Here is a 57,671-nt window from a genome sequence, read left to right on the forward strand (position 1 = left end):
GCTCGTCAGTGACAAACCATAAGGTATCACCGGCAGCAATGCGTGCCTGCAAGGCATAGCTGTGCTGTGGTTCGAGTTGGTCTGTATCGAAGCTGATCGCAAAGGGGATCGGTGAGCCTTGTGGTGCTTCTATCCGTGTCTCCCCAATTGTCTTGGAAGGAGCGTCCGCGCGAGAAACATCAATGAGCTGCACGATAAGGTGCGCTTCGGGGGGAAGCGCAATGCGCTCACGATAGGAGGCCTTGCCGCTGATTGTCTTTTCGGCAGCAATACTCGCGGTTGGCATTGATGTTGTGACAAACATTGCGGCACCACCAAGCATGCCAATGCCGGCAGTGAGCGCTGCCACGATAGAAAGGGTTTTTGTCAGACCTTTTGCCATTGCCAAATTTAAAACTTTCGTTCCCCCAATTTTTAGTCATGCGGCTGCAGACATGTTACCGGATGTTCAAGGCAACCGAATTCGCGCGACACCATGACGAATGAGGCAAACATTAACCGTTGCTTCATGTGAAAATTGTGGCGGTGTGATTTTATGCCGTCAATAGTTCCCATATTTTAGGGGGTTAAATAGTTAATTCGCCATTAAATGCGTCTTACGATATCTGATAAATTGGAAAAAGAATGTTGCGGGCGACTTCTTGGGTTCGCTTTTCAGTCTTTCTGCCAGCGCTGGCGGCTTTGCTCGTCTTTGGCTTTTGATTCGACCCAGCCGCCGATTTTTCCATCCATCAGATGCTCGCGCTTCCAGAAGGGGGCTCCGGTTTTCATGAAATCCATGAGATAGGATGCGGCCTCAAAGGCCACCTGACGATGCAACGATGCTGTGACAACGAGAACGATGTTTTCGCCGGGCTTGATAAGGCCGTAGCGATGAATGATCGAAACGCCACAGAGCGGCCAACGCGCTATCGCTTGCTCCGCGATGCGGCGAATCTCCGCCTGTGCCATGCCGGGATAATGTTCAAGTTCAAGCGCGGCAAGCGTACCGCCTTCATCGCGACAAAGGCCCGTGAAGCTGACAATCGCACCTATATCCGTCCGACCATCGCTAAGCTTTCGGACTTCCACGGCCATGTCGAAGTCGGCATCACGGATATCAATGAAGAGAGGGCAGATGTCAGGCTGCACCATTTCAACCACCGGTCATAGGTGGAAAAAGCGCCACTTCATTGCCGTCTCTGACCAGTTCATCATGGTCAGCGTGCTCCTGATTAATCGCGGCGCGAATAACCATTTCATGCTCAAGCGCAGCGTCATATTCTTCGCCAAGGCTTTTGAGGTGTGCGATCAGATCTCCGACGGTGATTGTCTCGCAGGCAAGTTCGATGGCTTCCTCTCCCTTGCCGATCTTTTCACGCACCCAGGCGAAATAGACGAGCTTAATGCGCATAATTATCAATCCATGACGTGCTTAAGGCCTGCGCGGAAATAATCCCAGCCCGTGTAGAGTGTCAGGATTGCAGAAATCCAAAGCAGAACAATGCCGATCTCAGTCGTATAGGGCAGGATTTTTTCGCCAGCGGGCCCCGCCAGCAGAAAGGCCAGAGCAACCATCTGTGCGGTTGTCTTCCATTTTGCTAGTTTCGAAACCGGTACGCTGACTTTCAGCTCGGCAAGATATTCACGCAGTCCCGAAACAAGAATTTCACGGCAGAGAATGATGATGGCTGCCCACAGCGTCCATCCGGCGATGGTGCCATCGGCTGCCAGCAGCAAAAGACATGCCGAAACCAGAAGCTTGTCAGCGATTGGGTCAAGCATACGGCCGATGGTCGATGTTTGCTGCCAGATGCGGGCAAGATAACCATCAAAGAAATCAGTGATGCTGGCGATGGCAAAAATTGCCAGTGCGGTCCAGCGCGACGTGTCACTTGATTGAAGACTGCCCTCCACAAAAAAGCACAAAACGACAAGTGGCACGGCGATAATCCGTGCGTAAGTCAGTATGTTTGGCAAGGAGAGAGTGTGATTTTTCCGCATAGCACCGTCGCATTCGTTATTCGTGCACAACAACAGGGATGACCGAGAAAATCAACACCTGCTCATGTGTTCTTCCGGGACGTAATGACGCCCTTGGAGGAATAGTTGCCGAAACCCGGACAAAATTACGTCATCGGTCGTGAAAATGATCGTGAATCGTGCGCGCCATGGCTTCCGATATGCCATCAATCTGCATCAGGTCTTCAATCGCCGCTCTGGAAACGGCTTTGGCCGTGCCGAAATGGTGGAGAAGGGCACGCTTGCGCGTTGGACCGATTCCCGAAATTTCATCAAGCGGATTGGCGACCATTTCTTTTTTGCGGCGCGCGCGATGCGTGCCGATGGCAAAGCGATGGGCTTCATCGCGCATACGCTGAATGAAATAGAGCACAGGATCGCGCGGTGGCAGCGTAAAGGCCGGCTTGCCTTCCACGAAAAAGCGTTCCCGTCCCGCTTCGCGATCAACGCCCTTGGCAATGCCGATGGCCGTCACAAGATGGCTGATACCCAGTTCACCAAGAATCTGGCGCACCGCGCCCACTTGCCCCTGACCACCATCGATAAGCACGACATCCGGCCATGAAGGGAAGGCGTCGTTGGTTTCCGCATCGCTTACAGGCTCAGGCTCGCCATGTTCCTTGACCAGCCGTGAAAACCGCCGTTCGATCACTTCGCGCATCATGCCAAAATCATCGCCCGGCGTGATGTCCGTCGATTTAATATTGAACTTGCGATACTGATTCTTCACGAAGCCTTCCGGTCCGGCAACGATCATACCGCCGACAGCATTCGTTCCCATGATATGCGAGTTATCATAGACCTCGATGCGGCGTGGTACATGCGGCAGGCCAAAGGTTTCGGCCAGCCCTTTGAGCAACCGTGTTTGCGAAGACGTCTCGGCCAATCGACGTCCCAGTGCTTCGCGGGCATTGGTCAAAGCGTGATCAGTTAGCTCTTTCTTTTCGCCACGTTGCGGCACAGTGACGTGAACGCGATGATTGGCTCGGGTGGATAAGGCTTCTGCGAGAAGCGTCTGATCCTCAATGCTTTGCGAAAGCAGAACCAGCTTCGGGCAGGGCTTGTCATCATAAAATTGCGAAAGGAAGGCACCGAGAACCTCCGCAGGTCCGAGCGAGCTGTCGGCTTTCGGGAAATAGGCGCGGTTGCCCCAGTTTTGGCCGGTGCGGAAGAAGAAGACCTGAATACAGGTCATGCCGCCTTCCTGATGGATGGCAAACACATCGGCTTCTTCGACAGTCTGCGGATTGATGCCCTGATGCGATTGCACATGTGAAAGCGCTGAAAGGCGATCACGATAAACGGCTGCATGTTCGAAATCGAGATCAGCAGATGCCGCCTGCATGGCTTTTGCAAGATGGTCTTTGACGTTCTGGCTTTTACCCGACAGGAAGGCTTTGGCTTCGCTCACAAGCTCTGCATAACCCTCGTCGCTGATCTCATGCGTGCATGGGCCCGAACAACGCTTGATCTGGTAAAGCAGGCAGGGGCGGGTGCGTGTTTCGAATACTGAATCTGTGCAGGTGCGCAGCAAAAAGGCGCGCTGCAATGCATTGATTGTGCGGGTAACAGCACCGCCGGACGCAAATGGTCCGAAATATTCTCCCTTGCGCGTGCGGGCGCCGCGGTGCTTGAAAATGCCGGGTGCGCGGTGGTTTCCGCTCAACAGAATATAGGGAAATGACTTATCGTCACGCAGCAGCACATTAAATCGTGGCCGCAAACGCTTGATAAGATTCGCTTCAAGCAGCAGCGCTTCCGTCTCCGTGCGGGTGACAACAAATTCCATTGTTGTCGTTTCGCTGATCATGCGTGTGATGCGGTTGGAATGTCCAATGCCGCGCGCATAATTGGAAACGCGTTTTTTCAGACTGCGCGCCTTGCCAACATAGAGGACATCGCCGGCGCTGTTAAACATCCGATAAACGCCAGGATTGTTTGGCAGATGCCTCACGAATGCATTGATGATGTCGGCGCCGCTCAGGCCTTTTGTATCCGGCAGCCCTTCCGATGAATCCCACTCAATAGAATCGGCAATCGGTGCGACAGGCACGATCCCTTCCAGATCGCCGTCATCGTCTTCATCCATGTCTGCATCATCGATGACAATGCCAGCCGCATCCTCTTCATCATTCGATGGCAGGTTTGGAGCATCGTCATGGGGCTTGCGCGGGTCATTCATTCCGTAATTCCTGCTATATCCGGCGTTTCCCACGCCAGATGCTGCCCACTATCAAGCGCGATCATCTGTCCTGTCACCGATCGGCTTTCCCAGAAGTAGCGAATAGTACGTCCAAATTCTGACAAATCGGGCGCGCGTGCCAACGGCAGACGGCTGACCTGCAACTCAAAATCATCCACGCTCTGCCTCTCGCTGGGAAGTGTGGGGCCAGGAGCTATGGCATTGACCCGAATGCGCGGGGCCAGCGCCTGCGCCAGCGTTTTTGTGGCGTTCCACAACGCAGTTTTAGAAAGCGTATAGGAAAAGAATTGTGGATTGAGCTTCCAGACGCGCTGGTCAATCACATTGATAATAAGGCCATCGCTGCCATCGGGGAGGGCTTTTGCCATTTCTTCAGCGAGAATCACCGGGGTTTTCAGATGAATTGCAAAGTGGCGATCCCAAAGCTGCATATCGAGACTGCCAACCCGATCATCTTCAAACAATGAGGCATTGTTAACGAGCAGACGAATCGGCCCAATCTTGTTGGAAGCCCGTGCGATTAAACCTCTAACATCATTCTCATCGGCAAGATCAGCTTTGACAATGCAGGCCTTTCCGCCTTTTGCCATGATCTGATCCGCAAGAACACGAGCTTCTTCGGCGGAACGATTATAGTGAATCGCGACAGGAAAACCCAGAGCAGCCAGGTCTTCCACCATGGCTTTGCCTATGCGCCGTGCCCCGCCGGTCACCAGAACTGGGCAAGTTGCAAGCGGATTGGTTTGCGGATTTTCCAACAGGGTAAACACTTTCTTATCGTGATTCATCGCTTCGATTCTTGCCATCTTACCGGGAAAAATACAGCGTAAAACTGAAACTCTGATGACCTCCACTGACAAAAAACTAACAAATTCAGTGGTTTCAGTTTCATCACCTTGTCTTCAAGCAACGCTTTCGGTGTTGCAAGCCGTAATATAGGGGCAATATCGAGGCGTTGCCAGAATGCAACATCACAGTTTTGCCATGTTCTCGACAGGTTCTTTCCACAGAAGCGGAAAGATCATGCCGCAATTACCAACGATATGTCTGTCCTGTCAGCGCGGCATGGATGGATCACTCCCAATTGCTGTCCGCCCGATAAGGGACCGCGCTAAAGGTAATTTATTGAAGGAGAATGCAATGCGCACTCTTAAGTCTCTCGTAATCGCCTCGGCTGCGCTGCTGCCGTTCTCTGCAACTGCTTTCGCAGCAGACGCGATCATGGAACAGCCTCCTGTTCCTGCTCCAGTTGAAATGGCTCCTCAGTACACCTGGGCCGGCGGTTACACTGGTTTGTACCTCGGCTACGGCTGGAACAAGGCGAAGAACGAATCGTCCGTTTTCAGCGATCCTACAATTAAGCCTAATGACTGGAAAACCGGTGCTTATGCTGGCTGGAACTTCCAGCAGGATCAGTTCGTATACGGTGTTGAAGGTGACGCAGGTTACTCTTGGGCTAAGAAGTCCCGCGATGGTCTGGAAGTTAAGCAGGGCTTTGAAGGCTCGCTCCGTGGCCGTCTCGGTTACGACCTGAACCCAGTTATGCCTTACGTAACTGCTGGTGTTGCTGGTTCGCAGATCAAGCTCAGCAATGCTGTTGACGACGAAAGCAAGTTCCGCGTTGGTTGGACAGCAGGCGTTGGTATGGAAGCTAAGCTTACCGACAACATTCTGGGCCGCGTTGAATACCGCTACACCCAGTTCGGTAACAAGACCTACGACCTCGGCAACGAATCGGTTCGTAACAAGCTCGACACACAGGACGTTCGCGTCGGTATCGGCTACAAGTTCTAATGACTTCGTAATTGAACGAAAAAACCGGGCAGGAAACTGCCCGGTTTTTTTATTTTATTTTTTAAGCGTGAGGCAGCAGCTTTGAGAGTTCGGGGTGCAGCTCTTCGAACCGCTTCATCCAGCGCTTGAGCTTTGGCCGTCCACGCTCCCATTTGCCTTCAAAGCGCAGCGCCAGATAACCGAGCGTGGCCGCCAGGGCCAGATGGCCACCATGCAACTTAGCCGCAAGACGCGGCGGGGCTTCGTTTAAAAGATCAAGCGCACGTTCAGCCTTGCGCCATTGCAGGTCGAGCCAGGGCTGATGAATTTTGTCTTCAGGACGTGAGCGGCGCTCATAGACATGGGCGAGAAGGACGTCAGACAGGCCATCCGCGATGGCTTCAAAGCGTTCGGCATCGGTACGCTTTTCTGCATTGCGCGGGAAAATTTTGTTGCCTGATACGCGATTAAGGTACTGCATAATCGCACGGCTATCGAAAACACTCTTTCCGTCATCGGTGATGAGTGTTGGAATTTTCCCAAGTGGATTGGCGTTGATAAGATTTTCTGGCTCAGCAGAGGTTGTCACAACCACGCTTTCAAATGGAACTTGTGCATAAGCGGCGGCCATTCTTACCTTCGCGCTATAGGGCGAGGCGGGAGAATAAAGGATCTGAGTCATTATTATTCCTGAGGTTAAGATTATCGCGTCGCTGGCATCAGAACGGAACGGCTGCGACATGCATTATTGTTAATTTGTTCGCAGGGCCGAAATTTAAGGTCTTTCGTCATGCAGATTCGGACTTCCTGCAAATAATTTCGATTGCAGGAAATGGATATACCATCCTGCTTCATGCCCGGATTAGCCGCAATGAAGGCCTTTTCCACCAGCATAGGATCAACGCGGCGCGAGATCGCAAGATTGCGGAGGCTGGGCGGAATGTTCACTTGCTCATAAGCCTGACGGATTGTCGAAAAATATTCGTCCTGCGCAAGACCTGAACAGCTTCCATGCTTGCGCCACTGATGCGCAATCAGACCTGTCGATGGCATAATGTCGGATACGCTGGAAACAATTTGCCGGGGAACGAAACTGCCGCGACTGCGGCTATTGTCCAACTGGCAATTGGCCGGATAGCCCCATTCGTTCTGCGGCCAAAGACCATGCACGACGAAGCCGAAGGGGCGCGACGTCCCGCATTGCTGTTTGTTGGCTCTTGGCCCTTCAAGAGTGCAATAGCTTGGCGACCATGAAAGGGAGAGAACATAGAAATCGAAATCACCGGGGCGGCTATTGCCCCGGTCCTGCGCCATTGCTGATAGCGCTGAAAGGGAAGTGGCAAGAAGGGCGGCGGTTATCGCCGCCAGTTTGCGCAGCATCGCTGACACGATCAGCGCAGGACGCGGCAGCTGGCGTCGAAGACATACCAGCGGTCAAAGCCGTCGACGCAGAATTCAACATTGCTGCCCACGCCTGCAAAGCCCTGGCCTTCTTCAACCAGGTACCAGACCGGGCGATACTGGCCATCGCTCAAAACGGCTGTTGCCTTACAATAGGTGCGCTCAATCTGGGCCGGATTGTTTTTTGGCTCATAGCGTGTGAGACGAACATCGCTCATCGCGGTTATGCCAACCTGCGGCAGATGTGGCACATGGCGAACCTGATAGCCGAAATCAGAAACCACGCGGCGCAGTACGCTTTGCTGATTGCACAAACCTGCATCGCCAACAACGGCTGGTGCCGGCGCCAAATAGTCGGCAGCACTTGCGGGCAGGGAGGCAAACGTCAGCGGAATGGCCGAAGCAGAGAGAAATGCTGCCCTAGAAAACTGTCCGATGCGATCCAACTTGCGTTGCATATCTCTATCCTGTCTTACAATTCGAGCATGACGCTCGCTTTTCAAACTCAGGTGCAGTTTCTTTCAGCAATGGCCAGCGGTCAAGTGCGATCCGTCTCGCTGCGTATCCATTGAATGCTGAAATTGCTCCCCTTTTCTTCCGCAAGTAATTTGGTAAGGCAGGGAAGCAGGATTTGCATCTCACTTTCGAGTGTGTAAGGCGGATTGACGACAATCATCCCGGTCCCATCAAGGCGCGGTTCGGAAGATGGTGCGCGAATCGCAAGCTCGATCTTCATGATTTTCGGGATCTCGGTTTCCCGCAGGCGCTTTGTGAATCGGTCAGTCTCTTTCCGGTCTTTGACCGGATACCACAGCGCATAAGTCCCGCCGGGAAAGCGTTTGTAAGCCTTCACAAGCCCATCGACGAGACGATCAAACTCGCCTTCTATCTCGAATGGCGGATCGACCAGAACAAGCCCACGCTTTTCTTTGGGCGGCATATGCGCTCCAAGCGACAGCCAGCCATCAAGCGCAATGACCCGCGCCTGATAATCACCATCAAACAGTTTCGCCAGTTTCTTGGCATCCTGCGGATGCAGCTCCAGCGCCGACAGACGATCCTGTTTGCGCAGAAGATGGCGCGTAAGAAGCGGCGAGCCGGGATAGTGTTTCAGCTCATTGCCCTTATTGACCGACCGAACGGCATCGAGATAAGGCTCAAGCAGTTCGATTGCTTGTGGCGGGATTTCAGCCTTTTCAACGGCATCCATGATGCGGCGAATACCGCCGATCCATTCGCCAGTCTTGCCGGCCTCCGTGCCACGCAGATCATAGAGGCCTATGCCTGCATGGGTATCGACCACGCGGAAGGCTTGTTCCTTGCGCTTGAGATATTCGATGATGCGGGAAAGGATGACGTGTTTGACGACATCGGCAAAGTTCCCGGCGTGATAGGCGTGACGGTAATTCATATTCGCGCTTGTTTCATGCCTCGTCGCTTTCGGCAATATCCCAGTGCTGCGAAATGTGAGATACAACGCTCATCATCTGCTCTTATTCGAGTCGTGTCTTTCATGTCCGGTACTGTTCTGCTGATTGTCCTTTGCGGCGCGTTTTTCCACGCAAGTTGGAACGCTATTGTTAAAGGAGGGGGCGACAAGTTTTTTGCCGCTGCCTGTGTGGTCGGCGCAGCCGGACTGATTGCAGTTTTCTTTCTGCCATTTCTGCCTTTACCGCATCCCTCAAGCTGGATCTATATTGCGCTTTCGACCATCACGCAGATATTCTACATGTCGCTGGTCGCCGCCGCCTATAAATCAGGCGATATGAGCGAAGCCTATCCGATCATGCGCGGAACGCCGCCTTTGCTGGTGGCGCTGGTCAGTGCACCGTTGATTGGCGAAACTATCGGTTTGGGTGGCTGGATTGGCGTTATGCTGATTTGCGCTGGCGTTCTGGCCATGGCGCTGGACGCGCGAAGGCGCAATGGTGGCACATCAAGCATGACGGCTTTGCTTGCGCTTACAAATGCGGGGTTTATCGCAGCTTACACCATCATTGATGGTGTGGGCGTGCGGGCATCGGGGCATACTTTGTCCTATACGCTCTGGCTGTTTCTGGTGAACGCATTTCCACTGGCGGGCTGGGCTCTGTATCGTGAGCCGGATCGCTTCTTGCATTATATTCGAAACCACTGGCGGCCATCGCTGATCGGCGGTTTAGGCACTTTGTTATCGTATGGTCTTGCGCTATGGGCCATGACGATGGCCCCAATCGCTGTTGTTGCTGCTCTGAGAGAAACAGCTATCTTGTTTGGTATTCTTATTTCTGCATCCATTCTCAAAGAGAAAATTGGCTTGCCGCGTTTTCTGGCCGCAGGGCTGATCGTATTGGGTGCAATTACGCTGCGATTGGCTTAAAAAGCATTATGAGCCAGACGTCCCCCAAAACGAATATCAAAATCGGACATTCCGCTTGTCCGCATGATTGTCCCTCCACATGCGCACTCGATATTGAGTTGCTGGATGAGCGAACGATTGGCCGCGTGCGCGGCGCAAAAGACAATAGCTATACCGCAGGCGTGATCTGCGCCAAGGTCGCGCGCTATGCTGAACGTGTGCATCACCCGGATCGCTTGAAACATCCGCTTATTCGTGCAGGCCGCAAGGGGGATGGCGAATGGAAACAGACATCTTGGGAAGCAGCCCTTGATCTGATCGCCGAGCGCTTTCTCAAAGCCGAAGAGACATATGGCAGTGAAAGCGTCTGGCCTTATTATTACGCGGGTACGATGGGGCTTGTGCAGCGCGATTCCATCAATCGTCTGCGTTATGCCAAGCGCTATTCAAACCAGTTTGACAGTTTCTGCACCAATATGGCTTGGACCGGCTACTTTGCTGGCACCGGCAGCCTGACGGGGCCAGACCCGCGCGAGATGGCAAAGGCGGATGTGGTTGTCATCTGGGGCACCAATGCCGCCGCCACACAGGTTAATGTGATGACCCATGCGGTGCGGGCACGCAAGGATCGCGGTGCCAAGATCGTGGTCATCGACATCTACGCCAATGCGACTGTGCGTCAGGCCGATATGGGCATCGTGCTGAAACCCGGCACCGATGGCGCTTTTGCCTGTGCGGTTATGCATGTGCTGTTTCGTGATGGTCTTGCCGACTGGGATTATCTCAACCGCTACACCGACGATCCAAAAGGGCTGGAGGCCCATCTTTCAACCCGCACACCGGAATGGGCCGCTGAAATCACCGGCTTAAGCGTGGAGGAAATCGAGGCTTTCGCGCATCTGGTGGGCAAGACCAGACGGACCTATTTCCGTCTTGGCTACGGCTTTACGCGTCAGCGCAATGGTGCGGTTAACATGCATGCGGCGGCATCGATTGCCTGTGTCACTGGTGCTTTCCAATATGAAGGCGGCGGCGCATTTCATTCCAATGCGGGCATCTTCAAGATGGACAAGCGTGAGATCGAAGGCAGCACTATGCAGGATAAAAGCCTGCGTTTCCTTGATCAGTCGAAGATCGGGCGCATTCTCACAAGTGACAGCGAAGCGCTCTACGGCGGTCCGCCTGTGATGGCAATGCTGATCCAGAACACCAATCCGATGAATGTGACGCCTGAACAGCGCCTGGTGCGTCAGGGCTTTGCGCGTGAAGACCTGTTTGTTGCAGTGCACGAGCAGTTCATGACGGATACGGCCAAAATGGCCGATGTTGTTCTGCCTGCCACGACCTTTCTCGAACACGACGATATTTACCGTGGCGGCGGTCAGCAGCACGTGGTCTTAGGGCCGAAACTGATCGAACCTCTTGCAGAGGCTCGCCCCAATGTCTTTGTTATCAATGGGTTGGCGGAGCGACTTGGCGTTGCGCATCTGCCGGGCTTTAACGTCGACGAACGCACATTAATCGACAATATGAACACCAACAGCGATCTTCCGCATTTCGATGAATTGAAGGAAAAGCGCTTTGTCGATATGCAACCACCCTTTGAGGAAGCGCATTATATCAAAGGCTTCAAATGGCCGGATGGCAAGTTCCGCTTCCGCCCGGACTGGACCGGTAGCCCAGCACCCAATAAGCCGCCTGAAGTCATGGGGCTGCAAGGGCCGCATCATTCAATTCCAGAGTTTCCGGACTATTGGAATGTGATTGAGGCAGTCGATGATGAACATCCGTTCCGACTGGCCACATCGCCGGCTCATAATTTTCTCAATTCAACGTTTGCCGAAACACCCACCTCTCTTGCCAAAGAAATCCGGCCGGAACTTCTCATCCACCCGGATGATGCGGCTCAACTGGATATTGCGGATGGTGAGCGGATTGAAATTGGCAATCATCGCGGCGAGGTCGTGCTTCATGCCGTGCTGCGTGCCGGTCAAAAGCGCGGCGTTGTGGTGTCGGAGGGCATTTTCCCGAATTCGACCTTCGAGCGCGGTGAGGGGATCAATACGCTGATCGGTGCTGAGCCTGCTGCGCCATATGGCGGGCTTGCGGTTCATGACACCAAAATCTGGATCAGAAAGCTTTCATAAAATAAAAAAACCGCGCTTAATTTAAGTTAAGCGCGGTTTTTGCTTGTATCAGACCGGATTAGCCTGCGTAGTTCAGCTTAAGCTTCGAGAGGCCAACAGCTGCATTGAGACCCTTCTGCCCTTGAAGCGAGATAGGCTGCAACGAGATGGTTTTCCATGAGCCGCCGGTCAGGATATTGGTGCCTGCGCCGATGCCAATTGCGGCATTTGCCGATGCGCCAACATAACGGCCCTTGAGCGCGCCCTCTGGGCGAACAGTTGGAGCCCACACCGCCCAAGCCATCGTGCCGCCATTGATAAAGCCAATATCAACGCCAATTTTGGTGATATTGCCTGTGTAATGCTCAATGGGACCACGGCCGCGAACGGGCTTGAATACGCAATTTACGTCCTGCTGGCTTCCAATGATCACACCAATTGCCGGGGAAATATCGCAAGTCAAAGTGCCAACTTCCGAACGCGGCTGTGTACGGCCTGAGCCGGGAGCGGCCACGAAGTCAGCGGCAAGTGCCGGGGCCGTCATTGCGATGCCTGAAGCAACGGCCATAGCTGACAGGAATGAAGTCGAAAAACGGAGAGACATGATTTTGTCCTCTAATAAACACATACTGAAAGAGACGCTTATGCGACTCTCATAGGGTTGCCGAAGCAGCTTCCCTTACGCACCCGAATTAGGGCATTTTCGCGAGAATTAAAGTTTTGTTAACGAAAAAATTGGGGTGTGATTAATTTGTCGCGCTTCATTGTGCATTGCCGGTCAGGCGCTGATTACCATTGCATCTTGTGACAGGCTCGTTTCCACGTCACCACTGGCAAACTTTTTGAGCGCCAAAGCGTAGACCTTGTGCTCTGCCTTCAGCACACGGGCAGCAAGCGTGCTTTCCGTGTCTCCATCAATAATCGGCACTGCGGCCTGCGCCAGAATCGGACCTTCATCCATGCCTTCCGTCACCAGATGCACGGTACAGCCAGCAAGCTTCATCCCTGCGTCAAGGGCACGCTGATGCGTGTGCAGGCCCGCAAAAAGCGGCAGCAGTGAAGGATGGATGTTGAGGATACGGCCCTCATAAGGCGCAATAAATTTTGCAGAGAGAAGCCGCATATAACCTGCAAGGCAGAGAATGTCCGGGTTTAATGCTGCAAGCGCTTCAAGGATAGCGCCTTCATGCGCTTCCTTGGAAGCATAATCCTTGCGATAGAACACCTGCGTCGCGATGCCTGCGGCTTGCGCTTTTGCAAGGCCGCCGGCATTAGGCTTGTCGGAAAAGACCGAGATAATTTCAGCCGGAAAATCGGGTGCCTGAGCAGCGCGGATCAGCGCCTCCATATTGGAGCCGCCACCCGAGATGAAAATGACGACCCGCTTGCGGGTCATAGCGCCAAAGTGCCCTGATAAACAACGCCTTCGCCTTCGCGCTTGACCATGCGGCCGAGCGTAACAACGTTTTCGCCTTCCTTGGCGAGCGCGGCAACCACGTCTTCCACCTTGTCGGGCGAGACCACAGCAATCATGCCGATGCCGCAGTTAAACGTGCGCAGCATTTCGAGCGGTTCGACGCCGCCGGTCTTGGCAAGCCAGGAGAAAACGGCCGGAACATCGATTGCATCAAGATTGATTTCGGCTGCAAGACCATCTGGCAGAACGCGCGGAATATTGTCCGGAAAACCACCGCCTGTGATATGCGCCAATGCCTTGATGCCATCCGACGCTTTGATTGCTGCAAGCAGAGGCTTTACATAAATGCGGGTTGGCTCCAGCAGGGCTTCACCAAGCGTTGCGCCTTCCTTGAACGGCGCATCCGATTTCCAGCCAAGACCGGATATTTCAACGATGCGGCGCACCAGCGAGAAACCGTTGGAGTGAACGCCTGATGACGAAAGGCCGAGAATAATATCGCCTTCGGAGACATCGCCGCGCGGCAGCAGGCGATTGCGTTCTGCGGCACCAACCGCAAAGCCAGCAAGATCATAATCGCCATCGCGATACATTCCCGGCATTTCAGCGGTCTCGCCACCGATCAGCGCACAGCCAGCCTGAAGGCAGCCTTCTGCAATGCCGGAGACAATGGCGACACCCTGATCAGGCGACAGCTTGCCGGTCGCGAAATAATCGAGAAAGAACAGCGGCTCTGCGCCCTGTACGACAAGATCGTTCACGCACATGGCAACAAGGTCAATGCCAACGGTGTCATGCTTGTCTGCATCGATTGCAATTTTCAGCTTGGTGCCAACACCGTCATTGGCTGCGACCAGCACTGGATCGGTAAAGCCTGCGGCCTTGAGATCGAACAGGCCGCCGAAGCCGCCAATTTCCCCATCAGCGCCGGGACGGCGTGTCGAGCGCACAAGTGGCTTGATCTTGTCGACCATCAGATTGCCCGCATCAATATCGACGCCAGCCTCCGCATAGGTCAGTCCATTTTTTTGGGCGGGGTTATTTTCAACGGTCATGACCTGCTCCTGGAGATTGGGCGGGAATAATTAAGCGCGCAATGACATGAGATTGCCTGTCCTGCAAGGCCGCAGAGCCGGAAAAGCACAAAACAACGCAGGAATCTGCGGAAAATCACGACCTTGTGGGTTGCCAGCCACGTTCAAACTTGCACCGCGCACATCCATTGCAATCTTTCTGCGTTGGACTAACTATCATCCTCGCCCAGTGCTTATAACAATAGTAATATGACTATTTATCGGACAAGCTCACAACCTGCCTTTTCAGAGAATGGATGAATATGGCCAAGAAACCAGCGCCCGTGACCGATGCCACGAGCAAAACCATACAGCAATCGGATGCTGTGGCGCGTGATGGCGACATTCACGTCAATGTCGAAGTCGGTGGCTTCACCGGTTCGGTCGTGCGTCGTCAGGCCATGTTCTGGACATGTGCCATATTGGTGTTCATCCTGTTTTTGGTCGTGTTCAGCCCGGTTCTGCTGCCATTTGTGGCCGGTATGGCTTTGGCTTACTTCCTTGATCCGGTTGCGGACCGGCTGGAGAAGTTGGGATTGTCGCGGCTGGCCGCAACCATTTTCATCCTGCTCGTTTTTCTGATCATACTTGTGGTCGGGCTGATGATCATCATTCCGATTTTGGCTACGCAGCTCGTGGATTTGATCGGCAAACTACCCGATTACATTTCGCAGCTTCAGGCATTGATGGCGAATGAAAATTCCCAGTGGCTCAAGCGTTATATTGGCATCGACAGCTCAGTCATTCAGGAGAATCTCAGCTCGCTGCTCCAGCAAGGGGCTGGTTTTCTTTCCACTTTGCTGCAATCCCTGTGGAATTCGGGGAAATCTCTGATCGATATTGCAGGCCTTTTCATCGTCACGCCCGTGGTTGCGTTCTACATGCTGCTCGACTGGGATCGCATGGTTGATCGTATCGATTCATGGGTGCCGCGCAGACAGCTTTATACGGTTCGCAGTATCGCGCGTGACATGGATAAGGCGGTTGCAGGCTTTGTGCGTGGGCAGGGTACTTTGTGCCTCATCCTCGGCACTTATTATGCCATCGGCCTGACACTCGCAGGTCTTAATTTTGGCCTGCTGATCGGCTTTTTCGCCGGCGTTATAAGCTTTATCCCCTATATCGGATCCTTTATCGGACTGGCGCTCGCCATCGGTGTTGCGCTGGTGCAGTTCTGGCCGGACTGGATTGCGATTGTGGTTGTTGCAGGGGTGTTTTTCCTGGGCCAGTTCGTGGAAGGAAATATCCTCCAGCCCAAGCTTGTTGGCTCATCGGTCGGGCTTCATCCGGTCTGGCTGATGTTTGCTCTGTTCGCCTTCGGTTCCCTGTTTGGCTTCACCGGAATGCTGGTTGCCGTGCCTGCTGCGGCGGCAGTCGGGGTGCTTGTGCGATTTGCGCTGAATCGCTATCTCCATTCTCCGATGTACGACCCGGCGTTTAAGCGTTCGCATTCCGATAAAGGGTTGTTGATCGAAGCTGGCGAGAATGCAGGCAAGGAAAAATGAAATCGAACTGTAACCCGGTTGAAAGCACAGGAGAAAGCGATGAGTGACGCCCCGCGTCAAATTCCGCTCGATCTCGTGCATCAACCCGGCTATCACCGCGAAGATATTATCGTCACGGGGTCGAACCGTGCTGCGGTGGATCTGATTGATCGCTGGCCGAACTGGGTTGCGCCGGTGGTGATCCTTGCAGGGCCGACAGGTGCGGGCAAAACGCATCTGGCAGAAGTCTGGCGTGCGGCAACAGATGCATTATTGGCCGATCCGAAAGCCATCAGCGATGATGTGGTGACGGGGGCGGCAGAATATCCGGTTTTGATCGACAATATCGGTGGAGCGGCTTTTGACGAAACAGGTCTGTTTCATCTCATAAACAGCGTCCGGCAGAACGCCGCCCTCGGACCGGGGCCGTCGCTTTTGATGACGTCGCGTCTTCTACCTGCCAACTGGAACGTCAAGCTCCCCGATCTTGCATCGCGTCTGAAGGCTGCAACAGTCGTGGAGATTTCAGAGCCGGACGATATGCTGCTTGGCGGCGTCATCCATAAACTGTTCGCCGACCGCCAAATCAGCGTCGAGCCGCATGTGGTGAGCTATCTGGTCAGCCGGATCGAGCGCTCACTTTTGTCGGCAATCCAGATTGTTGATCGCCTTGATCGCGTGGCACTTGAACAAAAAACCCGCATAACCCGCACGTTGGCCGCACAGGTTTTGTCGGATAGCGGTCACGGTGATGAATGAAGATCGCCGTCACCGGAGCCAATGGATTTATCGGAAGCGCTGTTCTTGGACATTTGGCGCAAGAAGGCCATGCAAGCCTTGCTCTGTCTCGCAATGACCTTTCAAACCCCGACTTCTATGGCGTGGATACGGTTATTCATTGTGCTGCCCTTGCGCATCGCACAGGGGCGGGCAGGCCACAGGCAGAGGCCTTTGATGCCGTTAATCATCGCCTGGCAGTTGAACTTGCCGAAAAAGCCCGACAGGCCGGTGTGCGTCGCTTCATTTTTGTCTCGACGATCTACACGATTGCACAAAACCCATCGCCGCTTACGCCGGATATGCCGCTTGCCCCGCGTGACGATTATGGACGTGCCAAAGCCAAGGCCGAAATTGCTCTGCTTGCCATGCGTGGTATCGAAGTGGTGATTGCGCGTCCTGTGCTTGTCTATGGACCGGATGCGAAGGCCAATCTGCGCGCTTTGATGCGGCTTTGCGACAGCGGCCTGCCTTTGCCATTGGGCGCTGCCAACAATCGCAGAAGTTTTGTCTCACTGGAAAATGTGGCGCGCGCCTTGGTGTTTTTGGCCAGCGCACCCTCAAATGCAGTTTCGGGCCAGATATTCCATCTTGCCGAGCCGGAACCACGTTCAACACGCGCGCTTGTATCAAAAGCACGTGCCGCGATGGGGCGTCCGTCGCGATTGCTGCCGGTGCCAGCCATTTTTATGAATATTTTGCTGACGTTGGTCGGCAGGAAGACGCTTTATGAACAGCTGTTCGGCGATATGGTCGCCGATACCGCATCATTGCTTGCAATTGGTTTTAACTATCTGCCGGGTGATCCCCAAATCGCAGCCATGGCGAAAGCTGCGCAGAAAGTTTAGTTCTTCTGTCCAACGGCCATCGGCGGCTGAATGCGTGTCTTCTGCACCACGGGCACCGCTGGGGCGGGCGCTTGTGGTTTTTTGGCAACCGATCCCGTGATCATCCCTGCGCTGTCAGGTTTGCTACGGCCACCGAGCAGCTGCTCTTCATGCACCCAGCCAATCATATTGGTCGAGGGCACAACAACACGGTGCCATCTACCTGTTTTGCCATAGGAGCGCATTTCGCGCCCTTTATCCACAGTGCCGATTGAAGGCGACTTATCCCAGGCATTTTTGTGAATGATAAGCTTCGTCTTTGCATAGACCACGGATGGCGAGTGTGCGGCTGCATTTGTACCGCGCGGCGGCATTGGCAAAGCACGTGCAGAGGCCGGGGGCGGTGGGACGAGCTTCTGCGTTGGCATCGGCGGCTTAGGCGCTTGAATGGCGGCTTGCTGCACAGGTTTGGGCTGTGCAGGCGCAACGGGTGCCGCAGGGCGAGGGACAGGACCAGCCGCGCCCGCATAATCTCTGGATTGCGTTTTCTTCTCGATCACTGCCCTTTCGGTAGGCTGTCGGGTCTCTGTCTTTGCAGGGGCAGAAGAGACGGTCTTTGGCGCACTCTGTTTGAAAAGCGCAGAAATGGCGGCTTGTGGGCTTTTATGTTGTGCCGTTGCCCACAGACTAAAAGCACCCAGACCCAATATTGCGCCGAGCGCCAATATTGGTGCGGATGAGCCTGAACTGGTTTTGCGCCCGCCTGAACGCCCACTTGAGCGTTTTGTCGGGCGGGAACTCCGTTTGCGTGGTGCCATTTCTATGTCCCCTGTCCTGCTCGTAACGGTGTCCGAATCGCGACAGGAAGACACTAGCTCGTCTTCCTTCGCATTTGGTTACTGCGGACAAGCCGAACCTAAACGGAGCGGGTGAGGCCACCATCAACGCGCAGATTTTGTCCCGTGATATAAGCGGCACCTTCAGAGGCAAGAAATGCAACGGTTGCAGCAATTTCTTCGCTGGTTCCGTAGCGCTGCAATGGCACGCTGTCGCGGCGTTCTTCGGTGGCAGGCAGGCTGTCGATCCAGCCCGGCAGAACATTGTTCATGCGGATATTGTCTGCTGCATAGGTGTCTGCAAAAACCTTCGTAAAAGAAGCAAGGCCTGCCCGAAAAACCGCCGAAGTCGGGAACATCGAGCTTGGCTCGAAAGCCCATGCAGAGGATATATTGATGATCGTGCCGGATTTCTGCTTTTGCATGTAAGGCACCACAAGGCGGCTTGGGCGCACGACGTTGAGGAAATAAGTATCAAGACCCTTGTGCCAGTCTTCATCGGTAATATCGAGAATAGGCGCACGTGGGCCATGACCGGCACTGTTGACCAATGTATCGATACGGCCCCATTTTTCGACTGCGAGATCGACGAGTTTCTTTAGATCATCCACCGACTGGTTGGAGCCGGTCACGCCAATGCCGCCCAGTTCTTTGGCAAGTGCTTCGCCTTTGCCTGAAGATGATAAAATCGCGACCGCAAAGCCATCCTGCGAAAGACGCTTTGCAGATGCAGCACCCATGCCGCTGCCGGCTGCGGTGACGATTGCTACTTTTTGTACCGACATTTCGCTATCCTTATGGGGTGAAGATGAAAGGAACGTAGCGCAGCAGCTTGAAATCCCAAGTCAATTTTCTTGAATTTAAGGTTTCATGATGCTGGTGGACAATAAAAAACGCCGCTTGCGCGGCGTTTGTTAAAAGACAGTCTGATCAACTATTCCGGTTGAGACGACGTGCTTCCCGAAAAAGAGTCAGCAGATGCGGGCTCGTCGCGTTTCTGGCGCAATTCTTTTTGCTGAACGGCATCCCGAAATGCTGCCCATTCATTTTCGTGACGACGGTAAAGCGCATCTGAATTCTGCATATCCATTTCGATACTCCCGATTTTCGAGCCTCTGTTGACTTGACAAGCCAATTAACACGGACCGCGAAAAATAGTTGCATCACAAACGGTAAGCGATTGAAATCTTAATCGATTTATATGTTTTTAACTCGATTAAGTATCCGACAAATGTGGATATTAGACGCGCATTTCAGACTAAGGGATTAGTTCTCCTGAATGGAGACACCATTTTCTCCGATTTTCATCTCTATACCGGAAGGCTTCGTTTCTTCCTGATAGGTATAGACCGCGAATCCGGCCACGATGACGATAAGAGCACCTATAACCAGATAAAGACCGTTGCGATTCACTCTGAAACTCCTGAAAATGTGAAGATGCAACTGAAACGCCCCAGCCTGGTGATTTGTTCCGACTTTTTGTTTAAACCAAAAACGCCAATAAGCGTATGAATGTGAATAAAATTCGCAAAGGCACTTTTTATCGCTTGCTTTATTTCTGTCGATTAACTAGGGAAGGGCCGCTTACAAAGCACGGAGCGTAGCGCAGCCTGGTAGCGCACCTGATTTGGGATCAGGGGGTCGGAGGTTCGAATCCTCTCGCTCCGACCATTTTCTTCAAGACAGTTTGCAAAGATGAAGTATGTCGCAGGCAGATGCTGTGGCGTGCGCCTTTATCGCGTTGACATGATGTGATGTGTAAACTATTGCCTTGATGAAATTGTCGCCATTGATATGCGCGTCAGCAAAAGATTTGGATCAAGGTTCTTCAAATGGTTGCACGTATTTACCGTCCAGCTAAGACCGCAATGCAGTCTGGTAAAGCCAAAACAGAAAACTGGCTTCTGGAATATGAGCCGGAGAGCGCCCGCAAGGTTGAGCCTCTGATGGGCTATACATCATCCGGCGATATGAAGAGCCAGATTCGCCTGTCATTTGACAGCCGTGAAGACGCAATCGAATACGCGACCCGTAACGGCATTGCTTATCGCGTGATCGAGCCGCACGAAGTGAAGCGCCGCAAGGTTTCCTATTCGGATAACTTCAGCTTCTATCGCGCCCAGCCTTGGACGCATTAACAGCTTTTCCCGGCCTCATGCTTCATGCTATGGCCGGGTTCTGATGGTGAGGTCCCGTAGCTCAGCTGGATAGAGCACCGGCCTTCTAAGCCGTAGGTCACTGGTTCGAATCCAGTCGGGATCGCCATTACTTTTCAATCGTTTATTCGATGTTCGTGCGGGAGCAGTTTACCGTTTTTTGGGGCGGTTTACAGAATAGTTGCTTTTCATCCTGCTGTTGCGTGCCTATTGGAGCGAAGCATGGATCGATAAAATGATGCTTCAACAAGATTGAAATGCATTCGAAGTCAGCGATTTCATCGTCATTTCGTTTTGGTATCAACATCAACTGCTTGTCTGGAATCTAACGGGAGCCGCACAGTGGATGGGTGGCGCATGAGAATTCCGCCTGCACCGGTATCTCCATGCAGGTGCTGGAGTTTTCCAAACAGGTGTTGCGGTATCAAGGCCGGCGGCAGCGACGACTTTCCGTTATGAGACATGAGTGGATGAGGTCCAGCCTTCGCCATCATTGTTCTCAGGTGTTGTCTGGGGACATATGGCATGTCGCCAAGCAACAGAAGCGCATGGCTCGCTCCGCGTCTTTTTACGTATTGTAACCCGGCCCTCAGGCTCTGGCTTTGCGTTGATGAGTTCTTGGGAAATAAAGGGCGTAAACCTGTGTGCCTGAATAGGCCTGCAACCGAAGGATCGCTTGCAACAATGACACCAAAACTAAATGGCAGCCCCTGGAGGGACGCTGCCACATGGGCTGCTAAGGGTTTTCCGTTATAGCGCGAAAGAAGTTTATTTCCGGCGCCAAACCGCCGGGATTTGCCAGCAGCCAAAACAAGTATTGCAATTTTTGCAGCCCCTCTCATTGCGCGTCTTCTGCATGCATGCCTGAAAACGTACCATCCGTCGCATTTTGCAATATATGCGCAAGCACCGATACGCCTAGCGTATGGGGATCACGAGTCGATGGAATAAGCCCGAGGGGAAAACGCAGCTTTTCGATATGCTCTGGCAAACAATTATGAGCGCCGAGCGTTTCGCATCGTTTCACATGGGCGCGTCTGCTGCCCTGCGAACCGACAAAAAATGCGAGGCTGCTGAGTGCCTTAGATAAAATTATCGGCTCGCGATCATGATCGTGAAAGAACGTTACAACGGCAGTTCTGTTGTCTATTTCGACATTCTCGGGCCAATTGTTTGTAACAAGAGGCGAGGCCCAGGAAAAACGCGTCAGCACGTTCGGGTCTGGCGAGAACAATTCTACCCGACAACCGGCAGCAAGCGCGAGTTCGGCAAAACAAACTGTTTCCATGCCTGTCCCAAAAATCAAAACCCTGATCTGCGGCAGGATTGTTAATTGCAGGCCCACGCCGGCCGGATTAAGTGACAAAGTTCCTTCTTCCCCCAAGCTCAGCATGGCTGGCGTTCGTGCCTTGAGTTGCGCTGCAACGACACTCAAAAGCTGTTTGTCAGGAAACGGAAAAATCTGAATATCGAGCGCTCCACCACATGGGAGAGGAACATCCCAATAAGGCGAACCGCTGCCGTAACGCACGCGCATGGCTTTGCCGGTTTCCATGGCCTTTTTCGCATTGAGCGCGACACTTTTGTCGATGCAGCCGGAGGAAAGATTTCCCCAGCTGCGACCAGAGGCATCGATCACCATTGCAGCACCGCAACGGCGATAGGATGGGCCTTCAACACCCACGATCACGGCAAGAGCGCAACATTCAGCGGATAGGGCTGGCATCAAAGGAAAGTCATTTTCGTTGATCGAAACGGCGCGCACAGCCTCTTTCGTATCCGCGAACTCAGTTTGTCCCGTTGGCTTCATGCGCGTTCCCCGCTCTTTGCCGAAGTTCCCGAAAAACTCACTCACCCAACGCTTTTTTGATCTTTTCCGGTGTGACCGGCAAATGATAAAAGCGCTTGCCTGTCGCATCGGTGATGGCGTTTCCAATGGCAGAGACAATTGGGATCATGACCACTTCTGCCAAGCCTTTTGGCGGTGAGCTGTCAGAGAGTGGGTCGAGATATTCCGCTGTCTGGGTCCAAACCGCGACATCCTTACTGCGTGGGAGCGTATAGCGATTAAAATTCCACGTCCCGTCACCCGGACCATCATCATAAAGCGGCAGTTCCTCCATCAAAGCATGGCCAATACCCATCGCGACACCGCCTTGCTGCTGGCCTGAAACCAGTTGTGGAACGATAATGCTTCCGGGATCAAGCAGGCTGTGATGCCGCATAATCTCCACTTCACCGGTAAAGCTATTGACGTTCAATTCCACAAGACAGGCCGCAGGCGTATAGGTTGTGACACCGGCATTGTTGCGCTGAACAGGCGGATAGTTGACGCTGCGGCGTTTGAGGAAATCATAGCCTCCGGTCGTCATGCGGCTTTTGAGATCGTCGGAAGCGCCATCGCCATAACGCAAGGCGAGAAGGTCGACAGGCAATTCCCGAATTCCTGTGCCGGGTATATCAAATGCGGCAGTGGCCCATTCCCATCGGCTGAAACAATGAAGCGCCACACCGGTAATCAGCCCCATTTCATGCGCCTTTTTGGCAAGGCGTTCAAACGACAGTGTTTCCATGCCGCTGCCGCCAATGCCGCCCTCCACAACACGAAGATCGCCGAGTGTCATCACACCGCTCGCTATCTGCCCACCTGAAACGCCTTCGCTCCAGATCGCGCGGGCAGCAGGCCAGAGCGTATTTTCAAACAGGAATCGTGCAGCTTGCTGTGTGCCAAAACCAAGGAAATAAGCGCTGTTGGAGGCACTCATCGCCGGAAGTGTGAACGGCACCCAAAATGGGTCCTTCTCAAGCTCATCCTGTTGGGGCTGGGTGGTTGTGTAGGGCGAGAAATTGCTGACCATGGGCAGCTCAGCGAATTCAGTCACGCCAAATTCGACGACATCAGGCACCTTGCCCAACATTTTTCTGACCATAACCTGCTGTGCAGTCGTGGCACCAGTGCCGATTTCCTGCACACAATGGCGCATTGTCAATTGACCATTTGCGTCAAATTCGAGGGCTAAGGCACTTGTGTCTGCACCGGAGCCATAATCTTTTTGCACCTGCGCAAACCCAACCCCGTAAAGTCGGCCGGGATGGGCTGAATTATACTCGGCTCTGGCTTTTTCCCGGTTAAGCCACAGAGGGTGGTTTGCAGCACGATCAAGCATTTCCACATTGCGCAAATCGCCGAGCGGTTGTGCGCCCTGGGTGTTTTCATCACCGGCATGCATGGCATTGCGGCGGCGCAATTCCACGGGATCGATACCCAATTCATCCGCAATTTCATCCACCATCAATTCGGTGATGCTCATGACCTGAATGGTGCCATAGCCGCGCATGGAACCGGCTTCGACGGCTGGTGTCGCCAGCGCTATGGCTGTGAGGTCCGATTGCGGGAAATAATAGATAGATTGTGCGGCGGTGGCAGCAACCTGTGCGACTGAGAATGAGAAATTGGCCCGCCCGCCACCGTTGCAATTGTAAAATCCTTTCAGGATTTCAAACTTTCCGCTTTTGCGATCAGCAACGATTGTTACATCCATTTCGATCGAATGGCGTTTCATCCCCAGCTGAAACTGTTCGTAACGATCATTGGCCAACCGCACGGGCAAACCACCGCCATATAAACACGCGACGAGAGAATAGAAGGGGAAGATCGAATGATCTTTTGAGCCATACCCGACTGTTGTTCCCGTCAAAAGCTTAATCGTTTCCACGGGAAACTGCTTGTTGTCCTTGACGATCAATGCCGCTACCCGTGCCACTTCAAAAGGTGACTGTGCGGCGACAATCAAATGAAGCGACCGGGTGCTGGCGTCATACCAGGCGTTGCCGTTATCAGGCTCCATGGCACTCGGATCAATGGACTGCGAAAAGCCGTGCCGCTCCAACACAAATTTGCTGTCGTCCTTGCGTGCAGCATCAATGGCTTTTTCGATGTCGGCAGCCGCATTCATGCCGCGCTGCATTGGTTCATAGTTTTCACGCGCGACAGCAAGCGGGTCACGCACGCCACCACCGCCGCGATGTTTGGTGGTCACCGAAGTGGGGACGAAAACGCCCGTTGCGCTTTCTGATGGCCATGTTGGCGTGTTGCCGTCAAAGCCGCCCCAGATCACCGAATCCTGAATCGGCGAAAAAACAGATGAGGCTGACGGCGTATCCCCGCCGATGCGCACATAACGGGCCGCGCCGTAATTGGCTGGTGGCTTTGGTCCTGTTTCAGCACCATATTTCACCACGCTCGTTTCAAAGCGCAAACGGCGTTTGGCAGCATCAAAGCGATCAAAATCGCGGTAAATGAGCAGGGCAACCGGCTGTCCGAGTAAGGGCGCGGTCTCGCCCTTGGGCAAAAGAAAATACTTTCCATAAAAGCCTTCATCCAGCCCTTCGGGTTGCGGGGCCAGAATGCCGTCGCGTTCAAGGTCTTCATGCAGGATCAGGCGATCAGGTTGTAAATCGGGACCCAGAACCGAGAGATCCACCGTCTCAAATGCGCGATCGGCTTTAGTCGCCTTGATAAAAAAGGCATGCGCCTGATTTTTTGGCCAGCCTTCGAGATCGCGGGCGCGATAATCGCGTGAGAAGGTCTTGTCACCCGTTACCTTACGAATGGCATCCCAGCGGTAGCGTGCCTTTCCATCCTGGCCCAGCCAGTCAGACGCGCTTGGGCCGGATTGTACCTCTTCTGCATGTGCTGCGGGCAGGCGTCCAATCATCACAGCAATGCCGGCAATTGTTCCCAGCTTGATAAAATTACGACGTGAAATATGTGAATCCATTATGCCCTCCGGCGTGATCCGATAGCATTACAAAACAGCTTACAGTCTTTGGGTTTGGCCATGTATTTTTGTAGAAATTTCTTATAGCGGCGGATCTGTTTTTCCAGACCCGCCTCTTCTTAATCGACTGCGCTTTCCTGCGCCATCACCGCTTGCGTAGTAACGGGTGTGCTTTGCCCACCCCATTCAGCTCTGATCCAGCTTATGAGTGCCGCAATCTCTGGGTCATCCATACGATGTGCAAAAGGCGGCATGGCATACATGCGCTGACCATTGGTGAAAGTCTGCGTTGGAATGCCGTTGACCACAACATTGATCAGGGTCTGTGGATTATCCATCGCAAGCGTTGCATTGCCCTTCATAGAGGGCGCCACATTCGGGATGCCTTCGCCGTTTACACCATGGCAGCCGGAGCAGGCCGATATGTAGGCAAGTCTGCCTGTATCCATAACACTTCCGGGGGCAGGGGCCGCGGCTTCCGGTAAGGGCGCAGGCGGTGCAGAGGCTTTGGCGATCTTGCCCTGTTCATCGGTCAACAGATAGGTTGCAATCGCCCTGACGTCGTCGGCTTCCATAACGCTTGTAGAAAAATGCGTCACGGTGTTCATGCCGGCAAACGAAGTGCCCTGAGGGGCGATGCCGGTTTGCAGATACTGGCTCAGTGTCTCGACATCAAAGCCATGTTTGGCCAGAGCAGCAGTGGTTATATCAGGGACAGCCATACCATCAACTTCCCCACCTTGCAGAGCGCGGGAAAAGTCGCTGCCCATCATGATATTGCGTGGCGTATGGCAGGCACCGCAATGGGCAAGACCCTCGACAAGATAAGCGCCACGGGTCCATTCTGCCGAACGCTGTTCATTATGCGGTGCTTTGCGATCCGGGAAGTTCAGCAACGTCCAGAAGTTCATAAACGGGCGCACTGGCAGCACGAATACGCCGGTGTTTTCCTTGTTGGCCACCGGCATGGCAGGGATGCTCATCATATAAGCATAGAGCGCATCCAGATCGTCAGGCGTGGTGATATGTGTATCGACAAAGGGCATTGCCGGATACAGATTGCCCTTACCCACCGCTATTCCATCGCGCAGCGCGCGATGAAAGTCCGCACGTGTGTAATTGCCGATACCATACTGCTTATCCGGGGTGATATTCGTGGAATAAACAGTGCCAAATGGTGTGCCGATTGCCACACCACCTGCCGCCATTGGCCCTTCGGGCAAAGAGTGGCAGCCAAAGCAATCGCCAGCCAGTGCAAGTTCGCGTCCCCGCGGGATCAGATCTTTCATCTGCTCCGGTGACATCGCTTGCTCTGCCTGTGGAGCAACGCTCGACATGCGGAAAAGGCCAAACAGAATGGCAAGCGCAACCACTGCGCCCAACACGATGATGGCTAAGATCGAATTACGCAATCTATGGCTTTTCATCGTTGGAACTCCTATCCGATCACGCAACCGGGTGTGGCAAGCGCCACATCGCGGATGGCTTCATAATAACGCACATAGCCTGTGCAGCGGCAGATATGGACGTCCAGCGCTTCTTCTATGGCGCCTTCAAGATCTTCGCGCCGGACAGGCTGGCGCTTGAGTTGATCAATGAAAACAGTCGCTCCCGCCACAAAGCCCGGCGTGCAATATCCGCACTGGAAAGAGAAGTGGTCAATGAAAGCCTGCTGAATGGGTGTCAGCTTCAAAACCTTGCCATCGGCATCCGTTTCGGCCTGACCTTCGATTGTGATGATCGATTTCTCGTTGAAGAAATGAGCATCGTAAATGCAGGTACGGCTTTCTGTTTTGCTACCGTCAGGCTGCAATTCCATGACAGTGCAAGCATGGCAAATACCTTGACCGCAACCAAAATGCGTTCCGGTCAAATCCAGATATTCATGCAGAAAATCAATCATTGGCATGCCAACCGGAACCTCAACCGGGCCGATTGGCTTGCCATTGATAGTCAGCGACAACGGACGTTTTTCGATGCTCATGACAAGGCCCTCTTTATCTTTTCCGGTGTGATCGGGAATTCATAGAACCGCTTTCCGGTGGCATGGGTAATCGCATTGCTGGTTGCCGGCAAAATCGGGATCATGCCCAGTTCAGCCATGCCCTTGGGGGGCGATGTCTCTGACAGTGGTGGAAGATAATCCGTGGTCTGGTTCCAGACTGCCACATCTTTGGCGCGGGGGAGCGTGTAGCGATTGAAGTTCCATGTGCCATTGCCGGGACCATCATCATAGAGCGGCATTTCTTCCATCAATGCATGCCCCAGCCCCATCGCGGTGCCGCCTTGTATCTGGCCCGATACCAGTTCCGGCACAATCATCGTGCCTGGTGCCATCATCATATGATGGCGCATGACCTGCACCTGGCCGGTAAAGGCATTGACATTGAGTTCAACAAGGCAGGCTGCTGGGGTCACAGTTGTGGGATCCGCACCCGCACGTTTTGTGGGCGGGTAATAGGCGATCTTTCGTTTGATAAACTCATAACCTGCTGTGGTCATTCGGCTTTTGAGTTCCTCAGACGCACCATCGCCATAGCGCACGGCAATAGCATCAAGCGGCAGCGTTCTGTTGCCAACCGTTGGAATGTCGAATTCAGCCCTCGACCATTGCCAGCTACTATAGGCATGAACAGCCACACCGGTGATCAGCCCCATTTCGTGGGCTTTTTTTGCCAGTCGCTCAAACGGGATCGGCTTCATACCGCCGCCACCGATACCATCGGGCCCGACACGAATATCCGACAGCTCCACATTGAGGCTTTGAAGCGGACCACCGCCAACCCCTTCGCTCCAGAGCGCCTTTGCGGCAGGCCACAGGCTGTTTTCGAGCAGGAAACGTCCAGCCTGGCGCGTTCCAAAACCAATATAATAAACCCCGCTGGAAGAGCTCATGTCGGGGATCAGCGCAGGCGTCCAGTACGGATCACTCTTGGCGAGCTCGTCCTGTTTTTTCTGATCGGCATAACTGGTGTATAGGGGCAGTTGCTCAAACTCGGTCACGCCGAAATCGACAATATCAGGCGCCTTGCCCAATGCCTGCCAGATCATCACCTGCTGCGCTGTGGTGCCGCCGGTTCCGATTTCCTGCACGCAATGACGCATGGTCAATTGACCATCCGCATCAAATTCAAGCACCAAAGCGGTTGGAACGCCACTGGAACCATAAACCTGCTGTACCTGCGAAAAGCCCACGCCATAAAGTTTGCCGGGGTTTGCTGTTTCAAATTCCGCCTTGGCTTTCTCGCGGTTTTGCCAGAGCGGGTGTTTTGCTGCCAGATCAAGCATTTCAACATTGCGCGGGTCGCCGGCGATAATGCCACCCTGCGTATTGGGATAGCCTTCCAGAATTGCATTGCGACGGCGCAGCTCAATCGGATCGATTTTGAGCTCATTTGCAATTTCATCGACCATCAGTTCCGTCACGGCCATGGATTGCAGCGAACCAAATCCGCGCATGGAACCGGCCTCAACGGCGGGTGTCGCCATGGCCAGCGCCGTCAAATCGGATTTAGGAAAATAGTAGATCGATTGTGCGCCACGCGCTGCCACATGTGAAACCGCAACAGACAGATTTTCACGACCACCGCCGTTGCAGCTATAAAAGCCTTTGAGCACCTCAAACTTGCCCGTCTTGCGGTCTGCAAGGATGGAGACATCCATCTCGACGGCATGGCGCTTCATGCCCATCTGGAACTGTTCATAACGATCATTGGCCATGCGGACGGCACGGCCATCACCATAAAAACACGCTGCCATCGCATAGAACGGAAATACGGAATAATCTTTCGATCCGTAGCCGACGGTTGATCCGGTCAGAAGAACGATGTTTTCGACCGGAAAAAGCTTGTTGTTTTTGGCAAGCATCGCAACGGCATTCACAATGCCGGTCGGCGATTGCGTTGCGGTCATCACATGCATGGTTTTGGTGGATGCATCATACCACGCATTGCAATTGTCCGGTTCCATCGCGCATGGATCGATGGATTGCGAAAAACCATGCCGCTCCAGCACAAACTTGTCGGGATTGTTGCGCGCGGCATCAATTTCATCGGAAATTGCGCGGGCATAGTCCATGGCAATACCCTGTGTATCCGGCTTTTCATCTGCGCGTTGCAGCGCTTCAATGAAACCGCCGCCTCTGTCTTTGCGAATGACAGGCGGAACGGCGACCGCTTTTTCGGGCGCATAAGGCGGCCAGACAGGCGTATTTCCGTCAAATCCACCCTTGATTCCAGCATCCTGAAATGGCGAAAACTTTGACGCGTTATAAGGTGTGTCGCCGCCAATACGCACATAGCGACCGGCACCGTAATTGGCTGGTGGTCTGGGGCCGGTTTCTTCGCCGTAAACAACTGCACGGTCTTCAAAGCGCAAAAGCCGCTTTGCAGCATCGAAGCGATCAAAATCCTTATAAATCAGGATAGCAACGGGATGCCCCAGAATGGGTGGTGTCTCACCTTTGGGCACCAGAATATTGTAGCCGTAAAAGCCTTTGCCCATATTGGTATCCTGCGGGATATTCAGCCCGTCGCGGGCCAGATCTTCCTGCAGGAGAAGCTTGTCTGGTTGCAGATTAGCACCAAGGACGGAAAGGTCAACGCCTTCAAAACTACGATCTGCTTTGGTCGCCTTGAGCATGAAAGCATGGCTTTGCTGTTTCGGCCATCCGGGAATGTTGCGTGCACGATAGTCCCGTGCAAAATTCTTCTGCCCTGTCACCTTGCGCACGCCATCCCACCGGAAGCGCGCCTTGCCATCCTTGCCGATCCAATCCGTCGATGTCGGTCCCGAATGGACTTCCAGTGCGTTTGCAACAGGAATGCGTCCAAGCATGACGGTTATGCCAGCAACACTGCCAAATTTGATAAAATCGCGACGCGAAATGCCTGAAGCCATGCGTAATCTCCTCAGCACAAGGTTCCGGACGCCAGCGGGTTGCCCGGAAGAGCTTTCGTGAAACAGTTCCCGCCGGTGGGCATACAGACCACTAGTATTCGAGTTGTCTCGGGGTCGTTGTTGACTTCTTTTTTTCAGATCCGTCGGACTCTTTGCGTGCGCCATCCTCCTGTTCTTCGAACAAAACGCCGCCGAGTGCTGCGACAAGGATCATAAATCCTGTGCCAAGAAGCCACGACAAATACCAAGGTCCGTAATCACCCAGAATAATGCCAACAAGAATGGCTATGACCGCGATGATCATTGCCAGCACAAAACGCCAGAATACGCTCATCATGGTCTCCTTAAAATGCGTGGTGAGAGGCCTTGACCTGCTCGGAATCCACCTTGCCGCGCATAACCCAGAAGGCCCAGCTCGTATACATAACGATCAGCGGCATGAAGATAACGGTGAAGCCAAGCATCCACATCAGTGTCAGCTGGCTTGAGCCGGAATTCCACACGGTCAGACTGTGGGACGGCTGAGTGCTTGAAGGCATCAGGAACGGGAACATGGCAACGCCTGCGGTGGCGATGACGCCAATCCATGCAATTGCGCCAAGCCACCATCCGAGCACAGCGCGGCGTGCGGCAATCGCCAGAAGTCCAAAAACAATGCCAAAATAGGCAAGGGCAGGGATGCCCCATAAAATGGCGTAGCTATGGAAATTGGACAAAAGCGCACCCGGTATACGCTCGACCACCTGATGAAGCGGTGTTTGCGGCACGCCCGGATTTGGGCCTTGAACGATGTGATATCCATCCATGCCCGAAACCCACAAACCGCCGATACTGAACAGAACAATCGCCAGAACGCCACCGAGCAACGCCGCTTTGCGTGCGCGTTGCGCAAGTTCGCCAAGCCCGCCACTCATGAGCATCGCTCCGCCCATGTAAATGGACAGCGACACGGATAGAAGCCCGCAAAGAATTGCGAACGGATTGAACAGTTCGATGAAGCTGCCGGTGTAATAGGACGTCATCCGCCAGTCGAAATTGAAGGGCACGCCCTGAATGACGTTGCCGATAGCGGCACCAAACACCAGCATGGGCACAAACCCGGAAATGAAAAGGCACCAGTCCCAGGCATTTCTCCAGCGTGGCGATGGCAATTTGCTTCGATACTCAAATCCAAGCGGCCGGACGATCATGCTCCAGAGCAGAACCAGCATGACGATGTAAAAGCCGGAGAAGGCTGTGGCATAAACCAGTGGCCAAGCGGCAAAGATGGCGCCACCACCAAGGATAAACCAGACCTGATTTCCATCCCAGTGAGGGCCGATGATGTTTAGGGCCACGCGGCGATCGGTGTCACTGCGTCCGACATAACGCAGCACCGTACCCACACCCATGTCCATACCGACCATGATGGCAAGCCCCATGAGCAGCACGCCGAGAAGAGCCCACCAGATCAGTTGAAGCGCGAAATAAATATCCACGGCAGAACCTCCTTCTTAATAAGCCACAGCCGGAGCTGATGAGGTTGCAGGGCTTGCTTCTTCCGGCCCATCCGGGCCTTTGCGGATGAAATGAAGCATGAGGAACAATTCGACGATGGCGAAGATTGTGTAGAGCAGGATGAAGCCTGCCAGTGACACGATCATATAGCCGACCGTATGGGTTGATGCTGACAGCCATGTCGGCAGCACCTCATAGACCGTCCAGGGTTGTCGCCCGACTTCCGCAACCAGCCAGCCCATTTCACAGGCAATAAATGGCACTGGGATCATCCACACCGAAGCGCGCAGGAACCAGCGATAATGATGGACGGAATTGGTCAGCGTGAGAATGAAGGATAGGACGAAATAACCGAGCATCAGCAGGCCAAGCCCTACCATAATGCGGAACGACCAGAAGATGATCCAGACTTCAGGTATCGTGTCTTTTGCTGCTCTGTCGATATCGGCATCCGTTATGCGTGTGATGTCGCCGTCAGGTGCATAACGCTGAACGAGAAAGCCGTAGCCGAGATCATCCTTATGCAGATCGAACTTGGCAAGGGCTGCCGCATCCGTCGGATTTGCGCTCAAAATCTGCATGGCCTCGATTGCGGGGATACCGTTCAGAATGCGTTTTTTGGCACGCGCTTCCAGCACATCCGCAGCCGGTACGGTTCCTTCCAGCGAGTGCGTCACGAGGATGGAAAGCATTGCCGGGATTTTAACGGCAAACAGATTGCGTTGTTCGCTTTGTGAGGGAATTGCGATGGCATTAAAAGCCATCGGCGCTTCTTCGGTTTCCCAGAGCGCTTCCATCGCGACAAGCTTGGTGGGTTGCGCATGGGCGCCGACAAAACCCAGCGCATCGCCAAGCGTCAGCACACCACCGGTTCCAAGCACGCCAAACAACGCGGCAATGCGGAACGAACGCTTGGCAATATCCATATGGCGGTTGCGCAACATGTAAAAAGCGCTGATGCCACAAACGAAAATTGCAGCGGTGACATATCCGGCAAGGACGGTATGCACAAACTTCGCCTGCGCATCCGGGTTGAAGAACATATCGAAGAAGCTACTGAGCTCCATACGCATGGTGACAGGATTGAAGTCCGCCCCTTTGGGGCTCTGCATGAAGCTGTTGGCGACAAGAATCCACAAAGCAGAAAGGTTTGAGCCAAGCGCTACCAGATAGGTGACAACCAGGTGCTGCATTTTGGTCAGACGATCCCAACCAAACACCATCAGTCCAAGGAACGTCGATTCCATAAAAAATGCCATCAGCCCTTCAATGGCCAATGCAGTACCAAACGCATCGCCCACAAAGCTGGAATAGAATGACCAGTTCATGCCGAACTGGAATTCCATCGTAAGACCCGTTGCCACGCCGAGTGCAAAATTGATCAGAAGCAGTTTTGCCCAGAACTGTGTCATACGGCGATAAACTTCACGCCCTGTTGTGACATAAACCGTCTCCATAATGGCGACCAGAATAGTCAGGCCCAATGTCAGTGGCACAAAAAGAAAGTGATATAAGGCTGTTGCCGCAAATTGAATGCGTGAAAGATCAACTACCAGATCGTTTACCACGACTAGTCCCCCTCCTTTTCTAGTCCGTAATCACAGAGCTTTACTTTACAAAGCTCTGGTTGCCTGACATCGGACGCATGAAAAGCTGTTTTATAATTATGCTTATTGGATATTATATACTGCTAATTATCAAAACTCTATTTTTGAGTGCTTCTAAACGCCGCACCTTATCCTCATGTCTCGGACGCGGTGTTTTATAATGAGGCACGAAATTCGACCCGAAGCAGAGGAAAATATCCCACGGGTATCTTCAATTTCTCGCAAAAAACGCGATAAAGTTCAAATTAGTATGCTGAATATTTCTTCGCCTTTATTACGGAAAGGCGACCTTCTCCCTGAAGGAAGAATAGATCAGATTAAGTCAAAATTTCCATTAAAATTATTGGCTGCCGTCATTTTTATCCGAGTTTTAACGTGTGTAGCGCGCAAGAATGCATCGTAGCGCGCTACAGTTTCAACACTTATAACGAGGCAGGCGGCGCGTTTACGCCTTGCGTAAAAACTCGGTGCGCAGAACAAGTCCTTTGACCTGTTTGGTGCTGCAATCAACCTCGTCGGGGTTGCCCGTGAGGCGAATATTCTTCACGAGTGTTCCGCGCTTGAGGGTGGTGGATGTACCTTTTACCTTCAGATCCTTGATCAGGGTAACAGAATCGCCATCGTTGAGTTGCGTGCCGTTGCTGTCGCGTACGATTTCATCAGACATAATTTTATCCCGATTATGAGTTGCCGCAGTGCCATGGATTATGACAACTGTCGGTTCGTGAACGGTAGGTGAGCCTACTCTTCTTCTTGGTTGCAGCTTTGGATTTCCATTGAGAGCAGTGATCTGAATGAATGGGATCAGTGCTCTAAGGTTTTCTTTTTCAAGCATAATCTTATCGATCTTCGCTTCGCTCCGGTCGGACTATGTTCTAAAAAGAATGGTTTCGGTCGCCACATCTGATGCTTCTACAATAAAAAAACGCCGCATACATTGCGGCGTTTTGTATTCAGCAAAATTAAGTCTATTGTCCTCGCGGGCCATCGCCTCTATCGCTGGATCTCAACCGAAAACGTTGGTCGCCCCTATAAGGTCGATCCCAGTTGCGTCCCCGATCCCAGTCGTTGCGGCGGTCCCAACGACCGCGGTTCCAGTTTCGTCGCTCATAACGACGATTGTCCCACCGGTCATTGCGATCATTAAGCGCTGCACCAAGGGCGGCACCGGCAATCAACGGTATACCGATGAGCGCTGCTGTATTGTCAAAATTATTTGAGTAACCGCCACTCGAACCTTCGCGCATGGCGAGATAACGTGAGGATGCCCAGCCAGATAATCCGCCATAATTGATCTGGCACCAGCCATAGCCGGAAGTGCACGCCTGAACAGTGACAGGGGACCGGCTCGGAATACTGCCAAGAGCGGCATATCCCGTGCCCGGTCCAGTGCGAACATTCAGATTGGTTGTTACAATAGCATTTGCTGCCTGTGCAGCGCTCGCGGAAAAGACGCCTAAAACCAAGAGTACTGCTTTGAAAGAAGGTCTCATCGGAGGGTTCCCTGAACAACTCTATTGGTTAATAAACGATGAAGATGTGCAAGAGGTTCCCGTTGGCAGTTATATTGCCGGTGATTTAGAGCATTTCCAGCAAAAGTGCGCAGCGGTTTTGCGCAGGACAATGCGTAAAATAAATAGCTAAGGCATTTCCAGCAAAAGTGCGCAGCGGTTTTGCGCAGGACAATGCGTGAAAACCAATGGAGACAGCATTTCCAGCAATTCAATCAAAACAGGAAATGGGTTAGCGGCGGCGGTGACGCAGAATGACGGCAATGGCGAAGCCTGCCAGCCCAACGGCGATGACACCCTGCAACACGAATATCCAGTTCATCATGGCATTTTCCTTTGGTGCATTGTGCACCTGAATTCACGAGCGCATCTTGATCTCCATGAATCAGGTCGGCGCTCTAAGGCTTTTTACGCAACGCATAAAACTTATCAGAGTTTGTCTCTCGCCGATAAGTTTTATGCACTCGACGGTGTTCTACAGCATCGGCTAAAGAATCATAATCATTTTTTGGAAAGCCGAAAACACACATCAAATGGTGAAGTCGTAACTATTCCTGTGGCCCGAAATATTTGTTTTTCAAAGCCGTCAGTTCTTCATTCTCCTGCAAGCTGATGATCGCGATTGAAGCTGGTTTTACGAGATCACTGTGACGCGGGAAAGCAAAACCGTATTTATCAGGGCTGAATATGTTTCCAACGATTTCTACCGGTTCGCCTGCATGTCTGTGGGTATAATATTCCAGCACCGGGCTATCGGCGACAATTGCTGAAATTTCATCATTGGTGAGTGCCGCGACAGCCTCTGGAAGATGATCGAAAGTTACAGTCGATATAGAGCGGGCTTGCAAAAGCTGCTGTGCAATGCTTCCCGTCCGTACGCCGACAGTCTTATTCTGCAAATCAGACAGACTATTGATATTATTGGATATATGGGCAACAGTCATGACGCTTGTGACGGACGATGTTACATAGGCAACGAGGGCGATGCCAAAGATCAGCCAGAAAGCCTGCCATATTCGACCCGCCCAGCCAAAGAGATTTTTGCGCGTGCTTTTGCCGGATGTGGCAAGCGAAACCACATGATAAAAGCTTTCGGCCAGACCTTCCATCCAACGGCGTGGGAAATTCTGATCGAATTTGCGATCAAAGATCGTCAGCAGAATCGTGGCAATCAGGATGACAATCCCAATCCATGCATAGGTTGCCAGGTGACCGGCATCTTCAAGATCGCTGATCAGGTCTTCCCAGCCATTGCCAGCTTGCGTGTGCACCATGATACGCAGACCGGCGTCAAACCATGGATGCGTAAAATCAACCACTTCCGCGCGTTTTTCTGTGATGGTGAGATTGGTGACAGCCGCGTCGACCTCATTTTTGGATACGGCCTCCACGAGCGCGGAATAGTTGGGATATTCGATAAACCGTGAAAGAAGCCCCAAACGCGCGCCGATGTCGTTCCAGAGGTCTATCGCCATTCCATTGAATGTCTCGCCCTGTTTGTTGACGAATGGTTCGCTGACATAAACGCCAACCTTCACCTGCCGCAATGGCGCATCCTGCGCATTCGAGGGTAGGGCTGCAACAATGATAAAAAGAAGGGCAAGCAGGCTTTGCGAGACGATGCAGAGCGATTTTTTACTTAAATTCCACGATGACACAGGTTCAAGCCGATTTTTGTTTCCCACCGTCTCAAGTATAAATATTCCAGCTCAATTTGGAAGTAAGCGAGCGGTCTATTTTCTTTAATTTCTAATATTTAAATATGCCTAATGTTGTATATAAATGGCAAGTAATGTGGGCGTCAAAGTGGCTCTGCTCAGCAGCGTATTGATAGAACCACTCTGATTGTTGAAGCGCGATCAGATCGCAGCAAAGCCTTTTTCGAGATCGGCGATCAGGTCAGGCACATCTTCCAGACCGATTTGCAAACGAATAACCGGACCGGGATATGTGGACGTGGCGAGCATGCGGTCTTTCAGTCCGACCTCGTTTGCAAGGCTTTCATACCCACCCCATGAGTAACCGAGGCCGAAAATCTCAAGTGCATTGAGAAACGCATGTGCTTCTTTTCGCTCTCCGCGTTTAAGAACAAAGGCAAATACCCCGGATGAGCCTTTGAAATCCCGCTTGAACAGCGCATGACCGGGATGGCTTTCGAGTGCGGGATGCAATACACGCTCAACAGCCGGATGGCTTTCGAGCCAATGGGCAATTTCAAGTGCACTTTTACGATGATGTTCCAGTCTCACGCCCATGGTGCGCAAACCACGCAGGACTTGATAGGTGTCGTCCGGTGCTGCACACAGCCCAAGTGTGCCATGGGTTTCAAGCAATTGCGGCCAGCATTTTTCGTTGGCAGAAATCGTGCCGAACAGAATATCGGCATGACCGGAAGGATACTTTGTTGAGGCTTGAATGCTAATATCCACGCCAAAATCAAGCGGCTTGAAATAGAGCGGTGTCGCCCATGTGTTGTCCAACATAACAATGGCACCCGCTTTGTGGGCGGCGTCCACGATCGCCGGAATGTCCTGCACTTCGAATGTGTTGGATGCAGGGGATTCCGTAAACACGACCTTGGTGTTGGCACGCATAAGGGTTGCGATCTCACTGCCGATCTCAGGATCATAATATTCAACCTCTATGCCCATGCGCTTGAGAATCGTATCGGCAAAGTGGCGGGTTGGATTGTAGATGGAATCGACGAGCAACGCATGGTCACCCGGCGACAGAAAGGCGAGAAGTGGCACCGTAACTGCTGCCAGACCTGATGGAACACAGACCGTGCCGGCAGAACCTTCAAGTGCATCAATAGCCTTACACAAGGCTTCGCTCGTTGGCGTTCCTCGTGTGCCATAGGTGTATTTTTGATTGCTGGTTGCCATGGTCTGAGCATCTGGAAACAGCACCGTGGAAGCCCGCACAACAGGTGGATTGACGAAGCCATGATAGTCCTTCGGATCATAGCCGTTGTGGGCCAAGCGTGTGTTTATGCCCAGCTTTTCTGTCTTGTTCTGCTTGTTAGTCACGAAATTGCCTCCAGGCCATGTTGCATGCTGATCAATCGATTCTTGTTTGCGGTTGCCGCAGAGAAGGTATCTGTATCCGCTTTTAGAGCGCATCCCGAAAAGTGTGAAACGGTTTTCGGACAAAGATGCGTTAAAATGAAGAGTTAGAGCGCCGATCTGATGCAATCAGAGCGAAAAGCGCGCTAAGGAAAGAGTATCCCCGACATGAATGAGAGCAAAGCCACGAGCACGATCCTTTATCCATTTCGTGCCGCGTTGGAACTCTTAAGAGCATTAGTACGGCCGGCTTATGCCGGTGCACCGTCCAGCTGGACGATGGAAATGACGGCAATTATCGTGCTTTTGCCTTTCGTGCTGCTGGTCCTGCATCTATGGGACGCGCAGATCGTTCGCGCTGCAATGCATAGTGATTTTATTGTCATGGAGCTGCTGCGCGCCATAACTGATTTGATTCGCACAGTTGTGTGGCTTGGTATTGCTATTCTTGTCTGGCTGATAACGGCATTGCTGCTTTCACCGGGAATTCGTCTTGTTTGCCAACAATTGCTCGTTCGTTTGCATGGATGGGCGACGCTTGTTCTGGCTTCTATCGTTGTCGGCAGCATTCCCACCGAGATCGGAAAGCTTGCCATTGGGAGGGCAAGGCCGCTTCTGCTTGATGAGCTTGGTTCTGCCTATTTTGCCCCGTTTCGCGGCGAGCATTCTTATGAAAGCTTTCCGTCAGGCCACTCCATGATGGCGGGCATAATGCTCGTCTCCTTGTGGATTTTTCTGCCGCGCTGGCGCTCTCTGACTGCACCTGTGTGCCTCTTGTTTGTCATCAGCAGGCTCGCGGCTGGGGCGCATTATCCGACAGATGTCGTTGCTGGGTTTGCAATTGGCTTTATTGCGACATGGTGGGTTGCTCGCTTCATGGCCACGCGAAATATTATTTTTTCAGTTGATAATGATAGCATGATGCCAAAAGTCTGATTTTGACGGAACAGCAACGTTTTTCACGTTTAATTTCATGCGGCATTTCATCTAAACATATGTTTGTATTGACTAATTTTTTTACCGTAAAGTTACTCCGATAAGTTGGGAGTAAATACACAAAAACCGGGAAAGCATGTAAAAATTGCTATGTCACGCGGTCATTTTTTTGAAGAATGGTTTTTTTCTCTCGCGTTAATAGCTTGACCAAAACCAAAATATCGCCTTCGATAGAGTGGTGAAGGTGGCAGGCTTCACTGAGCCCAAACAAAATGAGAGTCGATAACGACTCCGGGCAAGGGTTGCCTGCATGATGCAAGGGATTGGGGAGGTCTCTATAAAGGACTCTCTTGAATTTTGCGGAAAATAAGCAACAGAGACGTTGGGCTGTTTGGCCTCACGATCTCCCGGGAACATAAAGGTTGCAGGCCAGATGAAAAAAACTGTTTTGACAGGGGTAGTGGGTTTAGCGGCGTTGTTTGCTGCTGCTTCAGGGGCGTCGGCAGATACGCTTTCCGATGTGAAGAACAAAGGTTTTCTGCAATGCGGTGTGAACACGGGCCTGCTTGGCTTTGCCTCGCCCAATGATAAGGGCGAGTGGTCTGGCTTCGATGTGGACTATTGCCGTGCTGTGGCTTCTGCGATTTTCGGTGATCCAACCAAGGTGAAGTTCACGCCGCTGAACGCGAAGGAGCGTTTCACGGCTTTGCAGTCGGGTGAAGTGGATGTCCTGATCCGTAACACGACTTGGACAATCAGCCGCGACACTGCGCTCGGCCTTGATTTTGCTGGCATCAATTATTTTGACGGCCAGGGCTTCATGATCAATTCGAAGAAGCTGTCGGGCATCAATTCCGCATTGCAGCTTTCCGGCGCTTCCATCTGCGTTCAGGCCGGCACGACAACCGAGCTGAACATGGCCGACTATTTCCGTTCCAACAAGATGGAATATAACCCGGTTGTTTTTGAGAAGATCGAAGAAGCGAATGCTGCTTACGATTCCGGCCGTTGCGACGCCTATACGACCGACCAGTCCAGTCTTTATGGGGTTCGTCTGGCGCTCGCCAATCCGGATGATCATGTCATCTTGCCGGAAATCATCTCCAAAGAGCCGTTTGGCCTGACTGTTCGTCAGGGTGACCCCAAGTGGGCAGATGTCGTTCGTTGGACGCATAATGCGCTGCTCAATGCCGAGGAATACGGCATTACGCAAGCCAATGTCGAAGAGATGAAGAAGTCCGACAACCCGGACATCAAGCGTCTCCTTGGTGTGGAAGCAGACACGAAGATCGGCACCGATCTTGGCCTCGACAATGATTGGGTGGTGAAGATCGTAAAGGGTGTTGGCAATTATGGTGAGATATTCGAACGCAATATCGGTGCCGGCAGCCCACTCAAGATTGCACGTGGTCTTAACGCCCAGTGGAACAAGGGTGGCCTGCAATATGGCATTCCCGTGCGCTAACGGGTCTTGCTCTTCAGACTGATCGTCGGCGGGTGCAGGAGCACCCGCCGGATTTGTCGGCTTTGCAGTTTGTTCGTTTGTGAATGTCCCCACGTCATGCGGGCATATAAACGTTGACGATCTGCATTTTGGAATTCAACCGCGTCTTGTCAGTGCGCGAGTTCGGGATGATCCTGAACAGAGGATGACAAGACCGAACGGTTCGGCATTCGATGCCTCAATTTCAGGAATTGCTCCGCAAACGCGGTCAGCCTTTCTCGCTCGACATCGATGCTGCCAGCCGAGAAGCACAGGAAACATATGGCTTCCTATTCTGTAACTGAACGTCGCGAGGATAGCGGCAAAATTTCGCTCCTGTACGATCCGCGAATTCGCGGCATCTTCTATCAGGTCATTGTTTTTGGTGCGGTGATTGGCGCAATCTATTGGATTGTCGGCAACACAATCACCAATCTCCAGCGCGCCAATATCGCTTCCGGTTTCGGCTTTCTAAATGGCCGTGCGGGGTTCGATATCAGCCAGACGCTGATTCCATATTCCAGCGATTCGACCTATGGAAGAGCTTTTCTTGTTGGCCTTCTGAATACGCTTTATGTGGCAGGCCTGGGCGTTGTTCTGGCGTCAATCATCGGTTTTCTTGTCGGCGTCGGGCGTTTATCCCGCAACTGGCTTATCCGCAAGATCTGTATGGTCTATGTTGAGGTTTTCCGAAACATCCCGCCTCTGCTTGTGATTTTTTTCTGGTATTTCGGGGTGCTTTCCGTGTTGCCACAGGCAAGGGAAAGTCTGTCTCTGCCGCTCGGCACCTATCTGAACAATCGTGGGTTTTTCATGCCGTCGCCCGTATGGGGTGAAGGCGCATGGCTGCTGCCAGCCGCATTGTTGCTTGGAATTGTCGCTTCTTTCATCGTTGCGCGCTGGGCGAAGCATCGGCAGATGGCGACAGGAAAACCGTTTCATACAATACGCGTTTGTGCGGCTTTGATCATCGGTTTACCGATACTGGCGCTGATTGCGACCGGATTTCCTGTTTCGTTTGATTTTCCGAAACTTGGCACCTTCAATCTGACAGGCGGCGCGCAGGTTAAGCCGGAATTTCTCGCACTGTTTCTGGCTTTGTCGTTCTATACCGCTTCCTTCATTGCAGAAACTGTGCGCGCAGGTGTGCTCGGTGTAAACAAAGGCCAGACAGAAGCTGCCTATGCAGTTGGCTTGCGTCCGGGGCAAACAATGCGGTTGGTCATCGTGCCGCAGGCGCTGCGCATCATCATTCCACCGCTCTCCAGTCAGTATCTCAATCTGATCAAAAACTCCTCTCTCGCTATTGCGATCGGTTATCCGGATCTTGTGGCTGTGGGTGGCACGATCCTCAATCAGACGGGGCAGGCTGTTGAAGTCGTCGCGATCTGGATGGTGATTTATCTCAGCATCAGCTTGATCGTTTCCGGTCTGATGAACTGGTTCAATGCGAAAATGGCACTGGTGGAGAGATGACCATGGAAAACACAAATCTCCAATACGTTCGTTCGCAATTGGTCGAAGGCGAAAAGCCGCCCCGCTCAGTTCATGGCTTGTCACATTGGCTGCGGGTCAATCTTTTCGCGACGCCCGCTGATGCGGCACTCACAATTTTTGGTCTGGCCGTTGTGGCCTGGTTTCTGCCGCCCATGATTCAGTGGCTGTTTGTTAATGCAGCCTGGACTGGTGCAGACCGAACAGCCTGCCTGACTGTCACGCAGGGTGGTATACAGCCGGAGGGTTGGTCTGGTGCGTGCTGGGCCTTTGTGAAGGCGAAACACGAGCAGTTTATCTACGGGCGTTATCCGGTTTCGGAACGCTGGCGTGTCAACCTGACTGCGGTTTTTTTCGTGGTTCTGCTGGTTCCTTTGCTGATCCCGAAAATACCGCATAAGGTCATTAATGCGATTTTATTCTTGCTGGTTTTTCCGGTGGTTGCGTTTTTCCTGATGGTCGGTGGCTCATTTGGCCTTCCTTATGTGGAAACGGCGCTCTGGGGTGGTCTGTTGGTGACGCTGGTACTGTCTTTCGTGGGCATAGCCGTGTCGCTGCCATTGGGTGTGGTGCTGGCTTTGGGACGACGCTCCAAGCTGCCGGTCATCAAGACCTTCTGCATCATCTTTATTGAAATGGTTCGCGGCGTGCCGTTGGTGACCGTGCTTTTCATGGCGAGTGTGATGTTGCCTCTGTTCCTGCCGCCGGGCGTAACTTTCGACAAGTTGTTGCGTGCGCTTATCGGTGTGGCGCTGTTCGCTTCGGCCTATATGGCGGAAGTGGTGCGCGGTGGGCTTCAGGCCATTCCGCGAGGGCAATATGAAGGTGCGGATGCACTTGGTCTTAGCTACTGGCAGAAGACCAACCTCATCATATTGCCGCAGGCTTTGAAGCTGGTCATTCCGGGCATCGTCAACACGTTCATTGGCTTGTTCAAAGACACCAGCCTTGTCTACATCATCGGCATGTTTGATCTGCTTGGTATTGTGCGTCAGAACTTTTCCGATGCGAACTGGGTTTCTCCACAGACACCTGCAACCGGCTTGATCTTCGCGGGCTTCGTTTTCTGGATTTTCTGTTTCGCCATGTCGCGATACTCTATATTCATGGAACGAAGGCTCGACACGGGTCATAAACGATAAGAATCAAGGGAATAATGAAAATGAGTGCACAAAGCGCCCTCCCGCAATCCGAGCTCGGTGTCGAAATTGACCGTTCAAAACTGGAAGTCTCAAAGACTGAAGTGGCGATCGAGATCAAGAACATGCACAAGTGGTATGGTGAATTCCACGTGCTGCGTGACATCAATCTGAAAGTGATGCGTGGCGAACGCATCGTCGTTGCCGGTCCTTCGGGTTCCGGCAAATCGACCATGATCCGCTGCATCAACCGTCTGGAAGAGCACCAGAAGGGTCAGATCATTGTCGATGGCATTGAGCTCACCAATGATCTCAAGAAGATTGACGAAGTGCGCCGTGAAGTCGGTATGGTCTTCCAGCATTTCAACCTCTTCCCGCATCTGACCATTCTGGAAAACTGCACATTGGCACCAATCTGGGTTCGCAAAATGCCAAAGAAGCAGGCGGAAGAAATCGCCATGCATTATTTGCAGCGCGTGAAGATTCCGGAACAAGCCAACAAATATCCGGGCCAGCTTTCGGGCGGTCAGCAGCAGCGTGTGGCCATTGCCCGCGCACTGTGTATGAACCCGAAAGTCATGCTGTTCGATGAGCCGACTTCTGCACTTGATCCGGAAATGGTCAAGGAAGTGCTCGATACAATGGTGAGCCTTGCCGATGAAGGCATGACCATGATTTGCGTTACGCATGAAATGGGCTTTGCGCGGCAGGTTGCAAACCGCGTGATTTTCATGGATCAGGGCCAGATCGTTGAGCAGAATTCACCTGCCGAGTTCTTCGACAATCCGCAGCATGAACGCACCAAGCTGTTCCTCAGTCAGATTCTACACTGACCAAACGAATTGTTTCATAACAACACCCGCCGCTGATAACGGCGGGTGTTTTGTTATCGGGATTATGGTTGCCTTGGTATGCCGGGGTTTATGAGGTGAAGATGACAGACTTTCATTGGAGCGAATATCTGCCTCCCGAGGCGCATCGGGAGTTTTATTCTTTTTACAGGAAAGAGTGGTGGACTGCAGCGCGTTCGTTTGAAGATGTCATAAAGATGCTCAAACACTGCGATCTCACATTGTTTTGTCGTGATCAGAATGATGAAATCATTGGTTTCGCACGCGTTTTGACCGATTTCACATTCAAGGCGATGATTTTTGATGTCATCGTGGCCGAGCAAACACGCGGGCAGGGGCTTGGGAAAATGCTTGTTCAACGTCTACTGAACCACGAGAAGCTACGCGGGGTGAGCAGCTTTGAACTCTATTGCCCTGATTGTCTGGTGCCCTTTTATGAAAAACTGGGCTTTGTAAAAGGATCTTCTGCGTTGCTTTTTAATCAACCGCGCACAGCCTGAACGGCATCATAGCCATAAAGCCAGTCCAGATCTTTGAGAAAGGCATCAGCGCTGCGCGTGGCAAAAAGCATGTTGCGTCCGAGCGCAAAGATACCTGTTGCGTGGTAGGCAAACCGATTCATCTGACCGCGTTTGCCAACGGCAGCAATCCGCGCTTTTCGAACAGAATCAAACCGCTTTAGCGCTGATTGTGGCTCCCGGTCATCCAGTGCCTCGGCAAGTGCTGCCGCATCTTCAATTGCCATGGCAGCCCCCTGCGCAGCAAAGGGCGTAACAGCGTGTGAGGCATCGCCAAGGAAAATCGTTCTGTCTGGGCCGACAAACAGCGCTTCAGCCATTTCAAAAAGTGGCCAATAAGTCCATTGCGTTTGTGCAGCCAGAATATCACGAACCGGTGCACTCCAATCTGCGTAAATTGATCTTAGCCGCGAAACATCACCCGTCTTTGACCAAACTTCGCCGGGATTATCGCCAGTCGTAATGGCGACAAAGTTGAAGAAGTCTCCGCCCTTTACCGGATAGGCAATGAAGTGCGCTTTGTTGCCAAGCCACGCAGAAACAGCCTTTTGTTCCGGGACTGCTGCCTTAAAGCTTGCGGGTAGCGCGTCAGTTGCAAGTGTTGTGCGCCAGGCAATGTGACCGCTGAAACGCGCTTTATTATATCCGGCCTTCGCGCGTTGCGCAGACCAGACGCCGTCACAGGCGATCAGATAGCTGGCTGCGATTTTTTCCTCTGCTGCACCACGTCTGACTGTTGCAGAGATGCCGTTGTTATCAGCCTTATGTTCGATAATTTCCGAGCCGAGATTGATTTCAATATTTGGATGGTCGGTGCAGGCATTTAACAGAGCTGATTGCAAATCAGCGCGATGGCAGACAACATAAGGATGGTGCCACCGTTGTAATGCCTCATCACCCAACTGCATTGCGAGCAGGGGGCGAGCCTTGCGTCCATCCATAAGGTAGAGTGCTTGGGGCGTAACAGCTTGCGAGCAGAGGCGATCTGCAACGCCAAGGCGTTCAAGGTGACGCATCGCATTGGGGGCGAGCTGCAAGCCTGCGCCGACTTCCGACAAGGCTTGCGCTTTCTCAAACAGTTCAACACTCCAGCCCCGCGCCGCACATTCCAGCGCGGCACTCAGACCGGCAACTCCGGCCCCTGCAATCAATATGTGGCGTTTGCTCAAGCTGCTCATCATATCAGCGGCACGCATGCCGCTTGCTATATTCAGGCAGCTTTGTCTGCGGGTGCTTCGTAAACACAGCCGGCAGGCACGGTCTCGTCAGCATGAAGCTGTGCATTGTAGCGGTACAGCGTCGAGCAATATGGGCAGACGACTTCACTTTCGTCGCCCATGTCCAGAAAGACGTGCGGATGATCAAAAGGTGGGTTTGCGCCGACGCACATGAATTCCTTCACGCCGATTTCTATAGAATTGTGACCAGCGTCGTTCTGGAAGTGCGGGATGATGTGATCGGACATGATAGGCTCCGGAGCTTGTGGATCGCGATACCCAATTCAGGATAGCTATTTTTTTAGCATTTACCGTGTACGGCTTGTTTCTGAAAGCGTTTTCATCAATTCTGGGGACATTTCAAGCGGTTTGCTATCAAACTGTCATATGACAGCCATAGGCTTATCGTCGCGCCGGGATATGCCGGTAGTAACCGGGATAGGAAAAATGAACGAAAACAGCGTTGTGGCAACTCAGACCGATAATTTGCCAGCTCCTTTGGAAAATGGCCATTCCATGGGCCAGAAGTCCGTCATTGCTCAGAATGCTCACGAAGCTTTGAACAGTGACAAGACAGCCGAGCTGATGCAAAGCCCTGAACGCTTCGTTAATCGTGAGTTTTCGTGGTTGCAGTTCAATCGCCGTGTGCTGGAAGAAGCGGCCAACATCCGCCAGCCCTTGCTGGAACGTTTGCGTTTTCTGTCGATCTCAGCGGCAAATCTTGATGAGTTTTTCATGGTGCGCATCGCGGGCCTTGCCGCGCAGGTGCGTGCAGGCGTTGCCTTGCGCAGTGCGGATGGTCGCACGCCACAGGAGCAGCTTGATTTCGTTCTGGAAGAGGTCGGTCGCTTGCAGGAGGGGCAGCAAGCGTGTTTGCGCACGCTGCGTGAAGAACTTGAAAAAGAGAATATCGAGATCGTGCGTCCATCGGCTTTGTCGAACACAGAAAAGGAATGGCTGGAAAGCCACTTCCTGGAAACGATTTTCCCGGTTCTGACACCGCTTTCAATTGATCCGGCGCATCCGTTCCCGTTCATTCCAAACCTTGGCTTTTCGATCGCGTTGCAACTCGCGCGCCGTCTCGATGGCCATCCAATGACAGCCCTCTTGCGTATTCCGGTCGCCTTGAAGCGCTTCATTCAGCTTCCGCCAGAACAACAGAATGCTTTCCGCTTCATCACAATTGAAGATGCGGTCAGCCTGTTTATCGGTCGCCTGTTCCCCGGTTATGAAGTGCGTGGCGCAGGCACTTTCCGCATCATTCGCGACAGCGATATTGAAGTGGAAGAAGAAGCCGAAGATCTGGTTCGTCTTTTTGAAACAGCGTTGAAACGCCGCCGCCGCGGTCAGGTTATCCGCATTGAGTTTGATGGAGAAATGCCTGAGGCACTTCGGATTTTTGTGGCGACAGAACTTGGCGTCTCGGAAAACCGTATCAGTGTTCTCGAAGGTCTTTTAGCACTCAACATGATTTCGGAAGTTGTTTCGATTCCGCGCGATGATCTCAAATTTGTTTCCTATAATCCGCGTTTCCCTGAACGTATCCGCGAACATGGCGGCGATTGCTTTGCCGCGATTCGTGAAAAGGATATCGTGGTTCACCATCCCTATGAATCATTTGACGTCGTGGTGCAGTTCCTGCGTCAGGCTGCGGCTGACCCGGATGTGCTGGCAATCAAGCAGACATTGTACCGTACCTCCAACGATAGCCCAATCGTGCGCGCGCTGGTTGATGCGGCAGAAGCTGGCAAGTCGGTGACAGCCCTTGTTGAGCTCAAGGCGCGTTTTGACGAAGAAGCAAATATCCGCTGGGCGCGCGATCTGGAGCGCGCAGGCGTTCAGGTGGTGTTTGGCTTTATCGAACTCAAAACGCACGCAAAGATGTCATTGGTCGTCCGCCGTGAAGACCAGAAACTGCGCTCCTATGTTCACCTTGGCACGGGCAATTATCATCCGATTACGGCGCGCATTTACACCGACCTGTCTTTCTTCACGTCCGATGCCGACATTGCGCGTGACGTGGCTCATATCTTTAACTTCATCACCGGCTATGCGCAGCCTGCTGAAGAAATGAAAATTGCGATTTCACCACTGACATTGCGCGCGCGAATCTTGAAGCATATTGATGACGAGATCGCCAATGCGAAGGCCGGGAAGCCGGCGGCCATCTGGATGAAGATGAACTCGCTCGTTGATCCACAGATTATTGATGCACTTTACAAGGCCAGCCAGGCTGGTGTGCATGTGGACCTTGTCGTGCGTGGCATCTGCTGTCTGCGGCCAGGCGTTCCGGGCCTTTCGGACAACATTCGCGCCAAGTCGATTGTCGGGCGTTTTCTCGAGCATAGCCGCATTTTCTGCTTCGGAAACGGCCATGATCTGCCTTCCGACAAGGCGATCGTCTATATCGGTTCCGCCGACATGATGCCGCGTAATCTAGACCGTCGCGTCGAGACACTGGTGCCGATCACCAATGCCACAGTGCACCAGCAAATCCTGTCTCAAATCATGTTTGCCAACATAATTGATAATCAACAGAGCTATCAGCTACTTGCGGATGGTACCTCTCGCCGGATAGAAAAAGAGGATGGAGAAGAAGCTTTCAACGCGCAGGAATATTTCATGACAAATCCGAGCTTGTCGGGTCGCGGAAAGTCGCTGAAGTCATCTGCCCCCCGTCTCATTGCGCATCGTAAGCGTGTGCAGGCGGAAAGAAACACGACTTCATGAGTCCAGCAGTCGCACAAGGCCGATTGAAGGGTCTTAAACCCGTTGCGGTTATCGATATCGGTTCCAACTCGATCCGTGTTGTCGTTTATGAAGGCATTGTCCGGTCTCCGACAGTGCTTTTCAACGAAAAGCTTCTCTGCGGTCTTGGCAAAGGACTGGCCAAGACCGGGAAACTCAATGAGAAATCTGTCGATATCGCGCTGCGCGCATTGAAGCGTTTTCGCGTTCTGGCCGAACAGGCGGGGGCGATCTCCATTCATGCGCTGGCAACTGCCGCTGCACGCGAAGCAAAAAACGGCCCCGATTTCATTTCTCAGGCCGAGGCTATTCTTGGACGGCACATTGAAGTGCTGTCCGGCAAAGAAGAAGCTTACTACTCCGCTTTGGGTATCATTTCAGGTTTTTACAAACCGCAAGGCGTAACCGGCGACCTTGGCGGTGGTAGCCTGGAGCTGGTTGCCGTCAATGACCATGAGGTCGGGGAGGGCATTACCCTTCCATTGGGCGGTCTGCGCTTGCAGGATATGTCCAACGAGCAACTGCCGGAAGCGGCGAAGATTGCCCGTACGGAATTGGCGCGTGCAACCCTTCTTGAAGAGCATCAGGGGCAAGTCTTTTATGCTGTTGGCGGTACTTGGCGAAACCTCGCCAAGCTGCACATGACGGCCAAGCATTATCCGCTGCATGTCATGCATGGCTATGAGATGGACCCTGTGGAAGCCAAAAGCTTTCTCACACGTGTTGCCAAAGGCAATATCGACACAATGCGCGGCATTGAAGCGGTGTCGAAAAACCGCCGTCAGTTGCTTGGCTATGGCGCTACGGTTTTGCTTGAAACCATCCGTCGCATGAAGCCATCCAAGATTGTGTTCTCGGCGCTGGGTGTGCGTGAAGGCTATCTTTATTCACTGTTGCCTAAAAACGAGCAGCGGCTTGATCCGCTTCTGGCATCAGCGGAAGAGTTGGCGATCCTGCGTTCGCGTTCACCGCGCCACGCCCGGGAGCTTGCAACATGGACAACGCTTTCCTTGCCGGTGCTTGGGTTTGATGAAACCGAAGATGAAGGCCGTTACAGACAGGCAGCCTGTCTGGTGGCTGACATCAGCTGGCGCGCGCATCCTGATTATCGCGGCTCGCAGGCGCTCAACATTATTGCGCATGGCTCATTCGGCGGTATCGATCATCCGGGCCGTTCTTATATGGCAATCGCCAATTACTATCGCCATGAAGGATTGGTTGAAGACGAGATTGCGCCGGAGATTCTCCAGCTTGCCACACCGCGCCTGCGCGAGCGAGCAAAGCTTCTGGGGGCTTTGCTGCGCGTTATCTATCTGCTTTCCGCATCCATGCCGGGCGTGATCCCACGTCTTTATTGGCGTGAAGAAGAAAATGGCATTGCGCTGGTCGTGCCTGGCGATCTGGCTGATCTTATTTCGGATCGTCCAGAGGGGCGGTTGCAACAGCTTGCAAAACTGACGGAAAAAAACCTTTACTTCGCCGTCGGTGACAGCGCGATTGACGCAAACGAGCATCATTAAACGTATCAGAAGTTATCCATGAAAAGGCCGGCAGGAGTTTTCTCTGCCGGCCTTTTGATTTAGTTCAGGTCAACCGCTTGAATACGCCGGTTTTCGAACTTGATACCAATCTTGCCATCAATCAGATCAAGCGCTTTCTGACCAAAAACTTCACGGCGCCAGCCTTGAAGGGCTGGAACATTGGCTTTTTCGCCTTCGGCGGCGATCTTGTCGATATCGTCGGAGTTTGCGACGATCTTGGCTGCCACACCGTGTTCTTCGGTCACAAGCTTGAGCAGGACCTTAAGAATATCTGCTGCGGCCGCGCTGCCTTCAGGTGAATGCGATTGTTTCGGCAACTTTGGCAGGTCTTCTTTTGGAATAGCCAGTGCAGCCTGAATGGCGTTTACCAAACCTGCCGCCTGAGCCGAACGTTCCCAGCCTTTTGGGATCGAACGCAGACGTCCAAGCGCTTCCGCATCTTTTGGCTGCTGCTGGGCGATTTCAGCAATCGTGTCGTCCTTGATAACGCGGCCACGTGGAACGTTGCGTTCGCGTGCTTCGCGTTCGCGCCATGCCGCAACCGATTGTACGATCGCAAGCTCGATTGGCTTGCGCATCCGGGTTTTCACGCGCTTCCATGCATCATCCGGGTGCAGATCATAGGTTTCGCGCGCGCTCAGCACGGCCATTTCCTCATTGACCCACTCGCAGCGCCCTTCTTTTTCCAATTCTGCTTTGAGATAAAGATAGATGTCGCGCAGATAGGTAACATCAGCCAGCGCATAATCGAGTTGCTTTTCAGACAGTGGACGGCGGCGCCAGTCGGTAAAGCGTGATGATTTGTCGATATGTTTTCCGGTGACTTTCTGCACCAGAGCATCATAGGAAATAGCGTCGCCAAAGCCGCAAACCATCGCGGCCACCTGACTGTCGAAAATCGGCGAGGGGATCAGGTCGCCCAAATGGAAGACAATTTCAATGTCCTGACGCGCTGCGTGGAAAACCTTGACCACCTTTTGGTCCGCCATCAGACGAAAGAATGGCGCAAGGTCCAGCCCCGGCGCCAAGGCATCGACCAGTGCGGTGTGATCGGGAGAAGCCATCTGAATAAGACAGAGCTCCGGCCAGAAAGTCGTTTCCCGAATGAATTCGGTATCGACTGTCACAAAGTCGGATTTGGCTAGGGCGGATACGGCCTCTTCAAGGGCCTCTGTGGTCGTGATGAGCTGCATGTTTTTCTTTTAGAGCGCATCCCCAAAACTGTGAAGCGATTTTCGGATAAGATGCCCGTTAAAACAGAAATGACGCGCAGGCCGTCTGGCGCGCCGGAAGAATGATATATCGATGGAACATCTCGGAAATAGTGATTTTTGTCGACATATTCTGTCAAGCTGGTTTAACACAGACACTGTCGGCTTGACAAAGCGTGATCAAAATGCGCTTTTCCGCCCAAATTGCAGCGCTTTGCATGCACAAGATTTATAAAGTTCCAAAAGGCAGAAATCATGCACCGTTATCGCAGCCATACCTGCGCAGCCCTTCGCAAATCGGATGTGGGTTCCAATGTCCGTCTGTCCGGCTGGGTTCACCGCGTCCGTGACCATGGCGGCATTCTCTTCATCGATCTTCGTGACCATTATGGCATCACGCAGATCGTGGCCGATCCTGATTCGCCCGCGTTCAAGGTTGCTGAGACCGTTCGCGGCGAATGGGTTATTCGCGTCGATGGTGAAGTGAAGGCCCGCGCAGGCGATGCCGTGAACGCCAACCTGCCAACAGGCGATGTTGAAATCTTCGCCACCGAGATTGAGGTTCTGGCCGCGGCCAAAGAACTGCCGCTGCCAGTGTTTGGCGAGCCGGATTACCCGGAAGATATCCGCCTCAAGTACCGCTTCCTTGATCTGCGCCGCGAGACGCTGCACAAGAACATTATGAGCCGCACGAAGATCATTAGCGCGATGCGTCGCCGCATGACCGAAATCGGCTTCAATGAGTTTTCAACGCCAATCCTGACGGCTTCCTCACCGGAAGGCGCGCGCGACTTCCTCGTGCCAAGCCGTATCCATGAAGGCAAGTTCTACGCGCTGCCGCAGGCTCCGCAGCAGTACAAGCAGCTTCTGATGGTTGCCGGTTTCGACCGCTACTTCCAGATTGCACCTTGCTTCCGTGATGAAGATCCGCGTGCAGACCGTCTGCCGGGCGAATTCTATCAGCTCGACCTCGAAATGAGCTTCGTAACCCAGGAAGAAATCTGGGAAACGATGGAACCTGTCATGCGCGGCATCTTTGAAGAATTTGCAGAAGGCAAGCCTGTCACGCAGCAGTTCCGCCGCATCCCTTATGACGATGCGATCCGCACTTATGGTTCGGACAAGCCTGATCTGCGCAACCCGATTGAAATGCAGGCAGTGACCGAGCATTTCGCTGGTTCCGGCTTTAAGGTCTTCGCAAACATGATCGCGAACGATCCCAAGGTTGAAGTCTGGGCGATTCCGGCAAAGACCGGCGGTAGCCGCGCATTCTGTGACCGCATGAATTCATGGGCGCAGGGCGAAGGTCAGCCGGGTCTTGGCTACATCTTCTGGCGCAAGGAAGGTGACAAGCTTGAAGGCGCAGGCCCGATTGCCAAGAACATTGGTGAAGAACGCACCGAAGCTCTTCGTGAGCAGCTTGGCCTTGGCGACGGCGATGCCTGCTTCTTCGTAGCCGGTCAGCCATCGAAGTTCTACAAATTTGCAGGCGACGCCCGCACGCGTGCCGGTGAAGAACTCAACCTCGTTGATCGTGATCGTTTCGAACTGGCCTGGATTATCGACTTCCCGTTCTACGAATGGGACGAAGACAACAAGAAGCTCGACTTCGCACACAACCCGTTCTCGATGCCGCAGGGTGGCATGGAAGCGCTGGAAACGCAGGACCCGCTGTCGCTCAAGGCTTATCAGTACGATCTGGTCTGTAACGGCTTTGAAATCGCTTCCGGTTCGATCCGTAACCAGTTGCCGGATGTTATGGTCAAGGCGTTCGAGAAGGTTGGTCTCAGCCAGCAGGACGTGGAAGAACGTTTCGGTGGTCTTTACCGCGCGTTCCAGTATGGCGCACCGCCACATGGCGGTATGGCAGCCGGTATCGATCGCGTGATCATGCTGCTCGTTGGTGCAAAGAATCTCCGCGAAATCTCGCTGTTCCCGATGAACCAGCAGGCGCTTGATCTTCTGATGAACGCGCCTTCGGATGTCTCGCCAGCACAGCTGCGCGATCTGCATATTCGCTTAGCACCAATCCAGAAAAGCTGATCTTCTCAGTTTGAAATAAAAAGCCCGGTCGCGAGACCGGGCTTTTTATTTAGGGCGTTAAAAAAAAACCGGTGAGCAGCGCTCACCGGTTTTCGTTGAACCAATTTGTCTATGATCAGTTGTTGGCTTCTACGCCGATTTTGAGAAGCGGGATAATCTTCGTCGGATCAAGTGACGCTGTCGCAACGATGGATGCAAAGCTGACCGACTGATCTGGAGATGCGCTGATTGTCAGCGATTTTGGATCGTCAAAATACTTTTCAGCCGCAGTCTTCAGCTGCTGGGCAAACTCTGGATTCTTGAGCTGTGTTGCCATCAGCGGCACCATCATTTTAAGCTGTTCACCAAGCGCTTTGCCGTCAGCGCCCTGCTGCTTGCCATAATAGTCGAGCAGCTTCTGGGTGAGAGTTTTATTGTCAAAGCGGATTGTCAGGTTCTTGAGGCTGAGCTGTTCAGCAAGGCCGAGAATCGCCAGACCGGCAGCATCCTTATCGGCATCTGCATTGGTCATGTTCTGCTGGGTTTTCTGAACAGCTTCGAGGAAGGCAATATCATAGCCAGCAAGTGCACCGGTAATGTCAATTTTGCCTAAATCCGTTGCATTGATTTCAAACTGATCAAGGGATGCATCACCAGACTTCGGCGACCATGTACCTTTCGATGCGACCGAGCCATTGAAGGCGGTCATGTCGAGGGGCGCCAGCGGGTTCTTTTCATCATCTTTGAAGTTCGCATTTACACTGGCAATGTTCAGCGCATAATCGATTTTTTCGGAACGGTCGGCTGCATTCAGCGAAACTTCGAGGCCTTCGACGGTTGCCCCATCTTCACCTGGTGTTCCGAATGCCATTTCATCGATTTTCATCTTGTCGTAGAAAAGGATCTGGTTGAGTGCACCTTCAGCCTTTTCGGATGGAATCGAGACGTTTTCCATCGAGATGCCTTTGATGGAAACCTTGTCATTTTTGTTTGCTTCGCCAGCAGGGATGTCCATGTCAGGAACAGTGACTTTTTCAATGCTGTATCCGCCGTCTGCGGCGTCCTGTACATTTTCAAGCGTAACGTCGCCAACAGCCATTTCCTTGTCGGAAACCGTTGCAAGCTTGATCTTGGTCCCTTCAAGCACAATGTCAGAGCCATCTGCTTTGACATTGGTAAAGCTTAACGCGCCACCCTGCTTTGTGTAGAGTGCCTTGATGCGTTCAGCGACTGCATTCGCATCAGCAGCCATTGCTGCGCTGCCAAGAACGAGCGAGAGTGCCGTACTTGCCGCGAAGACGCGCGCGGCCTGCTTGCTAAGAACGAAAACCTGCATTTATTGGCTCCTGATTATTGGGTAAAAATTCAAATGCCTACATAAGCTTTTACAAATGGAAAAACAGCCCGATTTGTTCATCCAATGATAGCTGTGGAGAAAATCACTACATTTTCTTTATAGGAGATCAATGACGGCATATTTACGACGAATGTACTGGATTGGTTCTCATCTCTACTTGCTGACGAATCGCGCAATTGGTACGGATAGGCATGGGTAAAAGTCTGATTCCGCCGGGTGACGGCGAAGAACACATCGAACGGGTTGATCTTAAGTCAGCTCTCGAGGAGCGCTATCTCGCTTATGCGCTGTCCACGATCATGCATCGTGCGCTGCCGGATGTGCGCGATGGCCTGAAGCCGGTGCATCGCCGCATCATGCATGCAATGCGTCTGCTGCGCCTCAATCCCGATCAGGCCTATGCGAAATGCGCGCGTATCGTTGGCGACGTGATGGGTAAATTCCACCCCCATGGCGACGCCTCGATTTACGATGCGCTTGTACGTCTGGCACAGGATTTTGCCGTGCGTTATCCGCTCGTGGACGGGCAGGGCAATTTCGGCAATATCGACGGCGATAATGCGGCGGCCATGCGCTATACTGAAGCGCGTATGACCGAAGTGGCAACATTGCTGCTTGAAGGCATCAATGAAAATGCCATCGATTTCCGCCCGACCTATAATGAAGAGGACGAGGAACCCATCGTCCTTCCGGGCGCATTCCCGAACCTGCTGGCCAATGGCTCGGCCGGTATTGCGGTCGGCATGGCCACCAATATTCCGCCGCATAATGTGGCGGAGCTTTGCTCATCGGCGCTGTATCTCATCAATCATCCCGACGCGAGTGTTGAGGAACTGATCACGTCACCTCAACAATGGGAAGAGTTGAAGAAGGAAGCGGAAAGCGATCCTGCGGCCCTTTTGAAGTGCAAGGTGCGGGGTCCCGATTTCCCAACCGGCGGTATTCTGGTCGAAGATCATGCCAATATTGTCGAAGCCTATCGCACCGGGCGTGGTTCTTTCCGCGCACGCGCACGCTGGGAGAAGGAAGAAGGCAATCGCGGAACCTGGGTGATTGTTGTCACTGAGATTCCATATCAGGTTCAGAAGTCGCGCCTGATCGAGAAGATTGCGGAATTGCTTCTGGCCAAGAAGTTGCCGCTGCTCGACGATATTCGCGATGAGTCTGCGGAAGATATCCGCATTGTTCTTGAACCGAAGAACCGCACGGTTGATCCTGAGTTGCTGATGGAATCGCTGTTCAAGCTGACCGAGCTTGAGAACCGCGTTTCGCTCAACATGAACGTGCTTTCGCATGGTAAGGTGCCGAATGTTCTGTCACTGGGCGGCGTGCTCAGGGAATGGCTTGAACACCGCAAGGAAGTGCTGGTTCGCCGCTCTGAATATCGTCTGGCAGAAATTGAGAAGCGACTGGAAATCCTTGGCGGTTTGTTGATTGCTTATCTCAATCTTGATGAAGTTATCCGCATCATCCGTGAGGAGGATGAACCGAAGCAGGAGCTGATCCGAACCTTTGAGTTGACGGATAATCAGGCCGAAGCGATCCTCAATATGCGCTTGCGCTCTTTGCGCAAGCTTGAAGAATTTGAAATCCGCAAAGAATTCGACGGTCTGACCGCTGAGAAGACGGATATTGAAGGCCTGCTGGCTTCGGGCACACGCCAGTGGAAAAAGATCAGCGCTGAGATCAAAGCCGTCCGCGAGAAATTTGGACCGGCAACCAAACTGGGCAAGCGTCGCAGCACCTTTGCTGAAGCGCCGACACATGATCTTGAAGACATTCATCAAGCGATGATTGAGCGTGAGCCAGTCACAATAGTCGTGTCTGAAAAGGGCTGGTTGCGCGCGATGAAGGGCCATATGGCCGATTTCTCGACGCTCTCGTTTAAGGAAGGCGATAAACTCAAGCTCGCATTCCATGCGGAAACGACGGACAAGCTTCTGTTCTTCACGACAGGTGGCAAATTCTTCACCATTGGTGCGAACACGCTTCCGGGCGGTCGCGGCCATGGCGAACCGATCCGCATCCTCGTTGATATGGAAAATGATCAGGATATCCTGACCGCCTTTGTCCATGATCCGCAAGCCAAGCTTTTGCTCGTATCACATGAAGGCAATGGCTTCATCGTGTCTGAGAATGAAGCGGTCGCCAATACCCGCAAGGGTAAGCAGGTGATGAATGTGAAGGCGCCGGATGAAGCCAAGCTTTGCCAGCGCATTTCGGGTGATCACATTGCCGTCGTGGGCGAGAACCGGAAGATGGTTGTCTTCCCGCTTTCGGAAATCCCGGAAATGACACGCGGCAAGGGCGTTCGTTTGCAGAAATATAAGGATGGCGGCGTGTCCGATGTCCGCACTTTCGCAATCGCTGATGGCCTGTCATGGCAGGATTCGGCAGATCGTACTTTCAATCGCAGCAAGGAAGAACTTGTTGAGTGGATTGCAGCGCGCGCTTCCGCAGGGCGTCTTGTTCCAAAGGGTTTCCCGCGTTCGGGCAAGTTTTAAAATAAAGGCGGCCTGTGCCGCCCTTATTGTTTCTAACCCTCAAATTTCTGCCAGCCGCGTGGGCTAAGATGCTCTTGCGGCCTGAAGCGCGTCTTATATTGCATCTTGCGCGATCCCTCGACCCAATAGCCAAGATAGACGTAGGGAAGGCCAGCCGTGCGTGCACGCTGGATATGATCGAGGATCATGAAAGTTCCGAGCGAACGCTCATGCATATGCGGCGTGAAAAAGGAATAGACCATCGACAGGCCATCCGCCATCACGTCAGTGAGCGCTACCGCGATCAGCTCTCCATCGCCCTTGGCACTGATAAAACTGTCCGGCCCGCGTCTGCGGTATTCGATAATCTGCGTGTTGACATGGGTGTCTTCGACCATCATCGCATAATCGAGTACCGTCATATCGGACATGCCACCTGAATGGTGACGGGCATCCAGGTAGTCACGGAAAAGGGCATATTGCTCTGTGCTTGGTTGGGCGTTGTGCTGGCGACCAATCAGATCACGATTCTGATTCCAGACCCGGCGCATACTGCGGTTCATTTCGAATTCGCCCGTCAGAATGCGCACCGAAACACAGGCGCGGCAAAGCTCGCAGGCTGGGCGATAAGCAATATTCTGTGAGCGGCGAAAACCACCCTGTGTCAGCAGGTCATTGATTTCGTTGGCCTTATCACCCACAAGATGTGTGAAGACCTTCCGCTCCATCTGGCCGTCAAGATAGGGGCAGGGCGATGGAGCCGTTAAGAAAAACTGCGGAGACTGTTGCGGTTGATGGGTCATCCAATATCCACGAAACGGCAATGCCGAACCATCTATTCTGCTTTAAAGATTGAGCCGGCTGTCCAAAACGTCAATAGACATTTTGTGCAGCCGACC

The 57,671-nt window shown here is 52.9% G+C and carries 52 protein-coding genes and 2 tRNA genes (1 of these 54 cut by a window edge); 19 read left to right on the forward strand and 35 right to left on the reverse strand.

The window, feature by feature from the left end; translation table 11 throughout:
• The 6 genes from VBH83_RS06780 to VBH83_RS06805 all read right to left on the reverse strand — a co-directional run.
• Positions 1-382 carry the 5' end (the start) of an META domain-containing protein gene (locus VBH83_RS06780; protein ID WP_396996892.1) on the reverse strand. The gene continues 422 nt to the left of window position 1, outside the view, so the window shows 382 of its 804 coding nt (coding positions 1-382); it begins with the start codon at positions 380-382; its stop codon lies beyond the left edge, outside the window.
• Between the two features lie 272 nt (positions 383-654).
• Entirely contained in the window at positions 655-1,134 is a 480-nt protein-coding gene (locus tag VBH83_RS06785; protein ID WP_265983308.1) for a molybdenum cofactor biosynthesis protein MoaE, read from the reverse strand.
• Between the two features lies 1 nt (position 1,135).
• Positions 1,136-1,393: a molybdopterin converting factor subunit 1 gene (gene moaD, locus VBH83_RS06790; protein WP_265983309.1), complete on the reverse strand. Its 258-nt coding sequence runs from the start codon at positions 1,391-1,393 to the stop codon at positions 1,136-1,138.
• A gap of 5 nt (positions 1,394-1,398) precedes the next feature.
• A complete protein-coding gene (gene pgsA, locus VBH83_RS06795; protein ID WP_265983311.1) occupies positions 1,399-1,983 on the reverse strand; it encodes a CDP-diacylglycerol--glycerol-3-phosphate 3-phosphatidyltransferase in 585 nt (194 codons plus the stop codon).
• A gap of 130 nt (positions 1,984-2,113) precedes the next feature.
• Entirely contained in the window at positions 2,114-4,183 is a 2,070-nt protein-coding gene (gene uvrC / locus VBH83_RS06800) for an excinuclease ABC subunit UvrC (protein ID WP_265983312.1), read from the reverse strand.
• Positions 4,180-4,992, reverse strand: a complete 813-nt coding sequence (locus VBH83_RS06805) for an SDR family oxidoreductase (RefSeq protein ID WP_396996894.1) — start codon at positions 4,990-4,992, stop codon at positions 4,180-4,182. Before VBH83_RS06805 ends, uvrC begins: the two co-directional genes overlap by 4 nt.
• A 352-nt stretch (positions 4,993-5,344) precedes the next feature.
• Here VBH83_RS06805 and omp25 point away from each other — a divergent pair, with 352 nt between their 5' ends.
• Complete coding sequence (gene omp25 / locus VBH83_RS06810) at positions 5,345-5,998, forward strand: outer membrane protein Omp25 (protein WP_265983314.1); 654 nt, start codon at positions 5,345-5,347, stop codon at positions 5,996-5,998.
• A gap of 61 nt (positions 5,999-6,059) precedes the next feature.
• On the opposite strand, the gene VBH83_RS06815 is transcribed toward omp25, so the two are convergent.
• The 4 genes from VBH83_RS06815 to VBH83_RS06830 all read right to left on the reverse strand — a co-directional run bounded on the left by VBH83_RS06815 (position 6,060) and on the right by VBH83_RS06830 (position 8,789).
• Positions 6,060-6,659: a glutathione S-transferase gene (locus VBH83_RS06815; protein WP_265983315.1), complete on the reverse strand. Its 600-nt coding sequence runs from the start codon at positions 6,657-6,659 to the stop codon at positions 6,060-6,062.
• Between the two features lie 20 nt (positions 6,660-6,679).
• Positions 6,680-7,357, reverse strand: coding sequence for a ribonuclease T (locus tag VBH83_RS06820; RefSeq protein WP_396996959.1), 678 nt, complete (start codon positions 7,355-7,357; stop codon positions 6,680-6,682).
• Between the two features lie 11 nt (positions 7,358-7,368).
• Positions 7,369-7,836, reverse strand: coding sequence for a phage portal protein (locus VBH83_RS06825; RefSeq protein ID WP_265983316.1), 468 nt, complete (start codon positions 7,834-7,836; stop codon positions 7,369-7,371).
• Positions 7,837-7,916: 80 nt separating this feature from the next.
• Positions 7,917-8,789, reverse strand: coding sequence for a 23S rRNA (adenine(2030)-N(6))-methyltransferase RlmJ (locus tag VBH83_RS06830; RefSeq protein ID WP_265983318.1), 873 nt, complete (start codon positions 8,787-8,789; stop codon positions 7,917-7,919).
• Between the two features lie 102 nt (positions 8,790-8,891).
• Here VBH83_RS06830 and VBH83_RS06835 point away from each other — a divergent pair, with 102 nt between their 5' ends.
• On the forward strand, positions 8,892-9,737 hold the full coding sequence (locus VBH83_RS06835; protein WP_396996896.1) for an EamA family transporter: 846 nt from the start codon (positions 8,892-8,894) through the stop codon (positions 9,735-9,737).
• Between the two features lie 8 nt (positions 9,738-9,745).
• A complete protein-coding gene (locus VBH83_RS06840; protein ID WP_265983320.1) occupies positions 9,746-11,863 on the forward strand; it encodes a molybdopterin oxidoreductase family protein in 2,118 nt (705 codons plus the stop codon).
• 58 nt (positions 11,864-11,921) lie between these two features.
• Here VBH83_RS06840 and VBH83_RS06845 read toward each other — a convergent pair whose 3' ends face one another.
• The 3 genes from VBH83_RS06845 to purM form a co-directional block, all read right to left on the reverse strand.
• Complete coding sequence (locus VBH83_RS06845) at positions 11,922-12,446, reverse strand: DUF992 domain-containing protein (RefSeq protein WP_265983322.1); 525 nt, start codon at positions 12,444-12,446, stop codon at positions 11,922-11,924.
• Positions 12,447-12,620: 174 nt separating this feature from the next.
• The gene (gene purN / locus VBH83_RS06850) at positions 12,621-13,238 is read right to left on the reverse strand and encodes a phosphoribosylglycinamide formyltransferase (RefSeq protein WP_265983323.1); all 618 of its coding nucleotides are present in this window, start codon (positions 13,236-13,238) and stop codon (positions 12,621-12,623) included.
• Complete coding sequence (gene purM / locus VBH83_RS06855; protein ID WP_265983325.1) at positions 13,235-14,314, reverse strand: phosphoribosylformylglycinamidine cyclo-ligase; 1,080 nt, start codon at positions 14,312-14,314, stop codon at positions 13,235-13,237. The genes purN and purM overlap by 4 nt, the downstream gene beginning before the upstream one ends.
• A 281-nt stretch (positions 14,315-14,595) precedes the next feature.
• On the opposite strand from purM, the gene VBH83_RS06860 reads away from it, so the two are divergent.
• The 3 genes from VBH83_RS06860 to VBH83_RS06870 are packed head-to-tail and all read left to right on the forward strand — an operon-like array spanning position 14,596 to position 17,441.
• Complete coding sequence (locus VBH83_RS06860; RefSeq protein WP_265983327.1) at positions 14,596-15,837, forward strand: AI-2E family transporter; 1,242 nt, start codon at positions 14,596-14,598, stop codon at positions 15,835-15,837.
• 39 nt (positions 15,838-15,876) lie between these two features.
• The gene (hdaA, locus tag VBH83_RS06865) at positions 15,877-16,575 is read left to right on the forward strand and encodes a DnaA regulatory inactivator HdaA (RefSeq protein WP_265983329.1); all 699 of its coding nucleotides are present in this window, start codon (positions 15,877-15,879) and stop codon (positions 16,573-16,575) included.
• Positions 16,572-17,441, forward strand: a complete 870-nt coding sequence (locus tag VBH83_RS06870) for an NAD-dependent epimerase/dehydratase family protein (protein WP_265983331.1) — start codon at positions 16,572-16,574, stop codon at positions 17,439-17,441. Before hdaA ends, VBH83_RS06870 begins: the two co-directional genes overlap by 4 nt.
• Here VBH83_RS06870 and VBH83_RS06875 read toward each other — a convergent pair.
• The 4 genes from VBH83_RS06875 to VBH83_RS06890 form a co-directional block, all read right to left on the reverse strand.
• Positions 17,438-18,238, reverse strand: coding sequence for a hypothetical protein (locus VBH83_RS06875; RefSeq protein WP_265983332.1), 801 nt, complete (start codon positions 18,236-18,238; stop codon positions 17,438-17,440). The two genes, VBH83_RS06870 and VBH83_RS06875, sit on opposite strands and share 4 nt — an antisense overlap.
• A gap of 98 nt (positions 18,239-18,336) precedes the next feature.
• Positions 18,337-19,041 carry an SDR family oxidoreductase gene (locus tag VBH83_RS06880; protein WP_265983334.1) on the reverse strand — a complete coding sequence of 235 codons (705 nt, stop codon included), beginning with the start codon at positions 19,039-19,041 and terminating at the stop codon, positions 18,337-18,339.
• Between the two features lie 149 nt (positions 19,042-19,190).
• Complete coding sequence (locus VBH83_RS06885; protein ID WP_396996901.1) at positions 19,191-19,346, reverse strand: hypothetical protein; 156 nt, start codon at positions 19,344-19,346, stop codon at positions 19,191-19,193.
• Positions 19,347-19,522: 176 nt separating this feature from the next.
• Entirely contained in the window at positions 19,523-19,669 is a 147-nt protein-coding gene (locus VBH83_RS06890; protein ID WP_265983337.1) for a hypothetical protein, read from the reverse strand.
• A gap of 181 nt (positions 19,670-19,850) precedes the next feature.
• Between VBH83_RS06890 and VBH83_RS06895 the strand changes: the two genes are divergently transcribed.
• The 3 genes from VBH83_RS06895 to VBH83_RS06905 all read left to right on the forward strand — a co-directional run bounded on the left by VBH83_RS06895 (position 19,851) and on the right by VBH83_RS06905 (position 20,521).
• A tRNA-Pro gene (locus VBH83_RS06895) sits at positions 19,851-19,927 on the forward strand.
• A gap of 161 nt (positions 19,928-20,088) precedes the next feature.
• Entirely contained in the window at positions 20,089-20,394 is a 306-nt protein-coding gene (locus VBH83_RS06900) for an ETC complex I subunit (protein ID WP_265983338.1), read from the forward strand.
• A 50-nt stretch (positions 20,395-20,444) separates the two neighbouring features.
• A tRNA-Arg gene (locus tag VBH83_RS06905) sits at positions 20,445-20,521 on the forward strand.
• Positions 20,522-20,696: 175 nt separating this feature from the next.
• Here the strand turns inward: VBH83_RS06905 and VBH83_RS06910 are convergent.
• From VBH83_RS06910 to VBH83_RS06970, 13 genes are all read right to left on the reverse strand, one after another.
• The gene (locus tag VBH83_RS06910; protein WP_396996903.1) at positions 20,697-21,254 is read right to left on the reverse strand and encodes a nucleotidyltransferase family protein; all 558 of its coding nucleotides are present in this window, start codon (positions 21,252-21,254) and stop codon (positions 20,697-20,699) included.
• Positions 21,251-22,222, reverse strand: a complete 972-nt coding sequence (locus VBH83_RS06915) for an XdhC family protein (protein WP_265983340.1) — start codon at positions 22,220-22,222, stop codon at positions 21,251-21,253. The genes VBH83_RS06910 and VBH83_RS06915 overlap by 4 nt, the downstream gene beginning before the upstream one ends.
• 37 nt (positions 22,223-22,259) lie before the next feature.
• Entirely contained in the window at positions 22,260-25,193 is a 2,934-nt protein-coding gene (locus tag VBH83_RS06920; RefSeq protein WP_396996906.1) for a xanthine dehydrogenase family protein molybdopterin-binding subunit, read from the reverse strand.
• 119 nt (positions 25,194-25,312) lie between these two features.
• Positions 25,313-26,620, reverse strand: a complete 1,308-nt coding sequence (locus VBH83_RS06925; protein WP_396996908.1) for a c-type cytochrome — start codon at positions 26,618-26,620, stop codon at positions 25,313-25,315.
• Positions 26,621-26,631: 11 nt separating this feature from the next.
• Positions 26,632-27,177 carry a (2Fe-2S)-binding protein gene (locus VBH83_RS06930; protein ID WP_396996910.1) on the reverse strand — a complete coding sequence of 182 codons (546 nt, stop codon included), beginning with the start codon at positions 27,175-27,177 and terminating at the stop codon, positions 26,632-26,634.
• Positions 27,174-30,092: a xanthine dehydrogenase family protein molybdopterin-binding subunit gene (locus VBH83_RS06935; RefSeq protein WP_396996912.1), complete on the reverse strand. Its 2,919-nt coding sequence runs from the start codon at positions 30,090-30,092 to the stop codon at positions 27,174-27,176. The genes VBH83_RS06930 and VBH83_RS06935 overlap by 4 nt, the downstream gene beginning before the upstream one ends.
• 91 nt (positions 30,093-30,183) lie before the next feature.
• On the reverse strand, positions 30,184-30,426 hold the full coding sequence (locus tag VBH83_RS06940) for a hypothetical protein (RefSeq protein ID WP_265983348.1): 243 nt from the start codon (positions 30,424-30,426) through the stop codon (positions 30,184-30,186).
• A 10-nt stretch (positions 30,427-30,436) separates the two neighbouring features.
• Complete coding sequence (cydB, locus tag VBH83_RS06945; protein WP_265983350.1) at positions 30,437-31,570, reverse strand: cytochrome d ubiquinol oxidase subunit II; 1,134 nt, start codon at positions 31,568-31,570, stop codon at positions 30,437-30,439.
• Between the two features lie 15 nt (positions 31,571-31,585).
• A complete protein-coding gene (locus tag VBH83_RS06950) occupies positions 31,586-33,157 on the reverse strand; it encodes a cytochrome ubiquinol oxidase subunit I (protein WP_265983353.1) in 1,572 nt (523 codons plus the stop codon).
• A gap of 484 nt (positions 33,158-33,641) precedes the next feature.
• Positions 33,642-33,863: an alkylphosphonate utilization protein gene (locus VBH83_RS06955; protein WP_094506899.1), complete on the reverse strand. Its 222-nt coding sequence runs from the start codon at positions 33,861-33,863 to the stop codon at positions 33,642-33,644.
• Positions 33,864-34,164: 301 nt separating this feature from the next.
• Complete coding sequence (locus VBH83_RS06960; protein ID WP_396996915.1) at positions 34,165-34,689, reverse strand: SH3 domain-containing protein; 525 nt, start codon at positions 34,687-34,689, stop codon at positions 34,165-34,167.
• Between the two features lie 566 nt (positions 34,690-35,255).
• Positions 35,256-36,365, reverse strand: coding sequence for a transporter substrate-binding domain-containing protein (locus VBH83_RS06965; RefSeq protein WP_396996917.1), 1,110 nt, complete (start codon positions 36,363-36,365; stop codon positions 35,256-35,258).
• Positions 36,366-36,566: 201 nt separating this feature from the next.
• Positions 36,567-37,736: a cystathionine beta-lyase gene (locus VBH83_RS06970; protein WP_396996919.1), complete on the reverse strand. Its 1,170-nt coding sequence runs from the start codon at positions 37,734-37,736 to the stop codon at positions 36,567-36,569.
• Positions 37,737-37,940: 204 nt separating this feature from the next.
• Between VBH83_RS06970 and lpxE the strand changes: the two genes are divergently transcribed.
• The 6 genes from lpxE (at position 37,941) to VBH83_RS07000 (ending at position 44,175) form a co-directional block, all read left to right on the forward strand.
• Entirely contained in the window at positions 37,941-38,708 is a 768-nt protein-coding gene (lpxE, locus tag VBH83_RS06975; RefSeq protein WP_396996921.1) for a lipid A 1-phosphatase LpxE, read from the forward strand.
• Between the two features lie 433 nt (positions 38,709-39,141).
• On the forward strand, positions 39,142-40,173 hold the full coding sequence (locus tag VBH83_RS06980) for an amino acid ABC transporter substrate-binding protein (protein ID WP_265983361.1): 1,032 nt from the start codon (positions 39,142-39,144) through the stop codon (positions 40,171-40,173).
• Between the two features lie 300 nt (positions 40,174-40,473).
• A complete protein-coding gene (locus tag VBH83_RS06985; protein ID WP_396996924.1) occupies positions 40,474-41,667 on the forward strand; it encodes an amino acid ABC transporter permease in 1,194 nt (397 codons plus the stop codon).
• A gap of 2 nt (positions 41,668-41,669) precedes the next feature.
• Positions 41,670-42,827: an amino acid ABC transporter permease gene (locus VBH83_RS06990; RefSeq protein WP_265983363.1), complete on the forward strand. Its 1,158-nt coding sequence runs from the start codon at positions 41,670-41,672 to the stop codon at positions 42,825-42,827.
• Positions 42,828-42,847: 20 nt separating this feature from the next.
• On the forward strand, positions 42,848-43,657 hold the full coding sequence (locus VBH83_RS06995; RefSeq protein ID WP_265983364.1) for an amino acid ABC transporter ATP-binding protein: 810 nt from the start codon (positions 42,848-42,850) through the stop codon (positions 43,655-43,657).
• A 101-nt stretch (positions 43,658-43,758) separates the two neighbouring features.
• The gene (locus VBH83_RS07000; RefSeq protein ID WP_265983365.1) at positions 43,759-44,175 is read left to right on the forward strand and encodes a GNAT family N-acetyltransferase; all 417 of its coding nucleotides are present in this window, start codon (positions 43,759-43,761) and stop codon (positions 44,173-44,175) included.
• Here the strand turns inward: VBH83_RS07000 and VBH83_RS07005 are convergent.
• A complete protein-coding gene (locus VBH83_RS07005; RefSeq protein WP_396996961.1) occupies positions 44,157-45,344 on the reverse strand; it encodes an FAD-binding protein in 1,188 nt (395 codons plus the stop codon). The two genes, VBH83_RS07000 and VBH83_RS07005, sit on opposite strands and share 19 nt — an antisense overlap.
• Before the next feature lie 59 nt (positions 45,345-45,403).
• Positions 45,404-45,658: a zinc-finger domain-containing protein gene (locus VBH83_RS07010; protein WP_265983366.1), complete on the reverse strand. Its 255-nt coding sequence runs from the start codon at positions 45,656-45,658 to the stop codon at positions 45,404-45,406.
• 268 nt (positions 45,659-45,926) lie between these two features.
• Between VBH83_RS07010 and VBH83_RS07015 the strand changes: the two genes are divergently transcribed.
• Together VBH83_RS07015 and ppx are read left to right on the forward strand one after the other, a co-directional pair.
• Positions 45,927-48,140 (forward strand): RNA degradosome polyphosphate kinase, encoded by a 2,214-nt coding sequence (locus VBH83_RS07015; RefSeq protein WP_396996963.1) that lies wholly within the window; start codon positions 45,927-45,929, stop codon positions 48,138-48,140.
• Complete coding sequence (ppx, locus tag VBH83_RS07020; protein ID WP_265983368.1) at positions 48,137-49,678, forward strand: exopolyphosphatase; 1,542 nt, start codon at positions 48,137-48,139, stop codon at positions 49,676-49,678. Before VBH83_RS07015 ends, ppx begins: the two co-directional genes overlap by 4 nt.
• A gap of 59 nt (positions 49,679-49,737) precedes the next feature.
• Here ppx and rnd read toward each other — a convergent pair whose 3' ends face one another.
• On the reverse strand, positions 49,738-50,892 hold the full coding sequence (gene rnd, locus VBH83_RS07025) for a ribonuclease D (RefSeq protein WP_265983369.1): 1,155 nt from the start codon (positions 50,890-50,892) through the stop codon (positions 49,738-49,740).
• Positions 50,893-51,165: 273 nt separating this feature from the next.
• Between rnd and aspS the strand changes: the two genes are divergently transcribed.
• Entirely contained in the window at positions 51,166-52,953 is a 1,788-nt protein-coding gene (aspS, locus tag VBH83_RS07030; protein ID WP_265983370.1) for an aspartate--tRNA ligase, read from the forward strand.
• Positions 52,954-53,068: 115 nt separating this feature from the next.
• Here aspS and VBH83_RS07035 read toward each other — a convergent pair whose 3' ends face one another.
• Positions 53,069-54,268 carry a hypothetical protein gene (locus VBH83_RS07035; RefSeq protein WP_265983371.1) on the reverse strand — a complete coding sequence of 400 codons (1,200 nt, stop codon included), beginning with the start codon at positions 54,266-54,268 and terminating at the stop codon, positions 53,069-53,071.
• Between the two features lie 212 nt (positions 54,269-54,480).
• Between VBH83_RS07035 and VBH83_RS07040 the strand changes: the two genes are divergently transcribed.
• Positions 54,481-56,793 (forward strand): DNA topoisomerase IV subunit A, encoded by a 2,313-nt coding sequence (locus VBH83_RS07040; protein ID WP_265983372.1) that lies wholly within the window; start codon positions 54,481-54,483, stop codon positions 56,791-56,793.
• A 32-nt stretch (positions 56,794-56,825) separates the two neighbouring features.
• Here VBH83_RS07040 and VBH83_RS07045 read toward each other — a convergent pair whose 3' ends face one another.
• Positions 56,826-57,575 (reverse strand): arginyltransferase, encoded by a 750-nt coding sequence (locus tag VBH83_RS07045; RefSeq protein ID WP_265983373.1) that lies wholly within the window; start codon positions 57,573-57,575, stop codon positions 56,826-56,828.
• Positions 57,576-57,671 lie beyond the last annotated feature (96 nt).

This window comes from Ochrobactrum sp. S1502_03, from assembly GCF_044435015.1.
GTDB classification, from domain to species: domain Bacteria; phylum Pseudomonadota; class Alphaproteobacteria; order Rhizobiales; family Rhizobiaceae; genus Brucella; species Brucella chromiisoli.

Excerpts from the sequence above, each read along its gene's own strand:
- VBH83_RS06785 (WP_265983308.1), bottom strand. The coding sequence starts at position 1,134 with ATGGTGCAGCCTGACATCTGCCCTCTCTTCATTGATATCCGTGATGCC.
- moaD (WP_265983309.1), bottom strand. The coding sequence starts at position 1,393 with ATGCGCATTAAGCTCGTCTATTTCGCCTGGGTGCGTGAAAAGATCGGC.
- pgsA (WP_265983311.1), bottom strand. The coding sequence starts at position 1,983 with ATGCGGAAAAATCACACTCTCTCCTTGCCAAACATACTGACTTACGCA.
- uvrC (WP_265983312.1), bottom strand. The coding sequence starts at position 4,183 with ATGAATGACCCGCGCAAGCCCCATGACGATGCTCCAAACCTGCCATCG.
- VBH83_RS06805 (WP_396996894.1), bottom strand. The coding sequence starts at position 4,992 with ATGAATCACGATAAGAAAGTGTTTACCCTGTTGGAAAATCCGCAAACC.
- omp25 (WP_265983314.1), top strand. The coding sequence starts at position 5,345 with ATGCGCACTCTTAAGTCTCTCGTAATCGCCTCGGCTGCGCTGCTGCCG.
- VBH83_RS06815 (WP_265983315.1), bottom strand. The coding sequence starts at position 6,659 with ATGACTCAGATCCTTTATTCTCCCGCCTCGCCCTATAGCGCGAAGGTA.
- VBH83_RS06820 (WP_396996959.1), bottom strand. The coding sequence starts at position 7,357 with ATGCTGCGCAAACTGGCGGCGATAACCGCCGCCCTTCTTGCCACTTCC.
- VBH83_RS06825 (WP_265983316.1), bottom strand. The coding sequence starts at position 7,836 with ATGCAACGCAAGTTGGATCGCATCGGACAGTTTTCTAGGGCAGCATTT.
- VBH83_RS06830 (WP_265983318.1), bottom strand. The coding sequence starts at position 8,789 with ATGAATTACCGTCACGCCTATCACGCCGGGAACTTTGCCGATGTCGTC.
- VBH83_RS06835 (WP_396996896.1), top strand. The coding sequence starts at position 8,892 with ATGTCCGGTACTGTTCTGCTGATTGTCCTTTGCGGCGCGTTTTTCCAC.
- VBH83_RS06840 (WP_265983320.1), top strand. The coding sequence starts at position 9,746 with ATGAGCCAGACGTCCCCCAAAACGAATATCAAAATCGGACATTCCGCT.
- VBH83_RS06845 (WP_265983322.1), bottom strand. The coding sequence starts at position 12,446 with ATGTCTCTCCGTTTTTCGACTTCATTCCTGTCAGCTATGGCCGTTGCT.
- purN (WP_265983323.1), bottom strand. The coding sequence starts at position 13,238 with ATGACCCGCAAGCGGGTCGTCATTTTCATCTCGGGTGGCGGCTCCAAT.
- purM (WP_265983325.1), bottom strand. The coding sequence starts at position 14,314 with ATGACCGTTGAAAATAACCCCGCCCAAAAAAATGGACTGACCTATGCG.
- VBH83_RS06860 (WP_265983327.1), top strand. The coding sequence starts at position 14,596 with ATGGCCAAGAAACCAGCGCCCGTGACCGATGCCACGAGCAAAACCATA.
- hdaA (WP_265983329.1), top strand. The coding sequence starts at position 15,877 with ATGAGTGACGCCCCGCGTCAAATTCCGCTCGATCTCGTGCATCAACCC.
- VBH83_RS06870 (WP_265983331.1), top strand. The coding sequence starts at position 16,572 with ATGAAGATCGCCGTCACCGGAGCCAATGGATTTATCGGAAGCGCTGTT.
- VBH83_RS06875 (WP_265983332.1), bottom strand. The coding sequence starts at position 18,238 with ATGGCACCACGCAAACGGAGTTCCCGCCCGACAAAACGCTCAAGTGGG.
- VBH83_RS06880 (WP_265983334.1), bottom strand. The coding sequence starts at position 19,041 with ATGTCGGTACAAAAAGTAGCAATCGTCACCGCAGCCGGCAGCGGCATG.
- VBH83_RS06885 (WP_396996901.1), bottom strand. The coding sequence starts at position 19,346 with ATGGATATGCAGAATTCAGATGCGCTTTACCGTCGTCACGAAAATGAA.
- VBH83_RS06900 (WP_265983338.1), top strand. The coding sequence starts at position 20,089 with ATGGTTGCACGTATTTACCGTCCAGCTAAGACCGCAATGCAGTCTGGT.
- VBH83_RS06910 (WP_396996903.1), bottom strand. The coding sequence starts at position 21,254 with ATGAGAGGGGCTGCAAAAATTGCAATACTTGTTTTGGCTGCTGGCAAA.
- VBH83_RS06915 (WP_265983340.1), bottom strand. The coding sequence starts at position 22,222 with ATGAAGCCAACGGGACAAACTGAGTTCGCGGATACGAAAGAGGCTGTG.
- VBH83_RS06920 (WP_396996906.1), bottom strand. The coding sequence starts at position 25,193 with ATGGATTCACATATTTCACGTCGTAATTTTATCAAGCTGGGAACAATT.
- VBH83_RS06925 (WP_396996908.1), bottom strand. The coding sequence starts at position 26,620 with ATGAAAAGCCATAGATTGCGTAATTCGATCTTAGCCATCATCGTGTTG.
- VBH83_RS06930 (WP_396996910.1), bottom strand. The coding sequence starts at position 27,177 with ATGAGCATCGAAAAACGTCCGTTGTCGCTGACTATCAATGGCAAGCCA.
- VBH83_RS06935 (WP_396996912.1), bottom strand. The coding sequence starts at position 30,092 with ATGGCTTCAGGCATTTCGCGTCGCGATTTTATCAAATTTGGCAGTGTT.
- VBH83_RS06940 (WP_265983348.1), bottom strand. The coding sequence starts at position 30,426 with ATGAGCGTATTCTGGCGTTTTGTGCTGGCAATGATCATCGCGGTCATA.
- VBH83_RS06955 (WP_094506899.1), bottom strand. The coding sequence starts at position 33,863 with ATGTCTGATGAAATCGTACGCGACAGCAACGGCACGCAACTCAACGAT.
- VBH83_RS06960 (WP_396996915.1), bottom strand. The coding sequence starts at position 34,689 with ATGAGACCTTCTTTCAAAGCAGTACTCTTGGTTTTAGGCGTCTTTTCC.
- lpxE (WP_396996921.1), top strand. The coding sequence starts at position 37,941 with ATGAATGAGAGCAAAGCCACGAGCACGATCCTTTATCCATTTCGTGCC.
- VBH83_RS06980 (WP_265983361.1), top strand. The coding sequence starts at position 39,142 with ATGAAAAAAACTGTTTTGACAGGGGTAGTGGGTTTAGCGGCGTTGTTT.
- VBH83_RS06985 (WP_396996924.1), top strand. The coding sequence starts at position 40,474 with ATGGCTTCCTATTCTGTAACTGAACGTCGCGAGGATAGCGGCAAAATT.
- VBH83_RS06990 (WP_265983363.1), top strand. The coding sequence starts at position 41,670 with ATGGAAAACACAAATCTCCAATACGTTCGTTCGCAATTGGTCGAAGGC.
- VBH83_RS06995 (WP_265983364.1), top strand. The coding sequence starts at position 42,848 with ATGAGTGCACAAAGCGCCCTCCCGCAATCCGAGCTCGGTGTCGAAATT.
- VBH83_RS07000 (WP_265983365.1), top strand. The coding sequence starts at position 43,759 with ATGACAGACTTTCATTGGAGCGAATATCTGCCTCCCGAGGCGCATCGG.
- VBH83_RS07010 (WP_265983366.1), bottom strand. The coding sequence starts at position 45,658 with ATGTCCGATCACATCATCCCGCACTTCCAGAACGACGCTGGTCACAAT.
- VBH83_RS07015 (WP_396996963.1), top strand. The coding sequence starts at position 45,927 with ATGGGCCAGAAGTCCGTCATTGCTCAGAATGCTCACGAAGCTTTGAAC.
- ppx (WP_265983368.1), top strand. The coding sequence starts at position 48,137 with ATGAGTCCAGCAGTCGCACAAGGCCGATTGAAGGGTCTTAAACCCGTT.
- rnd (WP_265983369.1), bottom strand. The coding sequence starts at position 50,892 with ATGCAGCTCATCACGACCACAGAGGCCCTTGAAGAGGCCGTATCCGCC.
- aspS (WP_265983370.1), top strand. The coding sequence starts at position 51,166 with ATGCACCGTTATCGCAGCCATACCTGCGCAGCCCTTCGCAAATCGGAT.
- VBH83_RS07035 (WP_265983371.1), bottom strand. The coding sequence starts at position 54,268 with ATGCAGGTTTTCGTTCTTAGCAAGCAGGCCGCGCGCGTCTTCGCGGCA.
- VBH83_RS07040 (WP_265983372.1), top strand. The coding sequence starts at position 54,481 with ATGGGTAAAAGTCTGATTCCGCCGGGTGACGGCGAAGAACACATCGAA.
- VBH83_RS07045 (WP_265983373.1), bottom strand. The coding sequence starts at position 57,575 with ATGACCCATCAACCGCAACAGTCTCCGCAGTTTTTCTTAACGGCTCCA.